At 72.6% G+C, this 54,653-nt stretch carries 59 protein-coding genes and 2 pseudogenes (2 of these 61 cut by a window edge); 29 read left to right on the forward strand and 32 right to left on the reverse strand.

Annotated elements, in window-relative coordinates; genetic code table 11:
- A protein-coding gene (locus ASG70_RS05615) for a hypothetical protein (RefSeq protein ID WP_235531363.1) crosses the window boundary here: on the forward strand, window positions 1-1,022 show its 3' portion. Its footprint begins 121 nt before the window's first position; only the last 1,022 of its 1,143 coding nucleotides appear in the window; the start codon falls outside the window, past its left edge; the stop codon is at window positions 1,020-1,022.
- Window positions 1,023-1,150: 128 nt separating this feature from the next.
- On the opposite strand, the gene ASG70_RS05620 is transcribed toward ASG70_RS05615, so the two are convergent.
- Window positions 1,151-2,020: an MBL fold metallo-hydrolase gene (locus ASG70_RS05620; protein WP_056882874.1), complete on the reverse strand. Its 870-nt coding sequence runs from the start codon at window positions 2,018-2,020 to the stop codon at window positions 1,151-1,153.
- Between the two features lie 17 nt (window positions 2,021-2,037).
- Window positions 2,038-2,427, reverse strand: a complete 390-nt coding sequence (locus ASG70_RS05625) for a hypothetical protein (RefSeq protein ID WP_056882875.1) — start codon at window positions 2,425-2,427, stop codon at window positions 2,038-2,040.
- 136 nt (window positions 2,428-2,563) lie between these two features.
- Here ASG70_RS05625 and ASG70_RS05630 point away from each other — a divergent pair, with 136 nt between their 5' ends.
- On the forward strand, window positions 2,564-2,890 hold the full coding sequence (locus ASG70_RS05630; RefSeq protein WP_056882876.1) for a rhodanese-like domain-containing protein: 327 nt from the start codon (window positions 2,564-2,566) through the stop codon (window positions 2,888-2,890).
- Window positions 2,891-2,896: 6 nt separating this feature from the next.
- Entirely contained in the window at window positions 2,897-3,412 is a 516-nt protein-coding gene (locus ASG70_RS05635) for a DUF3806 domain-containing protein (RefSeq protein WP_056882877.1), read from the forward strand.
- Between the two features lie 33 nt (window positions 3,413-3,445).
- Here ASG70_RS05635 and ASG70_RS05640 read toward each other — a convergent pair whose 3' ends face one another.
- Window positions 3,446-5,074, reverse strand: a complete 1,629-nt coding sequence (locus tag ASG70_RS05640) for a M20/M25/M40 family metallo-hydrolase (protein ID WP_082590164.1) — start codon at window positions 5,072-5,074, stop codon at window positions 3,446-3,448.
- A gap of 265 nt (window positions 5,075-5,339) precedes the next feature.
- On the opposite strand from ASG70_RS05640, the gene ASG70_RS05645 reads away from it, so the two are divergent.
- On the forward strand, window positions 5,340-6,551 hold the full coding sequence (locus ASG70_RS05645) for an ATP-binding protein (protein WP_056882878.1): 1,212 nt from the start codon (window positions 5,340-5,342) through the stop codon (window positions 6,549-6,551).
- Window positions 6,552-6,564: 13 nt separating this feature from the next.
- Entirely contained in the window at window positions 6,565-7,104 is a 540-nt protein-coding gene (locus ASG70_RS05650) for a GNAT family N-acetyltransferase (protein ID WP_056882879.1), read from the forward strand.
- Here the strand turns inward: ASG70_RS05650 and ASG70_RS05655 are convergent.
- Genes ASG70_RS05655 through ASG70_RS05665 form a run of 3 tightly spaced genes read right to left on the reverse strand, consistent with a single transcriptional unit; the run spans window position 7,085 to window position 8,407 of the window.
- Window positions 7,085-7,279 carry a hypothetical protein gene (locus tag ASG70_RS05655; protein ID WP_056882880.1) on the reverse strand — a complete coding sequence of 65 codons (195 nt, stop codon included), beginning with the start codon at window positions 7,277-7,279 and terminating at the stop codon, window positions 7,085-7,087. The genes ASG70_RS05650 and ASG70_RS05655 overlap by 20 nt on opposite strands.
- A gap of 19 nt (window positions 7,280-7,298) precedes the next feature.
- Complete coding sequence (locus ASG70_RS05660; RefSeq protein ID WP_235531364.1) at window positions 7,299-7,922, reverse strand: methylated-DNA--[protein]-cysteine S-methyltransferase; 624 nt, start codon at window positions 7,920-7,922, stop codon at window positions 7,299-7,301.
- On the reverse strand, window positions 7,919-8,407 hold the full coding sequence (locus ASG70_RS05665) for an RNA polymerase sigma factor (RefSeq protein WP_056882882.1): 489 nt from the start codon (window positions 8,405-8,407) through the stop codon (window positions 7,919-7,921). Before ASG70_RS05665 ends, ASG70_RS05660 begins: the two co-directional genes overlap by 4 nt.
- An 87-nt stretch (window positions 8,408-8,494) precedes the next feature.
- Here ASG70_RS05665 and ASG70_RS05670 point away from each other — a divergent pair, with 87 nt between their 5' ends.
- From ASG70_RS05670 to ASG70_RS05690, 5 genes are all read left to right on the forward strand, one after another.
- Window positions 8,495-9,331 (forward strand): glycerophosphodiester phosphodiesterase family protein, encoded by an 837-nt coding sequence (locus ASG70_RS05670; protein WP_235531365.1) that lies wholly within the window; start codon window positions 8,495-8,497, stop codon window positions 9,329-9,331.
- A 70-nt stretch (window positions 9,332-9,401) separates the two neighbouring features.
- Window positions 9,402-9,845, forward strand: a complete 444-nt coding sequence (locus ASG70_RS05675; protein WP_056882883.1) for an ATP-binding protein — start codon at window positions 9,402-9,404, stop codon at window positions 9,843-9,845.
- 34 nt (window positions 9,846-9,879) lie between these two features.
- A complete protein-coding gene (locus ASG70_RS05680; RefSeq protein ID WP_056882884.1) occupies window positions 9,880-10,782 on the forward strand; it encodes a DUF5926 family protein in 903 nt (300 codons plus the stop codon).
- Window positions 10,783-10,803: 21 nt separating this feature from the next.
- Window positions 10,804-11,550, forward strand: coding sequence for a glycosyltransferase (locus ASG70_RS05685; RefSeq protein ID WP_056882885.1), 747 nt, complete (start codon window positions 10,804-10,806; stop codon window positions 11,548-11,550).
- A 14-nt stretch (window positions 11,551-11,564) separates the two neighbouring features.
- Window positions 11,565-13,070: a DUF2029 domain-containing protein gene (locus tag ASG70_RS05690; protein WP_056882886.1), complete on the forward strand. Its 1,506-nt coding sequence runs from the start codon at window positions 11,565-11,567 to the stop codon at window positions 13,068-13,070.
- Here ASG70_RS05690 and ASG70_RS19605 read toward each other — a convergent pair.
- The gene (locus ASG70_RS19605; RefSeq protein WP_235531366.1) at window positions 13,009-15,327 is read right to left on the reverse strand and encodes a hypothetical protein; all 2,319 of its coding nucleotides are present in this window, start codon (window positions 15,325-15,327) and stop codon (window positions 13,009-13,011) included. The two genes, ASG70_RS05690 and ASG70_RS19605, sit on opposite strands and share 62 nt — an antisense overlap.
- A gap of 41 nt (window positions 15,328-15,368) precedes the next feature.
- Between ASG70_RS19605 and ASG70_RS05700 the strand changes: the two genes are divergently transcribed.
- Window positions 15,369-16,733, forward strand: a complete 1,365-nt coding sequence (locus ASG70_RS05700; RefSeq protein WP_235531367.1) for a glycosyltransferase 87 family protein — start codon at window positions 15,369-15,371, stop codon at window positions 16,731-16,733.
- Window positions 16,730-17,680, forward strand: coding sequence for a D-2-hydroxyacid dehydrogenase family protein (locus ASG70_RS05705; protein WP_056882887.1), 951 nt, complete (start codon window positions 16,730-16,732; stop codon window positions 17,678-17,680). Before ASG70_RS05700 ends, ASG70_RS05705 begins: the two co-directional genes overlap by 4 nt.
- A 23-nt stretch (window positions 17,681-17,703) precedes the next feature.
- Here ASG70_RS05705 and ASG70_RS05710 read toward each other — a convergent pair whose 3' ends face one another.
- A complete protein-coding gene (locus tag ASG70_RS05710; protein WP_056882888.1) occupies window positions 17,704-18,324 on the reverse strand; it encodes a TMEM165/GDT1 family protein in 621 nt (206 codons plus the stop codon).
- Between the two features lie 42 nt (window positions 18,325-18,366).
- On the opposite strand from ASG70_RS05710, the gene ASG70_RS05715 reads away from it, so the two are divergent.
- Together ASG70_RS05715 and pheA are read left to right on the forward strand one after the other, a co-directional pair.
- Window positions 18,367-18,780 carry a DUF4446 family protein gene (locus ASG70_RS05715; RefSeq protein ID WP_056882889.1) on the forward strand — a complete coding sequence of 138 codons (414 nt, stop codon included), beginning with the start codon at window positions 18,367-18,369 and terminating at the stop codon, window positions 18,778-18,780.
- Window positions 18,781-18,785: 5 nt separating this feature from the next.
- Complete coding sequence (gene pheA / locus ASG70_RS05720; RefSeq protein WP_056882890.1) at window positions 18,786-19,748, forward strand: prephenate dehydratase; 963 nt, start codon at window positions 18,786-18,788, stop codon at window positions 19,746-19,748.
- Window positions 19,749-19,955: 207 nt separating this feature from the next.
- On the opposite strand, the gene zwf is transcribed toward pheA, so the two are convergent.
- The 4 genes from zwf to ASG70_RS05740 form a co-directional block, all read right to left on the reverse strand.
- Window positions 19,956-21,461, reverse strand: a complete 1,506-nt coding sequence (zwf, locus tag ASG70_RS05725; RefSeq protein WP_056882891.1) for a glucose-6-phosphate dehydrogenase — start codon at window positions 21,459-21,461, stop codon at window positions 19,956-19,958.
- An 84-nt stretch (window positions 21,462-21,545) separates the two neighbouring features.
- Window positions 21,546-22,238 carry a phosphatase PAP2 family protein gene (locus tag ASG70_RS05730; protein ID WP_056882892.1) on the reverse strand — a complete coding sequence of 231 codons (693 nt, stop codon included), beginning with the start codon at window positions 22,236-22,238 and terminating at the stop codon, window positions 21,546-21,548.
- Entirely contained in the window at window positions 22,175-22,858 is a 684-nt protein-coding gene (locus tag ASG70_RS05735; RefSeq protein WP_235531368.1) for a phosphatase PAP2 family protein, read from the reverse strand. The genes ASG70_RS05730 and ASG70_RS05735 overlap by 64 nt, the downstream gene beginning before the upstream one ends.
- A gap of 32 nt (window positions 22,859-22,890) precedes the next feature.
- Window positions 22,891-24,003: a diacylglycerol kinase family protein gene (locus ASG70_RS05740; protein WP_056882893.1), complete on the reverse strand. Its 1,113-nt coding sequence runs from the start codon at window positions 24,001-24,003 to the stop codon at window positions 22,891-22,893.
- 48 nt (window positions 24,004-24,051) lie between these two features.
- On the opposite strand from ASG70_RS05740, the gene ASG70_RS05745 reads away from it, so the two are divergent.
- Window positions 24,052-24,609 (forward strand): DinB family protein, encoded by a 558-nt coding sequence (locus ASG70_RS05745; RefSeq protein WP_056882894.1) that lies wholly within the window; start codon window positions 24,052-24,054, stop codon window positions 24,607-24,609.
- A 66-nt stretch (window positions 24,610-24,675) separates the two neighbouring features.
- On the opposite strand, the gene ASG70_RS05750 is transcribed toward ASG70_RS05745, so the two are convergent.
- Window positions 24,676-25,314, reverse strand: a complete 639-nt coding sequence (locus ASG70_RS05750) for a LysE family translocator (protein ID WP_056882895.1) — start codon at window positions 25,312-25,314, stop codon at window positions 24,676-24,678.
- 75 nt (window positions 25,315-25,389) lie between these two features.
- Here ASG70_RS05750 and serS point away from each other — a divergent pair, with 75 nt between their 5' ends.
- From serS to ASG70_RS05765, 3 genes are read left to right on the forward strand one after another with little or no spacing between them, the layout of a single operon-like run.
- Window positions 25,390-26,652: a serine--tRNA ligase gene (gene serS / locus ASG70_RS05755; RefSeq protein ID WP_056882896.1), complete on the forward strand. Its 1,263-nt coding sequence runs from the start codon at window positions 25,390-25,392 to the stop codon at window positions 26,650-26,652.
- A 43-nt stretch (window positions 26,653-26,695) separates the two neighbouring features.
- The gene (locus ASG70_RS05760; RefSeq protein WP_056882897.1) at window positions 26,696-27,907 is read left to right on the forward strand and encodes an alpha-hydroxy acid oxidase; all 1,212 of its coding nucleotides are present in this window, start codon (window positions 26,696-26,698) and stop codon (window positions 27,905-27,907) included.
- Window positions 27,908-27,917: 10 nt separating this feature from the next.
- Window positions 27,918-28,712 (forward strand): HAD family hydrolase, encoded by a 795-nt coding sequence (locus tag ASG70_RS05765; protein WP_056882898.1) that lies wholly within the window; start codon window positions 27,918-27,920, stop codon window positions 28,710-28,712.
- A 10-nt stretch (window positions 28,713-28,722) separates the two neighbouring features.
- Here ASG70_RS05765 and ASG70_RS05770 read toward each other — a convergent pair whose 3' ends face one another.
- Window positions 28,723-29,331 (reverse strand): hypothetical protein, encoded by a 609-nt coding sequence (locus ASG70_RS05770; protein WP_056882899.1) that lies wholly within the window; start codon window positions 29,329-29,331, stop codon window positions 28,723-28,725.
- A 66-nt stretch (window positions 29,332-29,397) separates the two neighbouring features.
- On the opposite strand from ASG70_RS05770, the gene ASG70_RS05775 reads away from it, so the two are divergent.
- Together ASG70_RS05775 and ASG70_RS05780 are read left to right on the forward strand one after the other, a co-directional pair.
- Complete coding sequence (locus ASG70_RS05775; protein WP_056883233.1) at window positions 29,398-30,225, forward strand: RNA methyltransferase; 828 nt, start codon at window positions 29,398-29,400, stop codon at window positions 30,223-30,225.
- Between the two features lie 48 nt (window positions 30,226-30,273).
- Entirely contained in the window at window positions 30,274-30,909 is a 636-nt protein-coding gene (locus ASG70_RS05780; protein WP_056882900.1) for a VOC family protein, read from the forward strand.
- Window positions 30,910-30,945: 36 nt separating this feature from the next.
- On the opposite strand, the gene ASG70_RS05785 is transcribed toward ASG70_RS05780, so the two are convergent.
- The 3 genes from ASG70_RS05785 to purB are packed head-to-tail and all read right to left on the reverse strand — an operon-like array spanning window position 30,946 to window position 33,132.
- Complete coding sequence (locus ASG70_RS05785; RefSeq protein WP_200949205.1) at window positions 30,946-31,347, reverse strand: MmcQ/YjbR family DNA-binding protein; 402 nt, start codon at window positions 31,345-31,347, stop codon at window positions 30,946-30,948.
- Window positions 31,344-31,694, reverse strand: coding sequence for a DUF2568 domain-containing protein (locus ASG70_RS05790; RefSeq protein WP_162253889.1), 351 nt, complete (start codon window positions 31,692-31,694; stop codon window positions 31,344-31,346). Before ASG70_RS05790 ends, ASG70_RS05785 begins: the two co-directional genes overlap by 4 nt.
- 28 nt (window positions 31,695-31,722) lie before the next feature.
- Entirely contained in the window at window positions 31,723-33,132 is a 1,410-nt protein-coding gene (gene purB, locus ASG70_RS05795) for an adenylosuccinate lyase (RefSeq protein WP_056882902.1), read from the reverse strand.
- Between the two features lie 118 nt (window positions 33,133-33,250).
- On the opposite strand from purB, the gene ASG70_RS05800 reads away from it, so the two are divergent.
- On the forward strand, window positions 33,251-34,276 hold the full coding sequence (locus ASG70_RS05800; RefSeq protein WP_056882903.1) for an aldo/keto reductase: 1,026 nt from the start codon (window positions 33,251-33,253) through the stop codon (window positions 34,274-34,276).
- Window positions 34,277-34,321: 45 nt separating this feature from the next.
- On the opposite strand, the gene ASG70_RS05805 is transcribed toward ASG70_RS05800, so the two are convergent.
- From ASG70_RS05805 to ASG70_RS05845, 10 genes and pseudogenes are all read right to left on the reverse strand, one after another.
- Window positions 34,322-35,869: an LLM class flavin-dependent oxidoreductase gene (locus tag ASG70_RS05805; RefSeq protein ID WP_056882904.1), complete on the reverse strand. Its 1,548-nt coding sequence runs from the start codon at window positions 35,867-35,869 to the stop codon at window positions 34,322-34,324.
- Between the two features lie 10 nt (window positions 35,870-35,879).
- On the reverse strand, window positions 35,880-36,266 hold the full coding sequence (locus tag ASG70_RS05810) for a tetratricopeptide repeat protein (protein WP_056882905.1): 387 nt from the start codon (window positions 36,264-36,266) through the stop codon (window positions 35,880-35,882).
- Window positions 36,267-36,452: 186 nt separating this feature from the next.
- Entirely contained in the window at window positions 36,453-36,974 is a 522-nt protein-coding gene (locus ASG70_RS05815; RefSeq protein ID WP_056882906.1) for a low molecular weight protein-tyrosine-phosphatase, read from the reverse strand.
- A gap of 8 nt (window positions 36,975-36,982) precedes the next feature.
- Window positions 36,983-37,801, reverse strand: coding sequence for a M56 family metallopeptidase (locus ASG70_RS05820; RefSeq protein ID WP_082590170.1), 819 nt, complete (start codon window positions 37,799-37,801; stop codon window positions 36,983-36,985).
- Window positions 37,802-37,878: 77 nt separating this feature from the next.
- Window positions 37,879-38,319, reverse strand: a complete 441-nt coding sequence (locus tag ASG70_RS05825) for a BlaI/MecI/CopY family transcriptional regulator (RefSeq protein WP_056883236.1) — start codon at window positions 38,317-38,319, stop codon at window positions 37,879-37,881.
- Window positions 38,320-38,321: 2 nt separating this feature from the next.
- On the reverse strand, window positions 38,322-40,046 hold the full coding sequence (cydC, locus tag ASG70_RS05830; RefSeq protein WP_056882907.1) for a thiol reductant ABC exporter subunit CydC: 1,725 nt from the start codon (window positions 40,044-40,046) through the stop codon (window positions 38,322-38,324).
- Window positions 40,043-40,687: ATP-binding cassette domain-containing protein (locus tag ASG70_RS19855; RefSeq protein ID WP_235531370.1), on the reverse strand; the 645-nt coding region annotated here is incomplete at its 5' end. The genes ASG70_RS19855 and cydC, both read right to left, overlap by 4 nt.
- A gap of 1 nt (window position 40,688) precedes the next feature.
- Window positions 40,689-41,581, reverse strand: a pseudogene (locus ASG70_RS19860) (ABC transporter transmembrane domain-containing protein); the annotation flags it as partial.
- The gene (gene cydB, locus ASG70_RS05840; protein WP_082590172.1) at window positions 41,581-42,702 is read right to left on the reverse strand and encodes a cytochrome d ubiquinol oxidase subunit II; all 1,122 of its coding nucleotides are present in this window, start codon (window positions 42,700-42,702) and stop codon (window positions 41,581-41,583) included. The gene cydB and the pseudogene ASG70_RS19860, both read right to left, overlap by 1 nt.
- A 27-nt stretch (window positions 42,703-42,729) precedes the next feature.
- Window positions 42,730-44,160, reverse strand: coding sequence for a cytochrome ubiquinol oxidase subunit I (locus ASG70_RS05845; protein WP_056882909.1), 1,431 nt, complete (start codon window positions 44,158-44,160; stop codon window positions 42,730-42,732).
- Between the two features lie 174 nt (window positions 44,161-44,334).
- Between ASG70_RS05845 and ASG70_RS05850 the strand changes: the two genes are divergently transcribed.
- On the forward strand, window positions 44,335-45,042 hold the full coding sequence (locus tag ASG70_RS05850; protein ID WP_056882910.1) for a gamma-glutamyl-gamma-aminobutyrate hydrolase family protein: 708 nt from the start codon (window positions 44,335-44,337) through the stop codon (window positions 45,040-45,042).
- Here the strand turns inward: ASG70_RS05850 and galE are convergent.
- The 3 genes from galE to paaI form a co-directional block, all read right to left on the reverse strand.
- Complete coding sequence (gene galE, locus ASG70_RS05855; protein ID WP_056883237.1) at window positions 45,030-46,046, reverse strand: UDP-glucose 4-epimerase GalE; 1,017 nt, start codon at window positions 46,044-46,046, stop codon at window positions 45,030-45,032. The two genes, ASG70_RS05850 and galE, sit on opposite strands and share 13 nt — an antisense overlap.
- Window positions 46,047-46,072: 26 nt before the next feature.
- Window positions 46,073-46,537 carry a helix-turn-helix domain-containing protein gene (locus ASG70_RS05860; RefSeq protein ID WP_056882911.1) on the reverse strand — a complete coding sequence of 155 codons (465 nt, stop codon included), beginning with the start codon at window positions 46,535-46,537 and terminating at the stop codon, window positions 46,073-46,075.
- A 275-nt stretch (window positions 46,538-46,812) separates the two neighbouring features.
- Window positions 46,813-47,250 (reverse strand): hydroxyphenylacetyl-CoA thioesterase PaaI, encoded by a 438-nt coding sequence (gene paaI / locus ASG70_RS05865; RefSeq protein WP_200949206.1) that lies wholly within the window; start codon window positions 47,248-47,250, stop codon window positions 46,813-46,815.
- A gap of 68 nt (window positions 47,251-47,318) precedes the next feature.
- On the opposite strand from paaI, the gene paaN reads away from it, so the two are divergent.
- Both paaN and ASG70_RS05875 read left to right on the forward strand, forming a co-directional pair.
- Window positions 47,319-49,061: a phenylacetic acid degradation protein PaaN gene (gene paaN / locus ASG70_RS05870; RefSeq protein ID WP_056882912.1), complete on the forward strand. Its 1,743-nt coding sequence runs from the start codon at window positions 47,319-47,321 to the stop codon at window positions 49,059-49,061.
- A gap of 54 nt (window positions 49,062-49,115) precedes the next feature.
- A complete protein-coding gene (locus ASG70_RS05875) occupies window positions 49,116-49,499 on the forward strand; it encodes a phage holin family protein (RefSeq protein WP_056882913.1) in 384 nt (127 codons plus the stop codon).
- Window positions 49,500-49,722: 223 nt separating this feature from the next.
- Here ASG70_RS05875 and ASG70_RS05880 read toward each other — a convergent pair whose 3' ends face one another.
- Window positions 49,723-50,478: a helix-turn-helix transcriptional regulator gene (locus ASG70_RS05880; protein WP_056882914.1), complete on the reverse strand. Its 756-nt coding sequence runs from the start codon at window positions 50,476-50,478 to the stop codon at window positions 49,723-49,725.
- A gap of 142 nt (window positions 50,479-50,620) precedes the next feature.
- On the opposite strand from ASG70_RS05880, the gene hisC reads away from it, so the two are divergent.
- Window positions 50,621-51,724: a histidinol-phosphate transaminase gene (hisC, locus tag ASG70_RS05885; RefSeq protein ID WP_056882915.1), complete on the forward strand. Its 1,104-nt coding sequence runs from the start codon at window positions 50,621-50,623 to the stop codon at window positions 51,722-51,724.
- Window positions 51,725-51,739: 15 nt separating this feature from the next.
- Here the strand turns inward: hisC and ASG70_RS05890 are convergent, their stop codons facing one another.
- Window positions 51,740-52,126 (reverse strand): hypothetical protein, encoded by a 387-nt coding sequence (locus tag ASG70_RS05890; protein WP_056882916.1) that lies wholly within the window; start codon window positions 52,124-52,126, stop codon window positions 51,740-51,742.
- 27 nt (window positions 52,127-52,153) lie between these two features.
- Between ASG70_RS05890 and ASG70_RS05895 the strand changes: the two genes are divergently transcribed.
- The 4 genes and pseudogenes from ASG70_RS05895 to ASG70_RS05905 form a co-directional block, all read left to right on the forward strand.
- A partial coding sequence (locus ASG70_RS05895; RefSeq protein WP_235531388.1) for an aldo/keto reductase occupies window positions 52,154-52,806 on the forward strand: 653 nt, incomplete at its 3' end.
- Window position 52,807: 1 nt separating this feature from the next.
- Window positions 52,808-53,137 (forward strand): annotated as a pseudogene (locus tag ASG70_RS19865) (aldo/keto reductase); the annotation flags it as partial.
- Between the two features lie 194 nt (window positions 53,138-53,331).
- A complete protein-coding gene (gene pdhA, locus ASG70_RS05900; protein ID WP_056882918.1) occupies window positions 53,332-54,543 on the forward strand; it encodes a pyruvate dehydrogenase (acetyl-transferring) E1 component subunit alpha in 1,212 nt (403 codons plus the stop codon).
- On the forward strand, window positions 54,543-54,653 hold the start of the coding sequence (locus tag ASG70_RS05905; RefSeq protein WP_200949207.1) for an alpha-ketoacid dehydrogenase subunit beta. The gene runs 864 nt beyond the window's last position; 111 of the gene's 975 nt are visible here — the first part of the coding sequence; the start codon lies at window positions 54,543-54,545; its stop codon lies off the right edge, out of view. The genes pdhA and ASG70_RS05905 overlap by 1 nt, the downstream gene beginning before the upstream one ends.

Below are 54,653 nucleotides of genomic sequence, written 5' to 3' on the forward strand. Positions count from 1 at the left end.
GCTACGACCAACTGTACGAGGCCGCGTTGAGAGCAAAGACTGAACGGCGAGCCGCGTTCCCCCTCGGGGAGTCGCACCTGTGGGAGATCACGAAGATCACCGACCCGAAGCAGCGCCGCCGACTCGCCGACGTCTTGGAGTCGCTCTCGGACTTCAACTACCTGCTCGGCCGGGTCACGATCGCCGAGCTCGAATTCGACGCCGGAATGGCGAAAATCATGGGCGAGGAGCCTCGGCTAGGCCGCCTGCCGCTTCTGCGCCCAACATTCGGCCAGGTGTTCGGCATGGTCGGCGGCATCAATATCCGCGACGCCAATGGTCGAGATGGTTCGGACGCTCTTCGTTCGAGCATGAAGGACACTGACTACTTCGCTCTGCGCGCGCGACTGAACCTCGAAGCAGAGCGGCACATGCTCCGTGGCCCCTCGGACGACGAGCTGGTCGAGCTTCGAAAGGACCCCAACTACCGACCGGAGGTCGCAGTAGCGAGCCATCGCAGTCGCGTCGATTGGGAGGTCGACGGCCAGCGGGTCCTGAGCAACGACCCGAGGTGGCGGCGAGGTCGGCTGCGCGACGCCATCGCCGCCCGCGAGGTCCACCACGAGTGGAACGACATGCTGACCCGCATGAGGGTCGACCGTCTCCAGTCGGGGCTTCCGCCCTTTGACCCGGACGACGAGACCTTCCGTTCATTCGTAGGTTCCATGCCCCACACCCAGGTCGCCATCAGCATAAAGACGCGCATGCACAAGAACCCGCGTCACACCTGGACACCCAATGACATCAGCGACATCGACGCGATGTCAGTTGCCTACGCTTACTGCGAGGCCGTCTTCCCGGACAAGGCCGTCCGCCAAGCGCTGCTGACCTCTACGGAGCTGCAGGCGATGCGAACGTACGTTCCGCGTCGCGCCGCCGAGTTGGCCGAGTGGATTGACGCCTTGCCACCGGTGGTAGGAGCGGACCTCCTCGTTCCGCATCCACTGACACACTTGAGGACAGGCTTGGGCACCGCTCCGTGAACTAACGCTGAGATCACGCATCCGAGGTGCTCGTTGCTCGCGTTTGCTTCGGCAATGATGGTTACTCGGGCTGAAACAGGGCGCGGCGCAGCGCATTGGCTGCGTCAATGTGGGCGGGATGGGGCGGGTCAAATGCCGTCGTGGTGGATGACGAAGTCGGGGTAGACGTAGCGGCCGGGGTGGTCGCCGATCTCCGCCACCGCGCGCTGGACGTCACGCAGCTGCTCAACGCTCATCTCGAGCGGCGGCTCGTCAGGCTGGAACGTCGTGCGGATCGGGTAGTCGACGCCAGGCGTCGTGGTCATCTCGATGTGGCAGCCAAGCACGTGGCTCACCGGGTGCGCCTCCGCAAACGCCACGAGCCGGTCGATCGTCGCGCGGAACGCTGGCCAGTCCTCGACATAGAGCCGCCCCGGGTAGACCGTGTCGCCGGTCAGCAGGAACCCGGTGTGTGCGTCGTAGAACGTGACCGCCGCCGCGTCGTGGCCGGGGCTCGCGATGCAGTCCACCACCCGGCCGCCGAGATCCAGCGCGGCCGGTCGGTCCAGGTCGTCCGTGCTCAGACCCAGGAAGGAGTAGACCCCCTCCACCCCGGCGTCGACGACCGTGGTCCTGGGCCGGTCCGCGAACTGCCCGTCGCCGGCGACGTGGTCGTGGTGTGAGTGGCTGTGCAGCACCACCAGCTCGTAGTCGTCCCGCGGGTGGCGTCCGAGCCACTGGGCCACCAGGTCGTCGACCGTCCCGCGCAACGGGAAGAGCTCCGGCGAGGCGGTGGCGCCGGTGTCCACCAGGAGCGCCCGGCTGCCGCCGAACAGCAGGAACATGAACGGCGCTTCGTAGTTGACCGCCTTGTCCTGCCGCAGGATCACCGTGTGCTCGCCGTGCCAGTGCACCTGGATGTCGGGATCGGTGTTGTGCATCGCCGACTCCGAGCCGTGGATCCAGCTGACGCCCAACGGTTCCGGCTGGCCGCCTCCCCAGGCCGAGAAGGACAGCATCTCCGAGCCGGCGACGTCTACGAGTAGGTGGGGCGGTCGGGGTGCTCGGGGTCTGCGGTCCCGGGGGACTGAGGCATGTGGTTGGCCGCCTTCGCGGCCGCGTCGCCGTACAGGAGCTCGTCGCGGTCGGTGATGATCGACAGCGGAGCGCCGTTGGTCTCCGTGAGCTGCTGGGCCAGCCGGTCGTACGACGTGTCGGGCAGCCGCACGTCGCCGTCCTCGAGCCGGCGACGCAGCATCGAGGCCAGGTCGTCGAGGTTGGTGTCGCCGACGCCGCCGTGCAGCTCCACGACGGTCCGCACGTAGTGGTCGAGCTGCTCGGGACTGAGCGACTCCACGAACGGCGTGTTCAGGGTGATGGTGAGTCCACGCTCGGGGGTGTGGCCGACGGGCACCTGTTCAGTCATGGTTTCGACCCTAACCGCGGGGCGGGGGGCATGCCTCGTCGAGCGGTCCCTGCGTCCACGGGTGCTTGGGGGGCCCCAGCGGGGCGCGCCGACCACGCCTCGGCGCAGGTAACGACCCGGTGGCAGGATGGCCGGCATGAACATCCCCCAGGTGTCCGTGTCCGACGTCGCCGACCACGCCGTCCTCCTCGACGTCCGTGAGCAGGACGAGTGGGACGCCGGCCACGCGCCGGGTGCCGTGCACATCCCGCTCGGTGACCTACCGTCCCGCCTCCACGAGCTGCCCGACACCGACGCCGCCACGCTGGCCATCACGTGCCGTGGCGGTGGCAGGTCGTCCCGCGCGGTCGCCTGGCTGTCGCAGCAGGGCTTCGACGTCGCCAACCTCGACGGCGGCATGAAGGCCTGGCACGCCGCCGGCAAGCCGCTGGCCGCCGACTCGGCCACCCCGTCGGTGAAGTAGCCGGCGATGGCCTGGTTCGGTCGCCGCAAGGACGAGTCCGCGGAGCCGGAGTCCGTCGAGGAGCTCGAGCTCTCCACGGCGGGCGACCAACTGCTGGGTGAAGGCGAGTCGCTCCGGCCGGTGGTCAAGCCCCTCGGTGACGACGAGCGGGCCCGGATCGAGGCCGCCCTCGAGGCGCTGCAGTCCGAGGGCGTGGACGTGGACGACCTCGACTCGCTCGGCAAGGGACTCGACGCCGCCTACGCTGCCTGGGCCGAGGGTGACGAGGAGACGCGCCCCGACCACGCGGCGATCGTCGAGCGCTACGCCATCGGCGTCGGCACCTACCTCGACCGGCACACCGACCTCGACTGGCAGGTGGTGACCGATGTCTTCGGGACCGACCTGTCGCTCACCGAGGGTTTCAAGGGCTCGTTCGTCGTCGTGCCGCACAACCTCGTGGCCGGCCGCTGGATGCGCGGCGAGACCGGCTGGGTACCCCCGGTGATCGGTCACATCGAGCGCCGCCGCACCCGCCGCTGACGGCGACGGGCGCGGCGCCGTACTGAACGCGCGTCAGGACCGGAACCGCGAGAACACGCGGTACATGAACTCCGTCCCCTTCTCCAGCGCCTCGACGAAGATGCGCTCGTCGTTGCCGTGCATGCCGATCAGCTGCTCGTTGCTGATGACGTACGGGTAGACGCCGTAGCCCGGGATCCCCTTCTCGCGCCACGGCCCGAGGCTGGTCCCCGCCTCGAACAGTGCAGGCGTGAACCGCGCGCCCGGGTAGGTCTGCACCGACGACTGCTGGATCGCCTTGTAGAGCGGGGTGTCGAGGTCGGCGGGCTTGCCGGCCCAGGTCTTGTCGAGGGTGTCGAGGTAGTCGACCTCCGAGACCCCTTCCGGCGCAGCGACCTTCACCTCGATGTCGCGGCCCCTGAGCCGGCGCCGGAGGTCGGCGATGAAGTCGCGCGGCTTCTGCCCGCCGGGGATCCCGCGGCAGTTGACGCGCACGTGCGCCTCCGACGGGATGACGTTCTCCTTGTAGCCCGCGTCCTCGATGACGTACGCCGACGTCGTCCGCAGCAGCGCGCTGTGCAGGTACGGGTAGTCCGACAGCTTCACGACGAGCGCCGCCGCCCGTTCGCGCGACGCCTGGCTCGGTGCCTTGAGCATGAGCCGTATGGCGCGGGCGAACCTGCGGTCGTCCGTCGCCTCCGCGAGGGCGGCGAAGTACTCGCGCGTCACCGGGGTGAGGTGCACGGGTGCGAGGTAGTCACCGATCTCGGCGACGGCTCGCGACAGGCTGACGATCGCGGAGTCGGGGATCGGCTTGGAGGAGTGCGTCGCGGTGCCGTCGGCGTAGAGGTCGAGGTTGAAGTAGACCTTGTCCTGGCGGGTGACGCTGATCAGCATCGGCGTGGTCTTGTCGGACTGGGCGATGAACCAGCCGCCCTCGGTCAGCACCATGCCGGCGTCGAGCTTGTCCCAGTGGTTCTTCGCGAGCCAGCCCGAGCCGTACTCGCCGGCCTCCTCGTCGCAGTCGGTGAGCACGATGATGTCGCGGTCGAACGTCGCGCCCTCGCCGACGTGGCGCAGCAGCGCGCTGATCGACGCCGCGTTGGCTCCCTTCATGTCCAGGGCGCCGCGACCGTAGACCTCGCCCTGCTTCACCGTCCCGGCGAACGGGTCGACGCTCCAGTTCTCCTGCTCCACCGGGACGACGTCGGAGTGCCCCAGCAGCAGCAGTGGCTTGGCAGTCGACGACGTGCCCTTGATGCGAGCGATCAGGTGGACGTTGTCGGGCTGCGGGGTCGGGATGATCTCGGCCGGCACGCCGGCGGCGTCCCAGACGCCCTTGAGCCACTCGGCGTGGGCACGGGTCCTGCCGCCCTTGCCGAAGTTCTGCGTGTCGAAGGAGATCATCTTCTGCAGCATCCCCAGCGGGTCGCCGCCGGCGGCAGCGGCGGCTCGGGCAGATGCGGGCGCCCCCGCCGGCGCTGACCCGGGAGCGGCGCTCGCCGGCGTGCTGCCGCGCAGGAAGCTGGCGCTGCCGACGCCGGCGGCGGTGAGGGCGGCGACGCCACCCACCCGTGTGACGAAGGCGCGGCGGTCGAGCCCGGTGGGCACGGGGGTGGACGAGGGGTCGGCGGTGGGCGAGGGGTCAGGCGAAGGGGTGGACGCAGGGGTCGGTGGGGTCATTGGGGGTTCCTCGATTCACAGCGGTGTGATGCGTGGACCCTCCCCACCTTCGTCCGGTATGTCGTGAATGTCCTGCCGGACCTCCTCGCCGTCGCCCAGCGGTGGAAGCGCGGGGACGAGCGGCACGGACTCGACGTCGATGCCGTCCTCTACTGATGTATCGCGTGGACAGTAGACAGCGCCATACGAGTGCATCGAGGGCGACACGATGCCCGCGTATCCGCACTTCTCGGGATATCGCTAGACGGACCCATACCCTGCGATCGTGGACCCGATCCGTAACCCCTACGCGCCCGGCGCCGGCCAGCGACCCCCCGAGCTCGCGGGGCGCGACGAGCAGCTCCAGGCGTTCGACATCGTGCTGGAGCGCATCGCTCGCGGCCGCCCCGAGCGGTCCATCGTCCTGACGGGGCTGCGCGGCGTCGGGAAGACGGTGCTGCTCAACGCCCTGCGATCTGCGGCGGTCCGCGCCCACTGGGGAACCGGCAAGCTCGAGGCGCGCCCCGACCAGGGCCTGCGCCGCCCGCTCTCCGCGGCGCTGCACGTCGCGGTCCGCGAGCTCGGCCACCCGCAGGGCGACGACGTCGACCACGTGCTCGGCGTCATCAAGGCGTTCGCCCAGCGCGACGCCGCTCCCGGCGCCAAGCTGCGCGAGAAGTGGAACCCCGGCATCGACGCCCCCGCGATCACCGGTCGCGCCGACTCCGGCGACATCGAGATCGACCTCGTCGAGCTGCTCACCGACGTGGGCGGGCTGGCCGCCGACGTCGGCAAGGGCGTCGCCGTCTTCGTCGACGAGATGCAGGACCTGTCGCCGGAGGACGTCTCCGCGGTCTGCGCCGCCTGCCACGAGATCTCGCAGTCCGGCCTGCCCGTCATCGTCGTCGGCGCCGGCCTGCCGCACCTGCCAGCAGTGCTCTCGGCGTCGAAGTCATACTCCGAGCGGCTCTTCCGCTACCAGCGCATCGACCGCCTCGACCGCACCGCCGCCGACCTGGCCCTGGTCGCGCCGGCGCAGGACGAGGGCGCGGAGTTCACGCCCGAGGCGCTCGCGGCGATGTATGCAGCCACGGCCGGGTACCCGTACTTCGTCCAGGCGTACGGCAAGGTCGCCTGGGACGTCGCGCCGCGGACGCCCATCACCGAGGACGACGTCAAGGTCGCCGCCCCGGAGGCGGAGGCGGAGCTTGCCGTCGGGTTCTTCGGCTCCAGGTTCGAGCGGGCGACGCCGGCCGAGCGCGAGTACCTGCGCGCCATGGCGGACGCCGCGGTCGCCATGGTCGAGTCGGGCGAGGAGGTCGACGAGACCGAGTCGGTGCCGACCTCGGCCGTCGCCACGCTGCTGGACCGCAAGCCGCAGTCGCTGTCACCCGCCCGCGACGCCCTGCTCAAGAAGGGCCTCATCTACTCGGGCGAGCGCGGCCGGATCGCGTTCACCGTGCCGCACTTCGGCCGCTACCTGCGCGCCACCGGCTGAGCCCACCAACCGTATGGCGCGCGCGACGGGTCCGGGGGACGGGGTCGTCCTCGAGTCCGAGCGCCTCGTGCTGGGGTCTTGGCGGCCGGGTGAGGGGGTCGTCCAGCACCAGCTGTGGAGCGAGCGCGACGACCGCGTGCCCCCGCACCGCCGCATCGACCGCGCGGGCCACCCCACGGTCCAGGAGCTCGAGGAGTCGATCCGCACCGCGCCGCCGCCGTCGTCGACCGGCCTGCTGGCCGTCGAGCGCAGGGTCGAGGGCGACGTCATCGGCTGCTGCGGACTCGTCGACAGCGGACGCGGCGCCGACGGCGAGCCCGAGCTGGCGTTCGAGCTGCTCCGCCGCGCCTGGGGGCAGGGCTATGCCACCGAGGCGTCCGAGGCGGTGATCGACTGGGCCAGGTCGTCCGGGCACCAGCGGCTGTGGGCAACGGTCTGGGACTGGAACACCGCGTCGCGCCGGGTGCTGGCCAAGCTCGGCTTCGTCGAGTCCGGTCGGATCGAGGTGGACCCGGTCCACGGCACGACGCTGTTCACGACCCGGCGGCTCTGACCTGGGGCATCGCCGCGTGGGCCACGGTCATCGCCCCACGCAGCACGAGCGTGCCGGGCTCGGGGTCCACCGCCACGCGGCCGGGTCCCCAGAGCTCCGGCAGCGTCCAGCGCCGGGCTGCCGAGAGGGCGGCGTCGACGTATCCCGGGTAGGCCAGGGTCCCTCCTGCGAGCACGAGCCGCCCGCCCTCAGGCCTAGCCGACCTCCCGGGCCTCGAGGTCGAGCAGGAAGCGCTTGGCCTCCAGCCCGCCGGCGTACCCGGTCAGCGCGCCGTTCGAGGCGACGACCCGGTGGCACGGCAGCACGACGCAGAGCGGGTTCGCGCCCAGCGCCGCGCCCACCGCGCGGGCAGCCGAGGGGCGCTCCACGAGCCGCGCCAGCTCGCCGTACGTGGCCCGGTGGCCGTACGTGACCGCGGAGGCGAGGCGTGGCAGCACGACCCGCTGGAAGTCGGAGGCGAGGGCGAGGTCGGTGGGCAGCGTGAAGGCGTGCAGCCGCCCGGCGAGGAACTCCTCGAGCTGGCGCCGCGCCTCGTCGAGCTCGCGTGGCTGGCGCAGGATCCGCGGTGAGACATTGAGGCTGAGGCGCGTCAGGACGGTCGCCTCGACGTCGGGGGAGGGGACGAACGTCGAGGCAACCAGTGCACCAGCGGCGTTGCGGGCCAACAGCATCCGGCCCACCGCGGTGTCCTCGATGACGTAGCTGACGTCCGAGGGCTCGAGGGTGGGTGGCTGGATCCCGCGCGGCTCGAACCGGCCCAGCGGGGCGAGCGTCGCAGCGGTCTCGAGCTCCTCGGGAGCAGGCGTCATACGGCTCATGGCAGGTCCTTCCGCAGGGTGGCGAGCGCGTCGCTCACCAGGCGCCGGCTCATGGCCGGCGAGCAGCCGAGGGCGGCGGCGATGGTCGGGTGGTCGAGGTCGACGACGTACTTGAGGACGACGGCCTCGCGCTGTCGCGGGGGCAGGGCGTGGACCGCCGACCACAGGGGCGCGTCGGGCAGGTCGGCATCGGCACCCGTGACCGCCGGCTCACGGGTGGCCAGTGACGCCGGGTCGTCGTGCGGCACGGCACGCCGGGCACGCCCGCGGTGGGCGTCCATGGCGCAGCGGTGGGTGATGGTGAGCAGCCAGCCGCGCAGGTTGGCGGTCGAGCGCAGCGACGGGTATGCCGCGAGCGCCTGGGTCCACGCCTGTTGCGCGACGTCGTCGCCGTCGACCGGTCCGGCGAGCGCGTGGGCGAGGCGGGCCACGTCGCGCCAGTGGGCGTCGACGAGGAGCTGGAAGGCGGGGAGCTGCACACCCATCGAACGCGGCACCCCCTCTGCGTGTGAGTCGGCGCGCCGCGCGGTGCCCCGGGCGGCCGGCGGTGTCCGATATGGAACCATGGTGCCGTGCCTGACGAAGCCGTCTCCGTGCGGCCCGGTGCCGTGCCACGACGCGGCCCGCTGGTGATCGCCCACCGCGGCTCCAGCCTCGCGGAGCCCGAGCACACCCTCAAGGCCTACCGCCGGGCCATCGAGGAGGGGGCCGACGCCCTCGAGTGCGACGTCCGGCTCACCGCCGACTCCCACCTCGTGTGCGTCCACGACCGCCGCGTCAACCGCACCTCCAACGGCCGGGGCAGCGTCTCCACGCTGGAGCTGGCCGAGCTCGAGGGCATGGACTGGGGTTCGTGGAAGCAGGCGCACGGGGAGGACCCGGAGCTCCCGGACCGCGACCGCAACCGGCTCCTCACCCTGCGCAGCCTTCTCACCACGGTGACCGCCTCGGAGCGGCCCATCGGGCTCGCCATCGAGACCAAGCACCCCACGCGGTACGCCGGCCTCGTCGAGCGGCAGCTCGCCCGGGTGCTGGCCGACTTCGACCTCGACGGGCCGCAGCGACCCGGCCACCACTGGGTGCGGGTGATGTCGTTCTCCCAGCTCGCCGTCCAGCGGATGCGCCAGCTCTGCCCCGACGTGCCGGCGGTCTACCTCATCGAGGAGTCGGTGCCGCTGCGGTTCCGCGACGGGTCGCTGCCCCGCGGCATCCACACCGTCGGGCTCGACATCCAGATCGTGCGCCGGTGGCCGGAAACCGTGGCGCGACAGCACCGTCGGGGACACGAGGTCTACGCCTGGACGGTCGACGAACCCGCCGACGTGCAGCTCTGCCTCGAGCTCGGCGTCGACGCCATCATCAGCAACCACCCGAGCGCAGTCCTCGACGCCCTGCGCACGACTCGGTAGTCTCCGTCCCAATTCTCCCGCGACGATGGGATCTGGCAACGGCATGAGAGCACCACAACCCGACCGCGCCATGCGGTCCGTGCCGTCGTCTCCCCGCAGGAGCAGTGACTCCGCCCGCACCATACGCGTGCCGTGGCGCGCCACCAGCGTCTCCAAGGTGCGTCGCACGCTGGTCGAGGACCTCGAGTCCCGTGACGTGCCGACGGTGGTCGTCGACGAGGCCGAGATCGTGGTGTCCGAGCTGGTGTCCAACGCGATCCGTCACGCCCGCGCGCTGTCCGACGGCAACCTGCGGGTCCACTGGAAGGTCAAGGCCGGCGTGGTGGAGGTCGAGGTCACCGACGGCGGCAGCGAGAGCAGCCCCCGGCCCGCCCCCCGCACCATCTGGGCGCCCTCGGGCCGGGGCCTGCGGATCGTCCGCTCGCTCGCCCACGAGTGGGGCGTCACCGAGGACCGCAACGGCACGACCGTGTGGGCGTCGCTCGGCGGCCCCTCGCGCCGCCGCAGCCACTGACTGCCGCCCGCGGCGGCCCACTAGGGTTTGCGCCATGGGTAAGGCATCGCGGCGCCGCAGGACCGGCGCAGACCAGGGCTCCACCGACACCAGGCGCACGAAGGTCGAGCCGGCTCCCTTCGTCGCGCGCCCGTTCCAGGGCCTGCCCAACGAGACGGACTGGGTCGCGATGCGCGAGATCCTCCCCGCCGCCACGGCCACCATCGCCTTCGCCGACGGCAAGGCTCCCGAGTCCTCGCCGACCGAGGTCACCGTGGCGACCGTGCTGCCGATGGCCTGGCCGGGCCTGCACCGCGCCGACGGCACCGTCTTCCTCGGCACCCAGTCCGGCTCGGTGTCGGGGGACGCCTCCCGCGACCTCGCGACCTCGCTGCTCGCGGCCGCCTCTGCGGAGCAGGGCACCCCGATCGCCTCGACGCCTGCCTCGACCGTCGAGACGCCGCGGCTGCAGGACCTGCTCGACACGACGAGGCCCTTCGAGGTCACCGTGCACGAGGGCTTCGACTTCTGGGTCGGCGACAGCGAGCTCGACGACGACGCCAAGGCGTCGCTGGAGCGGGCCAACGAGTCGGTCATCCCCACGACCAAGATGGACGCCGCGCCTTCCGCGTACTGGTGCCGCATCGGCGAGCGCACGCACATCCGCCTCGTGCTGCCCGAGGACGAGGACGTCGCCACCGACGCCCTGTCGCGCCTGCACGCCGGCGGCGAGAGCGGCCTCGGCGGCGAGACGCGCCTCCTGGGCGCCTTCCGCGCCTGCGGCCTGCTCGTCCCGGTCTGGGACCTCGACCCGGAGCTGACCGCGGCCGACTACGAGTCCGAGCTCGCCTCCTTCATGACGCGGTACGCCGCGGCGGTCGAGTCGACCGAGCCGCTCACCGCCGACGAGCGGCGCGCGAAGTCGGGCCTGCTCAGCCGCCAGGTCACCCTCCGCTGACATGACCTCCACGGAGCTCGTATGACGTCCGCGGACGGGCGCCGCGTGGGCGTCGCGGCGGTGCTCCCGGCCAAGGACGAGGCGGAGCGGATCGCCGCGACGGTGACCGCCGTGCGCGCCATACCCGGCGTGGACCTGGTCGTGGTCGTGGACGACGGCAGCTCCGACGACACCGCCGAGCTGGCGCGGGAGGCCGGCGCCGAGGTCGCCCGGCACGCCCGCAACCGCGGCAAGGCCGCCGCCATGATGACCGGTGCGGCGCACGTCGCCCGGCACGAGGCGGTCGAGCGCGGGGCCGACGCCACGCTTCCGGCGCGCCCGCTGCTGTTCGTCGACGGCGACCTCGAGGCCTCCGCCGCCAACGTCGCGGGTCTCGTGCCGCCCGTCCTCGAGGGCCGCGCCGACATGACCATCGCCACCCTGCCACCGCAGAAGACGGCCGGCGGGGGGCGTGGGTTCGTGGTCCGGCTGGCCCGGAAGGGGATCGCCGACCTCACCGGCTTCGAGGCCGTGCAGCCGCTGTCGGGGATGCGCTGCATCACGCGCGAGGCGTTCGACGCGGCGACCCCGCTGGCCCGCGGTTGGGGCGTCGAGGTCGGGCTCACCGTCGACGTGCTGCTCGCCGGGATGCGCGTCGAGGAGGTGCCCTGCGACCTGCACCACCGGGTCAGCGGGAGCGACTGGCGCGGGCAGCTGCACCGGGCCCGCCAGTACCGCGACGTGGCCCTCGCCCTGGCGCGTCGGCGCGCGCGGCGCGGCCTGCGCTGACCAGACTGCACCCCATGGGGGCCTCGGTGCGGACACGGCTGGGGACGGCCGGCACCGCCGCGTCGTTCGTCCTGCTGCTCCTCGTCGGCGTCGCCGGCCCCAACGCCGCCCGCCCGGGTCTCGGCCCGCGGGGCTGGGCCCCGGGCGACCTCGGCTGGCACCTGACCTCCGCGGTGGTCACGGGCCTGTTGTGGGCGGCATACGTCGTGGGTGCGTTCGGGGTGCTCGGCCGCTTGCGCGAGGCCGGTCGCGGACCGGGTACGGCCGTCGCTGTGGGCCGGGCGGCGGCGTTCCTGCGGGAGTGGCGGGTGCCGCTCCTGCTGGGGGTGGCGGCGCTGCTCACCGCACCGTTCGGGTCGGCCGACCACACCAACTACGCGGCGTACGGTCGCATCGCCGCGGGTGGGGGTGACCCGTACCTCACGCCGCCGGACCGGTGGGCGGCCGGTGACCCGGTGACGAGCCGGGTGGAGCCTCCGTGGACGCACACGGTGAGCATCTACGGACCGTTCGCCACGGCCCTGCAGGCGCTGACGTCGCTCGTCGGTGGCGACAACCTGCGCCAGACCGTCTGGGCCTGGCAGGTGCTCGTCGTGGTGGCCTGGCTCGCGGTGCGGCTACTCCTGCGACGGGCCGGGGCCGACCGGCAGCGGGTCGACACCCTGTGGACCCTCAACCCGCTGGTGTTCGGCATCGGCGTCCTCGGCGCGCACGTCGACCTGGTCGCCGGGGCCCTGGTGCTCGCCGCGCTCGTCGTCGCCTCACGCAGCCCTGTGGTCGCGGGGCTGGTCGGTGGGCTGGCGGTCTCGACCAAGGTCACCTGCGGCGTGGCCGGCGTCGCGCTGCTGCTCGCGTGGTGGGTGCACGAGCGGGGTTCCTTCGTGCGACGAACGGTCCAGGTCGTCGTCGCCGCCCTGCTCGTCGCGGTGCCGCTGCACGTCTGGGCGGGGCCGCACGTCTTCGACCAGCTCGACCGGGCCCGACGCTCGATCTCGCTGGCCACGCCGTGGCGGCTGCTGTTCGAGTGGCTCGCGGGCGGACCCCTGGCCGCGTCGACCGCCCGCACGGTCATCACCGCACTGTCCGTGGTCCTGGCCATCGGCCTGGTCGTCGTCCTCACCCGCCTGACCCGCGACTCCGCGGCCCTCGCCGTGACGGCGCCCGGGCAGGCACACCTCGTGACCACGGTGGCGGCGGCGCGGTGGCTGGTGGTCCTCAGCGCCGCGTACACGCTGGCGGCGCCGTACTCGCTGCCCTGGTACGACCTGCTCACCTGGGTGGCGCTGCCCCTGCTGGCTCCCGGCGTCCTCGACGTCGCGCTGCTGGTGCGGCTCGCGACGATGGGCGTCGCCTACGTGCCGGGCCGGGTGGTCGGCATGACACCCTCGGTCGAGCGGCTCACCCTCGGCGTACGCCGCCGGGTCGCCCCGTGGCTCGTCCTCGGGGTCTGGGGGTGGCTCAGCCTCGCCGCTTCGCGCGGGTGGTCGCGCCGGCGCGAGCCTCGTCCTCCAGCACCCTGACGCTGACGGCGATGATCAGCGGCACCGCGATGATGGCGCCGTTGGCAGGGATCGCCACGCCGGAGTCGTTGATGGCGAAGCCGATGGTGAGCATCACGAGCAGCGCGATGAGCCCGGGTCGCAGCGTCGGGCACGCCTCGTACGACCGCTCCAGCGCCCGGGAGCCCCACGAGGTGGGCCGGGCGAGGATGTAGATGACGAAGACCAGCGCGATGGGGACGAGCAGCGCGAGGCGGTAGTTGCCGAACAGGATCGTGATGTTCTGCTCGAGCTTGCGGACGACGATGTCCCACGCGCCGCCGGTGAACAGCGACTCGAAGAACCGCCCGAGGTGGGACTGGTCGTCGGTGGGACGCAGCGAGTCGAGGAACCCCACGAGCAGGAACAGCCCCACGGTCACCCCGGCGATGATCGCGCCGCGACGCCAGGTCACGCGGATGCCGAGGATCGCGAGCACGAGGTAGGCCAGCGCCGGCAACAGCGCGGGCGGACCACCGCCGTCGGCGCCCCAGGCCGGGGACCCGTCGACGACGACCGCAGCGAGGCCGATGACCAGCACCGCCAGGGCCGCCCGGCGCGGCTGGCCGCGCTTGACGTAGCAGCCCGACGCCGCGATGCACAGCAGGATCGCGGAGGTGGCGAAGAGCGCGAAGGTGACGTTGCCCATGCCGTAGAACCGGCCGCCCACCACGGGCTGCAGCCCCATGAGTGAGGAGATCTGCAGGCGCCCGCCCAGGATGATGTCGATGCCGAGGACGAGCAGGGTCGCCAGCGAGACGGCGGCCAGCGGCCCGGTGAGCCGGCCGCCCCACGGGCCCAGGAACGCGATGGCCGACAGGACCGCCACGAACAGCCCGACCGAGCCGACGATCGCCAGCATCGGCACGGGGAACCGCCACCACGGGACGAGGTTGGCCAGGAACGTCGCGGCCGGCACCGTCGCGGCGACGACAGCCACGCGGCGCACGATGCGCAGCAGGCGCAGCCGCAGGTCGGTGGAGCCGAAGTCGCGGCGCCACACGATCGCCGCGAACAGGTAGATCGCGATCTGGGTGTAGACGACGCCGTTGAAGAACGGCGGCACGAGCGCGTGGACCTCGTGGCTGGCCTCGTCGAAGTCGATGAGTCCCCGCAGCCGGTCGCGCGCCGCCGACTCGGAGTTGTCGTCGGCCTCGCCGCGGTAGAGCGGCGAGCCGCCGAGGCCCGAGGGGACCGGGACGGCCGCGGCGTGCAGCAGCGTCACGGTGAGGTCGGCCGCCTGGACGAGGCCCGGCTGCTTGGTCGACTTGGAGTCGAGGGTGCCCGAGCCGAAGTGCGGGCCCTTCGCCGCGACCAACCGCAGCCGCTCGCTCGACCCGGCGTCGGAGAGGCTGGCGACGACGACGTCGGAACCGCTCGGGGCCGCCTTCAGCACCTCGCTGATGCGCTTGTCGATGACGGCCGCCTGGTCGGCGCGGCTGCCCGCGCTGGAACCCGAGCCGGCGCCGGCCACCTGGGGCTCGCCCGGCGGGAGGTCCGCGGGGTCGCGCAAAGAGCCCACGTCGACGAGCGTGACGCGGCAGCGGGAGAGCTCGCCGGTGAGCTGGGAGGCGTCGTACGCGGCATACCGCGGCACCGCTCCCGAGCTGTAGGCCGCGCCGACCCCGGCTCCGGGGCCCACGGCCTGGACGCACTGCCCGTTGGACGCGAGGGTCTCGCCGAGCGTGCCGAGGTGGGAGCCGAACCGCTTGGCGTCGGCGGCCTTGACGTAGTGGTCCCACCCGGGGACGACGCCGCTGTCCACGGTGGGCACGGGCGGGCACGGGTCGGTCGTCGTGCGGTTGCCGCCCTTGCCGGTGCCGGCCGCGGCGGCCCGGTCGCCTGCCGACAGGCTGAGCCACCCGTCGATGGGGCAGGTGTTGGTGAACACCGAGCGCACCGACAGCGCCGCGGTGGAGCCGTCGCGCAGCAGCGACCACAGGGCCGGCGTGGCCTTGGCGTCGACGTCGCTCCAGGTGAGGCCGCCGGTGCCGACGAGGATCACCGGGTTGGGGCCGTCGGTGGCCGGGGCGGCCAGGGGAGCGCCCTCGACGACCGACGTGGCGGTGGATGGGGTCCGTGCCGAGGCCGAGGCCGACGTGGAGGCGGTCGACGCGGAGGCGCTCGTGCCCGGGGCGGTCGAGGACGTGGCGGCTGCGGTGCGGACGGTGGCGGGGAGGACGACAGCCGACAGGATGGCGAGCAGGCCGGCGAGACGGAGCAGGGCGCGGCGGGTCACCGGTACAGGCTACGGGTCGGCCGACGCGCAAGAATGGGCGCGTGACGACGACGACCCCGGCCACGGCGCCCCCAGGACGCCCGCCGCGACGCGTCGGCGCCGCCACCTCCCGCATCTCTGCCGCCGTCGCGCGGGCCACCCGGTGGACGGCCGCGCAGGTCAGTGGGTGGTCGAGCCGCTCGCGGTGGGCGCTCGCGGTCTTCATCGTCCTGGCCGGGGCCTCGATCCCGGTGCTGCGCTACCTCGTCTTCTGGCCGCTGGACCAGTGGCAGGTCGACGTCGAGGTCTACCGCGAGGCCGGTGTCTCGATCCTCACCGGACGTCCCATCTACTCGGCGATGACCGAGGCCCCCCAGCTGCTGCCCTTCACCTACCCGCCGTTCGCCGCGGTGATCGCGGTGCCGCTGGCGCTGCTGCCGTTCGGGGCGGTCGGGTGGCTCTGGACCGCCGCCCAGGTCGCGGCCACCACGGCCATCGTCTGGTACGCCGGGTGGCGGCTCATCCACCGCACCGGCCCGCTGGCCCCGGTCACCCTGGCCCTGCTGACCGTGCCGATGCTCTGGCTGCACCCGGTCTCCGACGGCCTGCGGTTCGGCCAGGTCAACGCCTTCATGGTCCTGGCCTGCCTCATGGACCTGCGCCGTCCGCGCCCCGGCGTGCTGCGCCGCATACCTCCGGGCGTCCTGGTCGGGCTCGCCATGTCGATCAAGCTCACCCCCGGCGTCTTCGTCGTCCACTACCTCCTGAACAAGCGGTGGAAGGAGGCCGCGACCGCGGTCGGCACCGCCGTCGCCGTCACCGTCGGGGCGTGGCTGCTGCTGCCCGAGGCGTCGTTCGCGTTCTGGGGCGGGGCGCTGCAGGACCCCACCCGGCTCGGGCCCAACGCCGGCACCTCCAACCAGAGCATCCGCGGGTTCCTCCTGCGCGTAGGGCCTGACGGGTTCGCCGGCAACGTGCTCTGGCTGGTCCTGGTCGCCGTCGTCGGGGTCGTCGGCTACGCCCTCGCGCGCCGGGCCCACCGGGCGGGTGACTCGATCAGCGAGGTCGCCGCCGTCGGCCTCATGGCGGTCCTGCTCTCGCCGGTGGCGTGGATCCACCACCTGCACTGGATGGTCGTCGTCGTCCTCGCGGTCCTCGGCGCCGACCCGTGGCGCGACCGTCGCCGGCTCGTCGCAGCGGCCGTCGTCACCGGCTTCTTCCTGTGCCGCATGCCCTGGTGGGGCATCTCGTGGCTCAGCCACCCGCACTGGCCCCAGTGGCCGGGACGGATCCTGCAGAACGCCGACACGTTCGGTTCGCTGCTCGCGCTCGGCCTGCTCTGGTGGGCGCTGCACCTGCCCGAGGCGGTACGGCGCGCGGAGGCGCCGGGTGCCGAGCCCACCGAGGTCGGGGCGGCTGAGCGGTGAGGGTCGCCGTCCTCGACGACCACCAGTCGGCGTTCGGTCAGCTCGACGCGGCCCGACGCCTCCACGGCCACGAGGTGGTCACGTTCGCCGACCCGGTCACCGGTGACGCCCTGGTGGAGCGGCTCGACGGCTTCGACGCGGTCGTCCTGCTCCAGCAGCGCACCGCCCTGCCCGCTGAGGTCGTCGCACGGCTGCGGACGGTCCGGCTCGTCAGCCAGACGGGTCGCAACACCGGACACCTCGACCTCGCCGCGCTCGCGGCCCGCCGCATCACGGTCTGCGCCGGTGGCGCAGGATCCCCGGCCGCGACGGCAGAGCTCACCTGGGGGCTCGTCCTCTCCGCGCTGCGCCACCTGCCCGCCGAGGTGGCCCGGCTGCGCGACGGGCAGTGGCAGGGCTCGGTCGGGACGTCGGTGGCCGGCCGGGTGCTGGGCGTCTACGGGTACGGCCGCATCGGCAGCAGGGTGGCTGCGATCGGCCGGGCCTTCGACATGCGGGTGGTCTGCTGGGGCCGGTCGGGTTCGCAGGACCGGGCGCGCGAGGCCGGGTACCAGGTCGCGAGCAGCCGGGAGGCGTTCTTCGCCGGGGCCGACGTGCTGTGCGTGCACCTGCCGCTCAACGGCGGGACCCGGGGCATCGTCACGGCCGCGGACCTGTCCCTGATGAAGCCGGCGGCGCTCTTCGTCAACACCTCGCGCGCGGGACTGGTGGAGCCCGGTGCCCTGGCCGCCGCCGTGGCCGCGGGCCGACCCGGTCGCGCCGCCGTCGACGTCTTCGACACCGAGCCGGTGCTCGACGCCGCCGACGCGCTGCTGGCCCTGCCCGGTGTCACCGCGACGCCGCACCTCGGCTACGTCACCTGGGACGTGCTCGAGAGCCTCTACGGCACCGCGGTCGACCAGGTGCTCGCGTTCGCCGCCGGCGACCCCGTCAACGTCGTCGGGTGACCGGTACGCACGGACGACCCGCTTCAGCGGTGGAAGACGCCGATGATCTCGAGCGCCGTCACCAGCGCGAGCAGCAGGCAGACCGTGCCGCCGACGCGACGGATGGTCGCGAGCTTCACGCGTGAGAGCAGGACCCGGCCGAGGATGGTCGCGAGCCCGGAGATCACGACCAGCGCGAGGAACGCGCCGAGGAACACCGACAGCGGCTCGTGGTAGCGCAGCACCAGGGTCGCGGTGAGGATCTGCGACAGGTCGCCCCACTCGGCGAGGAACAGCACCCCGAACGACACCCCGATGGCCTTGAGCCCTACGGCCGTGGCAGCGCCCTTGTGGGAGAACTCCTCCTCCGCCTCGGCCTCCTCCTCGTCGGCCTTGGACGCCCCGCGCAGCAGCAGCACGCCGCCGACGAGGAACATCACCGCCGCGAAGATCTCGACCGGGCGCTTCGGCAGCTGGGCGAGGAGTCCACCCACCGAGACCGCCACGAGCGTCTGCACGAGGAACGCCAGCGACACCCCGATCCACACGAACAGCGGCCGGAACCGCGTGGCGAGCACGAGGGTGGCGATGAAGGTCTTGTCCGGGAGCTCCACGAGGAAGATCGCGCCGAAGACGATGGCGACGGTGAGCAGGCTGAGTTCCATAGGGCGTCGACTGTATCGGCGCGCCCCCAATACGCTTCCGGGGTGTCCGACACCGCCGTGGCCCTGACCGCCCTCGTCGTCGCGTCGCTCGCGCTGGCGGTCGCCGCGTGGGCCGTCGCGCAGGCGGCGCAGGTGCGCGGCCGCCTGCGGCACGTCGAGTCGCAGCGACCGGTGGGTGCAGGTGACCTCGCGGCCCTGCGGTCCGACATCGCCCAGGCGCTGCGGCACGTGGCCGTGGTGCGCTACGACGCGTTCGGCGACATGGGTGGGCGGCTGTCGTTCAGCGCGGCGGTGGTCGACGACCGCGGTGACGGCCTGGTGTTCTCCTCCATCCACGCACGCGGCGAGTCCCGCACCTACGCCAAGGGTGTCGTCGGCGGCGGCTCCGACGCGACCCTGACCCCCGAGGAGCAGCAGGCCCTCGCCGCCGCCCGCACCGGACACCAGAAGGCGTGACACCCGTGAGCACCCCGACCTCCCCCGCCCCCGCCCGGTACGCCTACCTCGGACCGGCCGGCACCTTCACCCAGATGGCCCTCGACGCCTGGGAGCCGTCGGCCGGCGCCGAGCACCGGCCCTGCGGCTCGGTCGACGCCGCCCTGGCCCTGCTGCGTGCCGGTGAGGTCGACGGCGCGATGGTGCCGATCGAGAACTCCGTCGAGGGCGGCGTGAGCGCCACGCTCGACGCCCTGGCCAGCGGCGACCCCCTCGTCGTGGTCGCCGAGGTGCTCGTCCCCATCACGTTCGTGCTCGCGGCCCGACCGGGTACGCCGCTGGAGCAGGTTCGCGCGGTCGGCACGCACAGCCACGCGTGGGCCCAGGTCCGCGGCTGGATGGACGCCCACCTGGCTTCCGCGACCTACGTGCCGACCCTGTCGACCGCTGCTGCGGCGGCGGGGCTGGCGGGGGAGGGCCCGGGTACGGCGGGTGAGCAGGCGGCATACCAGGCGGCGGTCTGCGCCCCGGTCGCCGCCACCAACCACGGGCTGGAGGTGCTCGCCGAGGACATCGGCGACAACGCCGCGGCGGTCACGCGGTTCGTGCTCGTGGCGCGGCCAGGGCGGCTGCCCGACCGCACGGGGGCAGACAAGACGACGCTGGTGCTGTTCCAGCGCGACGACCACGCCGGTGGGCTGCTCGAGCTGCTGGAGCAGCTCGCGGTGCGCGGCATCAACATGTCCCGGCTGGAGTCACGCCCCACCAAGGCCTCGATGGGCAGCTACTGCTTCTCCGTCGACATCGAGGGGCACGTGCTCGACGAGCGGGTCGGTGAGGCTCTGCTCGGGCTCAAGCGGGTCTGCGCCGAGGTGCGGTTCCTCGGCAGCTACCCGGCGGCCCACGGCACCGCGGTCCGGGTCACCCCCCACACCACCGACGACGCCTTCGCCGAGGCCCGCGCCTGGCTCCGCTCCCTCCGCACCTGACCGGCGCCGGACGACCCGCGCCTGACGCTCCTGGCGNTTCCGGGACACCTGCACAAATAGGTCCCGGATTGCCGAACGACACCCGCTTTGCCGGGGCGAGGGGTGCGGCGGCGCGGCGATGCGGCGGTGCGGCGGGCGCGGCGGCGCGGCGGTGCGGCGGCGCGGCGGTGCGGCGGTGCGGCGGCGAGGGGTATGGCGTGGGGCCGGCTACTTCTCGCGCCAGGCGCGTTCGAACGGCAGGCGCCAGGCGTGCGGTGCGACGAGCTGGTGGATGGCGTTCGGGCCCCAGGTGCCCGGCGGGTAGGACTTGACCTCGGGCGGGTTGGCCAGCAGCGGCGCCGACCGCTCCCACAGCGACTCGATGCCCTCGGCCGTCGTGAACAGCGTGTGGTCGCCGCGCATGGCGTCGAGGATCAGCCGCTCGTACGCCTCGAGGACGTCGCCGGCGCGCTCGGTCTCCTGCGTGGAGAACTGCATCGACAGCTTCTCCAGGCGCATGCCGGGGCCGGGGCGCTTGCCGTAGAACGAGAGCGACACCTTGGACTCGTCGGCGAGGTCGAAGGTCAGGTGGTCCGGGCCCGCGTTGCCGACCCCCGAGTGCGCCGGGAACATCGACCGCGGCGCCTCCTTGAACGCGATCGAGATGATGCGTGCGCCCTCGGCCATCCGCTTGCCGGTGCGCAGGTAGAACGGCACGCCGGCCCACCGCCAGTTGTCGAGGCCGACCTTGAGCGCGATGAACGTCTCTGTGTCGGAGTCGCCCGGCACCCCCTCGAGGCTGGTGTAGCCGGTGAACTGCCCGCGCACGACGTCCTGCGGCTCGACGGGCAGCAGTGACCGGAAGACCTTGTTCTTCTCCTCCGAGATCGCCCGCGGCTCCAGCGCGGTCGGCGGCTCCATCGCCACGAACGCCATGACCTGGAACAGGTGCGTGACCACCATGTCCTTGTAGGCGCCGGTCGCCTCGTAGAAGCTGGCGCGCTCGTCGAGGCCGAGGGTCTCGGGGATGTCGATCTGCACGTGGTCGATGAAGTTGCGGTTCCAGATCGGCTCGAACAGCCCGTTGGCGAACCGGAACGCGAGGATGTTCTGGGCCGCCTCCTTGCCGAGGAAGTGGTCGATCCGGAAGATCTGGCTCTCGTCGAACGTCTCGTGCACCTGGCCGTTGAGAGCGATCGCGGTCTCGAGGTCCTCGCCGAACGGCTTCTCCATGACGACCCGTGACCGCTCGACGAGCTGCGCGTCCCGCAGGACCTGGATGACGGCGACAGCCGCGCGAGGTGGCACCGAGAGGTAGTGCAGCCGCAGGACGTCCGGCCCGAGCTCCTTCTCCGCGCGGTGCACCGCCTCCGCCAGGGGACCGGGGCCGGCCGACTGGGGGACGTAGACGAGGTGGTCGTCGAACCGGTCCCACTGCTCCGGGGTCAGCCGGTGGGTGCCGTAGTCCTCGACGGCCTTGCGCGCGAACTCGCGGAACTCCGCGTCGGTCAGCTCCTCCAGAGAGGTCCCGACGACGCGTATCGCGGGGGCGAGCTCGGAGGCGGCGAGGTGGGCCAGTGCGGGCAGCAGCTTGCGCCGGGCGAGGTCGCCGGTCGCCCCGAAGATGACGACGACATGGGGCTCGGCGCGTTCGAGCGCTGCCCGTGAGGCCCGCGCGTCCGCGGCTGCCGGGTAGGAGATCGTCTGGGCGCGGTGCGCAGTCGGCTCGGGCACGAGCCGACTATCCCACCGGGACCGGGGCCGTGCACCCGAGTCGTCGGAGCCAGGCGGGCGCGGCCGCCGCCCGGGTCGTCGGACTCAGGCGACGGCAGCGGCCACGCGCTGGGCGGCCTTCTCGCGGCGGGTCGCCTTCCACCAGTGGTAGGCGAGCAGGGCGCAGACGAGGCCGTTGAGCATGCCGGCGACGACGTCGGAGATGTGGTGGGCGCCGCGGTAGAGACGGGCGAGCCCGACGAGCACGGGCAGGACACCACAGACGGTCATCACGAGACGGCGCAGGCCGTCGCGCTCGATACGGGTGGCGGCCATGAGCAGGAGCGAGAAGTAGAGCGCGGTCGAGGCGCCGGTGTGGCCGCTCGGGTAGCTCGAGGTGGGCGGCGACGCGTCCATGGGGATCGCCGGCGGGCGCTGGCGCCCCACGGCCATGGTCGCGAACAGGAAGATGGTGGCCTGCAACGAGATCGAGACCAGCGGCACGACCGACCAGCGCAGGTCACGGGTGCGCCACCACAGGATCGCCACCACGAGCAGGCAGACCCCGATGACGTACTCGGTGTTGCCGACGTGCGAGAACACCGTGCTGACGGGGTCGAGGGTGTCGGTCCGCGCGCGGTTGAAGTCAGCGGAGATGCGGTCCTCGTGGTGGTCGATCACGGCCAGCGGCCCGGTGATGAGCAGTCCGAGCCCGACCACGACCGCCCAGACCCCTATGCCGGGGAGGACGGTCCGGGTGACGAGGTCGCGGCCTTCTTGCCAATGAATCCGAGCCATGAGGAGAACGTAATGCCCACACCCAGCACATACCCTGCAAGGACGTCGGAAGGGAAGTGCGCGCCGACCATGAGCCGGTCCAGCCCGACGACCAGGACGACCACCACGGCGACCGCGACCCCGACCCGGCGGCCGGTCGTCGTCAGCAGCGGCCAGAGCAGGAACACCATGACCGTGGCGACCACCGCGATGTTGAACGCGTGGCCGGAGGGGAACGAGTAGCCCGGCGCGTGCGAGATCGGGTCCTGCACGACCGGCCGAGCTCGGCCGACCAGCGACTTGGCCTGCAGTCCGACGTTCCAGGCAACCATCATCGTGACGAACGCCCACAGCGCCCGGTTGCGCAGCCCCTTGCGCAGCCACGTCCACAGCGCGACCAGGGTGGCCAGGATGTAGACGACCCAGGGCTGGCTCACGGCCTGGATGAACAGGAACAGCCCCGACAGCCCGTGGTCGCGGGTCGCGGTCGTGGTCGCGCGGATCACGTCCTCGTCGAACCGGACCAGGGGGTCGAACTTCTGGCGCACGGCATACCCCAGGAGCAGCACGGGCAGGGTGAACAGGACCATGGCGACGACGCCGCGGGCCAGCCTCAAGGCGCGGCTGGGGCCGGGCCCCACGCGCCCGTCCCGGCTGGCCGTCGTCGCGCCCATCAGGCCGGCGACCCGACGCGGACGACCAGGGCGCCGGGCACGACCTCCGCGGCGATGGCCCGGGCCTTGCCGAGGGTGTCGCCGTCGATCTGGACCTCCTGCGGCCGGTCGGCGCGCACGCGGACCGTCTCGGAGGTGTGGTGGTCCACCCGCTCGTGGCCGGCCCGCTTCTTGGACGCGATGCGCGCGGCGACCGCGGCCCAGCCGACGACACCCTTCGGGGAGAGCACGACGGTGTCGAGCAGGCCGTCGTCGACCTCCGCCTCGGGCATGAGGACGAGGCCGCCGAGCAGCTTGCCGCAGTTGCCGATGACGACCGTGCGGGCGCGGCGGCTGAGCTCCTCCTGGTCGTCGAACTTCACGCGCACCTTGAACTGGGCGCCGCGCAGGTTCTTCGCGCCCGACACGACGTAGGCGGCGGGACCGACCTTGGCCTTGAGGCCCTCGGGGGCGTCGGCCATGATCGCGGCGTCGAAGCCGAGCCCGGCCATGACGAGGAAGATGTGCTGCGCGGGTCGCTCGTGCTCGCCGGACTGGTCGATGGTCAGGCGGCCGACGTCGACCCGCTTGTTCTGGCCCATGAGGGCGACCCGGAGCGCGTCACCGAGGTCGTCGACGGGCAGGTCGAGGTTGCGCGCCAGCAGGTTGCCGGTGCCGCCGGGCAGGAGCCCCATGGGGGTGTCGCTGCCGACGAGCGCCTCGGCGACCGCCCGGACCGTGCCGTCGCCGCCGAGCGGGCAGACGAGGTCGACGTCCTGCTCGAGCGCCTGACGGGTCTGGCCCTGGCCGACGTCCTTCTGCGTGGTCTCGAGGAACAGGGGGGTGGCCCAGCCGAGCGCCGCCGACTCCTCGGTGATCTGCCGCTTGACCGCGGCCAGGTCGTCGAACTTCGTCGGGTTGATGATGATCGCGGCGCGTCGCGTGGGGGTCTCTGGCACGGTGCCCTCCGGGCGGAAGTCGTTGCGGTGCGGGCGGCGCCCCCACCGGCGTCCCCGATGGGCACCACCCGACCTGCTTCCGCGCATCCCCGCCCACCCGGCGACACCGAGAAGCAGGAGGACGACGAGGACGGCCACCACGAGGGCGACCCAACCGGAGTGTTCGTGGAGCACGGGGCGACGCTACAGGGCTGGTGGGCGGGCTGCCGTACTGTCGTCGACATGAGGGACGCAGCAGCCGACGCGGTGGTGCCGGACACCAAGGACTGGACCTGGACGCTCGAGCGGCCCTGCCCCGAGTGCGGGTTCGAGGCCGGCGCCGTCATCGCCCCCCAGGTCGCTGAGCAGGTGCTGTCGCTGACCGCCCCGTGGCGTGGCGTCCTCGACCGCCCGGACGCCGCGCGCCGCCCGCGGCCGGACGTGTGGTCGCCCTTGGAGTACGCCTGCCACGTGCGCGACGTGTGCCGGGTCTTCGAGGGCCGGGTGCGCCAGATGCTCGCCGAGGACGGGGCGCGGTTCGCCAACTGGGACCAGGACGAGGCTGCGGTGTCGGGCCGGTACGGCGAGCAGGACCCGTCCGTCGTCGCCGACGAGCTCGTGGAGGCCGCGGTCGCGACCTGCCGCACGTTCGAGGCGGTGGACGGCGACGCCTGGCAGCGGCGCGGCCTGCGCAGCAACGGCTCCGAGTTCACCGTGCTGACCCTCGGCCAGTACATGCTGCACGACCTCGCGCACCACCTCGTCGACGTCGGCGTCGTCCCCACCGCCGCAGGTCGCTGACCCGCGCTGACCACAGTCGGTCGCTGACCGCAGACGGTCGCTGACCACCGCGGGGCAGGGAGCGCGTCAGGCCTTCTGCGGGTGGCCGGTGAGCGCGGCCGCCCCACCCATGACGAGGAAGATCGAGCCGGACACGTACCTCTGCCGCTCGACGGCCCGCGGGTGGCGCCCGAGCCACTGCCCGATGGTGCCGGCGCTCAGGGCGTAGAGGCTGTCGAACGCCGCCCCGATGACGACGAACACAGCGCCGAGCACGAGCACCTGCGACCAGATCGGCCCGGACTCGCGGTGCAGGAACTGCGGGAAGAACGCCACGAAGAAGACGGCCGTCTTGGGGTTGGAGATGCCGACGAGGAACGCGTCGCCGAACGCCCGGCGCGGGTTGGTGACCGGCACCCGGTCGAGGGCGAAGTGCCCCTTGCTGCGGAACTCGCGGACCGCCAGCCACAGCAGGTAGGCCGCGCCGGCGTACTTCACGACCGAGAAGGCCAGCACCGACGAGCTGATGACCGCGGACAGCCCGAACGCCGTCGCCACCACCATCAGCGCGGTCGCGGTCTCGATGCCGGCCATCGACGCGATCGCGAGCCGGCGGCTGCCGTGCCCGATGCCCCGCGAGATGAGGAAGAGCATCGCCGGCCCCGGCAGCAGGATGAGCGCGGTGGCGGCAAGGGCGAAGGCACCCAGGGTGGCAGCGGACGGCATACGGCAAGGATCGGGCCCGGCCGCCGCGGGAGGCAACGGGAAATCGACTGGTGGACGCTCGCTAGGCTGGCCCGCGTGATCGACATCAAGCTCCTGCGCGAGGACCCGGACCGCGTCCGCGCCTCGCAGCGCGCCCGTGGTGAGGACGAGGGGATCGTCGACGCGATCCTCGCTGCCGAGCAGACCCACCGCTCCTCCCTGACGGAGTTCGAGCAGCTGCGCGCCCAGCAGAAGTCGATGGGCAAGCAGGTCGCGCAGGCCCAGGGCGACGAGAAGCAGGCGCTGCTGGCGCAGACCAAGGACCTCGCGGCGCGGGTCAAGCAGCTGCAGGCCGACGCGGACGCCGCGCAGGCCTCGCTCGCCACCCTGATCCGCCAGGTCGGCAACGTCGTCGAGGACGGCGTGCCGGTCGGCGGCGAGGACGACTACACCGTGCTGGAGACGGTCGGGGAGATCCCGGAATTCGACTTCGAGGCGAAGGACCACCTCGCCCTCGGGGAGTCGCTCGCGGCCATCGACATGGAGCGCGGCGCCAAGGTCGGCGGCTCGCGGTTCTACTTCCTCACCGGCGTCGGTGCGCGGCTCGAGCTGGCGCTGCTCAACATGGGCATCGCCCAGGCCGTCGAGCACGGGTTCACCCCGATGATCACGCCCACGCTCGTCAAGACCGACGTGATGGCCGGTGCCGGGTTCATCGACAAGCACGGCGAGGAGGTCTACCGGCTCGCCGACGACGACCTCTGGCTCACCGGCACCTCCGAGGTCGCCCTCGCCGGCTACCACGCCGACGAGATCCTCGACCTGTCCGGCGGCCCGAAGCGGTATGCCGGCTGGTCGGCCTGCTACCGCCGCGAGGCCGGGTCGCACGGCAAGGACACCCGCGGCATCATCCGCGTGCACCAGTTCCACAAGGTCGAGATGTTCACCTACTGCCGCGTCGAGGACGCCGCCGCGGAGCACCAGCGGCTGCTCGGCTGGGAGAAGGAGATGCTCGCCAAGATCGAGGTCCCCTACCGCGTGATCGACACCGCGGCCGGCGACCTCGGTGGCCCCGCGGCCCGCAAGTTCGACTGCGAGGCGTGGGTCCCGACGCAGGGCCGCTACCGCGAGCTCACCTCGACCTCCAACTGCACGACGTACCAGGCGCGGCGGCTCAACACGCGTGAGCGCGACCCGAACGGCCAGGGCACCCGCGCCGTCGCCACGCTCAACGGCACGCTCGCCACGACCCGCTGGATGGTCGCGATCCTCGAGAACCACCAGCAGGCCGACGGCTCGGTCGTCGTCCCCAAGGCGCTGCAGCCCTTCCTCGGCCTCGAGGTCCTGAAGCCGGTCTAGTCCACCGGGGGTGCTCCCGGACCGTCGCGGTTAGGTTGGACCGATGACCGAGCGACAGCTGCCCAAGTGGTCCGAGCTCAAGCCGCTGCTGCGGCCCAAGCCGATCGAGCTCGACGCCAGGAAGCGGCGCCTGGACGCCGCGCTCACCATCGCCGACCTGCGCGCGGTGGCCAAGCGGCGTACCCCCACGTCGGTCTTCGACTACACCGACGGCGCCGCCGAGGGCGAGATCAGCCTCCGTCGCGCCCGCCAGACCTTCGCCGGGCTCGAGTTCCACCCGGCGATCCTGCAGGACGTCTCCGCGATCGACCTCACGACCGACTTCCTCGGCAAGCCCTCCGCACTGCCGTTCTCGTTCGCCCCCACGGGTTTCACGCGGATGATGCAGCACGAGGGGGAGCGGGCGGTCGTGCGCGTCGCCGACCGCATCGGCATCCCCTACTCGCTCTCGACGATGGGCACGACCTCGATCGAGGACGTCGCCGCAGCCGCACCGGACGCCCGCAAGTGGTTCCAGCTCTACGTCTGGAAGGACCGCAGTGCGGGCGAGGAGCTCATGACGCGGGCCAAGGAGGCCGGGTACGAGGCGCTGGTCCTCACCGTCGACGTCCCGGTCGCGGGGGCCCGGCTGCGGGACACCCGCAACGGGTTCGCCATCCCGCCGGCCCTGACGGTGCGGACCGTCGCCGACGCGGCCCTGCACCCGAGCTGGTGGCTCAACCTGCTCACCACCGAGCCGCTGACCTTCGCCTCGCTCGCGTCGTGGGACGGCACCGTCGCCGAGCTGCTCAACACGCTCTTCGACCCGACCATGACCGTGGCCGACCTTGAGTGGGTGCGGTCCTACTGGGACGGTCCGCTCATCATCAAGGGCATCCAGACGGTGCACGACGCCAGGCTCGTCATGGACGCCGGGGTCGACGCGATCGTGCTGTCCAACCACGGTGGCCGGCAGCTCGACCGCGCGCCGGTGCCCTTGCGGCTGCTGCCCGACGTCCGCGAGGCGCTCGGTGACGACGCGGAGATCATGCTCGACACGGGCGTGATGTCCGGCGCCGACGTCGTCGCCGCGGTCGCACTCGGCGCGAGCAGCGTCATGGTCGGCCGCGCCTACCTCTACGGGCTCATGGCCGGAGGCGAGGCCGGGGTGCAGCGCGCCGCCGACATCCTCGCCACCGAGGCTCGACGCACGATGGCGCTGCTCGGCGCGCGCCGGATCGCGGACCTCGGTCCGCAGCACGTGCGCCTTCCGTAGGCTCGGGCCCATGGCCCGCCCCCACCTCGTCGCGCTCGACGTCGACGGCACGACCATCAACCACGCCGGTGAGCTGTCCCTGGAGGTCCGGGCCGCGGTGAGGGCCGTGGTCGAGGCCGGCCACCACGTCATCATCGCGACCGGGCGGTCGATCCCCGCGACCACGTTCATCCTCGACGAGCTGGGCATCACCACCGGGTATGCCGTGTGCTCCAACGGGGCGGTCACCCTCGAGCTGGATCCCGCGGAGGACAAGGGGTTCCGCGTCGTCGAGGCCGTCACCTTCGACCCGGCGCCGGCCCTGACGCTGCTGCGCGACGAGTGGCCCGACGCCGTCATCGCGGTCGAGGACCTGGGCGTCGGGTTCAAGCTGAGCGCGCCGTTCCCCGACGGGGAGCTGCAGGGTGAGCTGCGGGTCGTGCCGTGGGAGGAGCTGGTCGCCGAACCCGTGACCCGTGTGACGTTCCGTTCACCCACGGGTACCGCGGAGGACTTCCTCGAGCTGACCGAGCGCATCGGCCTGCACGGCGTGAACTACGCCGTCGGGTTCAGCGCCTGGCTCGACCTCAACCCCGAGGGCGTTTCCAAGGGCTCGGCGCTGGAGATCCTGCGCCGGCGGCTCGAGGTCGACCCGCGCCACACCGTCGCCGTCGGCGACCAGCGCAACGACCTCGAGATGCTCCAGTGGGCCGCCCGGGGCGTGGCGATGGGCAACGCCCCCGACGAGGTCAAGGCCGTCGCCGACGAGGTCACCCTCGACGTCGACGAGGACGGCCTCGTCCCCGTGCTCCTCTCCCTGCTCTGAGCCCGAGACCTCAGCGGGACTGGAGGGCGTCCAGCGCCACGGCCATCGCGAGACCGACGCGCCAGTCGAGCTGCCAGCCGTTGCTCGCCTGCGGCACGTGGATGTCGTAGCGGTCGCGCAGGGACCGCTTGCGCTCCGAGCTCAGCACCAGCGTGCCGTCGGGGGCGGTGAAGTCGAAGTGGAACAGGAACGGCAGCGGGATCTCGCCGACGTAGGGCACGAAGTCCCAGATGCGGCGCACGATCGCGACGTTCTTGTTGCGCTCGGTGCCGAACGCCTCGAGGCCGTCGGCCGAGCCGAGGTGCCACGAGGAGCGCAGCAGCGACTTGCCGAAGTCCTTGCGGAACCAGCCGATGGGTGCGCCCGCCGCGTCGAACACGTCATACGTCGCACCGAGGTCGATGCGCTGGCGGGCCTTGAAGGAGAAGACCGGCTGCTTGCGTGCCTCGTCGGCGTAGAAGGTCACCTGCTCCTTGAAGGCCATCCGCTTCTGTTGGGCGACGGCGACGACCGGGCCCTCGGCACCGGAGGCGTCGACGGTGCGGATCTCGTAGCGGTTCACCATCATGGTGATCTTCTGGCGCAGCGCGTAGCGCTCGGTCACGGCGGTCTGGCTCATGGCGGACAGTCTGCACGACCCGTCCGCACGACCCGGGAGGTCCGACCTGACATGCTGGGGCGCGCCATGGCTGACCTGAACATCACCTCGCCGTCCAACCCGAGGCTCAAGGCGCTCGCGTCCCTGCGACGGCGCCGCACCCGGGAGGAGACGGGGCGCACGCTCATCGAGGGGTACGAGGAGCTGGCCCTCGCCCTCGACGCCGGGGTGCTGCCCGAGGCCCTGTACTACTGCCCCGAGCTCATGCTCGAGCCCGAGAGCCAGCTGCGCGTCGTCGAGCAGGTGCGCCGGGCGGGCGTCGACACCGTGCAGGTCTCGCGCGGTCCGTTCGAGAAGACGGCCTACCGCGAGGGGCCTGACGGGTTCATCGCCGTGGTCCCGGCCGTCGCGCGCCGCTGCGCCGACCTCGCCGTCGGGCCGGACGCGCTCACCGTCCTGTGCCAGGGGGTGGAGAAGCCGGGCAACCTCGGGGCGATGCTACGCACCGCCGACGCGGCGGGCGCCGAGGCGGTCATCGCCGCCGACCCCGTCACCGACTGGGGCAACCCCAACCTGGTGCGCGCCTCCAAGGGCACGGTGTTCTCGGTGCCGGTGGCCAGCGACTCGACCGCGGCGACGCTCGAGTGGCTCGACTCCCGTGGGATCGCGCTGGTCGCGACGACCCCGGACACCGACCTCGACTACACGGACGTCGACTACACCGGCCCCGTCGCCATCGCGGTGGGCGCCGAGAAGTACGGGCTCACCGACGAGGTCCTCGAGCACGCCGCGCACCGGGTGCGAATCCCCATGGTGGGCAAGGCCAACTCGCTCAACGTCGCCACATCCGCGGCCATCGTCATCTACGAGGCGGTGCGCCAGCGCGGCGCCGCCCGCGCCCGGGCGTCACACTGACCACACCCGTGTCAGGAGCACTCCCCGGGGTGTGTCACGATGTCGGGTATGCGAGTTGACCATGTTTCGTATGCGGCTGAGCGCGACGGTTTGCAGGCCACTGCAGCTCGCCTGTCGAAGGTCATCGGGGTGGACGCAGTCGACGGGGGCATCCACCCCCGCTTCGGCACTCGCAACGTGATCCTCCCGCTGGCCCATGACCGCTATGTCGAGGTCGTCGAGGTGCTCGACCACCCGGCCTCCGACAAGGCGCCGTTCGGCCAGGCCGTCCGCGCCCGGTCCGAGGCCGGTGGGGGATGGCTCGGCTGGGTCGTCGCGGTCGACGACCTCGCCCCCTTCGAGCAGCGCATCGGCCGCGAGGCCGTGGTCGGCAACCGCCACCGCCCCGACGGGGTGGAGCTGCGCTGGCGCCAGCTCGGCGTCAAGGGCCTGATCTCCGACCCGCAGCTGCCCTTCTTCATCAAGTGGGACGACCCGAGCCTGCACCCCTCCACCGCCGCGCACACCCAGGTCACCATCGACGGCCTGCAGATCGCCGGCGACCCGGCCCGCGTCCGCGACTGGCTCGACATGAAGCCCGACGAGACGTCCTCGGTCATCGACTTCACGTTCGTCGCGCCGCACGGCACCCCCGGGCTGCTGGCCGTCACCTTCGACACCCCCAACGGCAAGGTCACCGTCTGACCTCCCTCGTCGTCCGGGCCGACCCGGCCGCACCGTTCACGCCTCGTCGAAGTACGCCTCGACGAGGCGTTTCGGTGCCTTGGCGGCCCAGGCGTCGGTGACGACCTCCTCCAGCTCTCGCCGCGTCAACCGGCCGAGGTCGCGCTCGCGCAGCAGCACAGCGTTGTAGCCGTCGAAGTGCGGTGTCGTGAACCACGGGCTGTCCGAGGCGACAAGGGAGTCCTTGTCGTTCTGGTCGCCGACGGCGAAGAGGATGACGTCGTCCATGCGCTCACCCGTGTCGGGGTCCACCGCGTCCGGCCGCGGCTCCCGGAAGTGCACGAAGGACCTCTTGCGCACCACGTATGCGAGGCGCCCCCACGACGTGCCCTCCTCCACCTCCGGCAGCGCCAGAGCGATCTCCGCCAGGTCCTCGAGCCTCGCCCTGCGTGCGGTCACGGGGCCACCGGCTCCGCGACCAGGGCCCGGACGGAGGGCAGCTGGGCCAGGGCGTTCACGACGACCGAGAACACCAGCAGCGAGACCGCAGCCGTGTGGTGACCGGAGACCCAGAGGCCGGCTGACGCGAAGCCGAACACGAGCACCTTGACGACGGGCCGCACCACGGGGCCGCTCCACCGGGCCTTCGGCGACGCGAACGCCCACCACACCGCGACGACGGCGACCGGCGCGAGCACCGCGAGCACCACAGCGCCGGCGTGGGCGCCCCATACCCCGGCCGCCACGGCGGCGAGCACCTCGTCGAGGAACACCAGCGCGAGCACCAACCACCCCAGACCGGCCACGGGACCAGTCTGCCGGGGCGTCAGGGGATCAGTCGAGGAAGTCGACGAGCTCCGGGGCGGCGCCGATGTAGGTGGCCGGGGTCATCGCCGACAACCGGGCCGCGACGTCCTCGGGCAGGCCGAGGCCGCCGACGAACTCGCGTAGGTCGTCACCGGTGATCCGGCGGCCGCGGGTGAGCTCCTTGAGCCGCTCGTACGGGTTCTCCATGCCGGCGACACCCTGCGCACCCAGGGCGCGCATCGCCGACTGCACCGCCTCGCCGAGCACCTCCCAGTTGGCGTCGAGGTCGGCAGCCATGGCGGCCGGGACGGCGTCGAGGCCGGCGAGCCCGCGCTCGGCGTTGTCGATGGCCAGCAGCGAGTGGCCGAATGCCGACCCGATGTTGCGCTGCATCGAGGAGTCGGTGAGGTCTCGCTGCAGCCGGCTGTTGACCAGGGTCGAGCCGAGGACGTCGAGAAGGGCGTTGCTGACCTCGAGGTTGGCCTCGGCGTTCTCGAAGCGGATCGGGTTGACCTTGTGCGGCATCGTCGACGAGCCGACCGTGCCCTGGCCGCGGACCTGGGCGAAGTAGCCCATGGAGATGTAGGTCCACACGTCGGTGCAGAGGTTGTGCAGGATGCGGTTGAAGCGCGCGACGTCTGCGTAGAGCTCGGCCTGCCAGTCGTGGCTCTCGATCTGGGTGGTGAGCGGGTTCCACTCCAGGCCGAGGGACTCGACGAACCCGCGGCTCAGCGCCGGCCAGTCCGCCTCCGGCACCGCGGCGAGGTGCGCGCCGTACGTGCCGGTCGCGCCGTTGAGCTTGCCGAGGTAGTCGGCGCCCTCGATGCGCCGCAGCTGCCGTTCGAGGCGGTGGGCGAGGACCGCGAGCTCCTTGCCCATGGTGGTCGGCGTCGCCGGCTGGCCGTGGGTGTGCGCGAGCAGGGGTACGGCGCGCAGGTCGGAGGCCATCGTCGAGACCACCTCGACGAGGCGGGTGGCGCGTGGCAGCCAGACCTGTTGGACGGCGCCCTGCACCATGAGCGCGTAGGACAGGTTGTTGATGTCCTCGCTGGTGCAGCAGAAGTGGATGAGCTCGGCGAGACCCGCGTCCTCGGGGGAAGGCGCGATGGCCGTGAGGCGGCGCTTGAGGAAGTACTCGACGGCCTTGACGTCGTGCAGGGTCTCGCGCTCGATGGTCGCGAGCTCCTCGATCTCGGCAGGGCCGAAGTCGTCGACGACCTGGCGCAGCGCGGCCCGCTCGGCGTCGGTGAGGGCGCGGACCCCCGGGACCACCTCGTGGGTCGTGAGCCAGATGAGCCACTCGACCTCGACCCGGATGCGGGCCCGGTTGAGCGCCGGCTCGGAGAGGTGGTCGACCAGCGGCGCGACGACGCCGCGGTAGCGACCGTCGAGCGAGCCCAGGGCGATGGACGGGGTCGCGTCAGCAAGCGAAGCCATGGCCCTCATCCTCCCAGAGTGGAGGGGCCCCTCCTGACACCCGTCCAGCAGAGCAGCCCAAGGCCACCCACACCCGCCAGCCGCGCGGGTGTCGGCCAGGCCGCCTACGGTGGAAACCATGCGCTACACCACCCTCGGATCCAGCGGCACCGTCGTCTCCACCCAGTGCCTCGGCACGATGACCTTCGGGGCGGAGGCCGACGAAGCCACCTCGGGCACCATCATCGAGGCCTTCGTGGAGGCCGGTGGCACGTTCCTCGACACCGCCGACGTCTACTCCACCGGAGTTTCCGAAGAGATCATCGGGCGCTGGCTCAAGGCCCACCCGGACGACGCGAAGAACCTCGTCATCGCCACCAAGGGCCGCTTCGCGATGGGCAAGGGGCACAACGACCTCGGCCTCTCCCGGCGCCACCTGCGCCAGGCCCTCGACGCGTCCCTCACCCGGCTTGGTGTCGACCACATCGACCTCTACCAGATGCACGCCTGGGACGCCATGACCCCGATCGAGGAGACCCTGCGCTTCCTCGACGACGCGGTCGCCGCGGGCAAGATCGGCTACTACGGCTTCTCCAACTACCTCGGCTGGCAGGTCACCAAGGCCGTGCACACCGCCCGAGAGCACGGCTGGACGCCGCCGGTCACGCTGCAGCCGCAGTACAACCTGCTCGTCCGCGACATCGAGCACGAGGTCGTCCCGGCCTGCCTCGACGGCGGCCTCGGGCTGCTGCCCTGGTCGCCGCTGGCCGGCGGCTGGCTCACCGGCAAGTACCAGCGCGACACCACGCCCACGGGTGAGTCGCGCCTGGGCGAGGACCCGGAGCGCGGCATGGAGGCCTACGGCCCGCGCAACAAGCAGGAGCGCACCTGGGACGTCATCGACGCGGTCGGCGCGGTGGCGAAGGAGCAGGGCGTCTCGTCCGCCCAGGTGACCCTCGCCTGGCTCGCCGCCCAGCCGGCGGTCACGTCGGTGATCCTCGGCGCCCGCAACGTCGAGCAGCTCACCGACAACCTCGCCGCCGCCGACCTCGACCTCACCGAGGAGCAGCTCGACCGGCTCTCCGAGGTGAGCGCGCCGCAGCTCGACGACTACCCCTACGGCACCGCCGGCGTCGCCCAGCGCCACCGTTCCATCACCGTCTGACCCCGGCCCGCGCCGTGCCCCGACGGGGTACGGCGCGGATCCGGCTCAGCTGAAGCCGTGCCGCGAGAGGGCGGGGACGAGCTCGCGCTCCCCGTAGGAGAGGTGGGACAGCAGCGTCGCACTGAGAAGGTCGACCGCCTCGCGCACCACGGCGGTGCCCTGCTCGCCGGAGACCATCTGCACCAGGGCGCGGTCCACCTGCTCGAGCACGTCGTGGATGACGTGGTGCTCCTGCTCGAGGCGGTCGATGACCGGGGCCAGCTGCGGGTCGCTGTGCCGCAGGTGCGGGAACATCGACCGGTCCTCGAGCGTGTGGTGGCCGGTGACGACCCGGCAGTAGGACGCGCAGTACGCCCCGAGGGTCCAGTTGTTCTGCCGCATGGTGAGCTCGTTGATGATGTTGCGGGCCCGGCCGGCGTCGACCTCGCCCTGGGCCACCTGCTCCACGACGTCGCGCAGGCGCTCGAGCTCGCCGCGCAGGTGGTCGTGGACGTCGACCAGGTGCTGCCCGGTCGCCTGCTGGCTCGCGGTGAAGCGCTCGTCCGGGTCAAAGGGTGCGCTCGGGCGCGTGGACTCGTCCCAGACCTCCGCCGGCACCAGCGTGCCGGAGGGCGCCGACCGCACCTCGAGGGGCCTCTGGTCCTCACTGCCCGCTGCACCGGGCCCGGCGTCCGCGGTGAGCTCGGCGTCGGCGGCGGGCCGGGCAGACGCTCGCTGGCGCTCGGCGTCGACCAGCTCACGGGTCAGCGGGGCGACCTCGGCCGCGAACCGCTCGACGTCCTCGACGCGGTCGACGGCCAGCACGTAGGTGCTCATCCCCTGGTCGAGGGTGATCTCGGCGAGCTGCTCGGCCCAGTCGCGCGGCTGGCCGGCGAGCAGCCCGGCGCCCGACCCGAACCGGCCGTGGACGTTGTAGAGGCGCCGGATGGCCGCCGGCGAGCGCCCGGCCCTTTCTGCGGCTTCGTCGATGGTGGCGTTCATGGCCGAGAGGGTCTCCGGCGCGGCATACCCCAGGCTGGGCAGCCAGCCGTCGGCGAGGCGGCCGGTGACGCGCAGCATGCGCGGCTTGTAGGCGCCGAGCCAGATCTCGACGTCGTGCGCCGGCGCGGGACCGGCGTGAAGACCTTGCACGCGGTAGTGCTCGCCGTCGACGCGTACCGAGCCGTGCCCCGACCACACGCCGCGGACCACCTCGATCGCCTCCTCCAGCGCCGTCACGGCCTCGCCGGGGCTCCGCCGGGGACCGCCGGCGGCGACGATCGCGTCCCAGAAGGCACCCGTACCGAGCCCCAGCTCGACCCGGCCGCCGGTCAACCGGTCGAGGGTGGCGATGCTGCGGGCGAGCACGACCGGCGGCCGCAGGGGGAGGTTGGCGACGTTGAGGGCGACCCGCACCGACGTGGTGCGGGCGCCGATGACGGACAGCAGGGTCAGGGCGTCGAGGTGCTTCGCCTGGTAGGGGTGGTCCTGGATGGTCACCAGGTCGAGCCCGCCGACGTCCGCGGCCTCGCTCATGGCGAGCACGTCCTCGGCCCGGTCGGCGTCGGGGCTCGGGAAGATCCCGAACTGCAGCTCGTGCCCGTAGTCGGTCATCGGCGTCCTCTCATGCGTCCACCCGGCTCGCCTCACCGTAGGCGGTGGGGCGCTCGTGGTCACCGAGGATGCTGGCCAGGGACAGGTGGCGACGGGCCTCGTCGTGGCGGCGCTGGCGCTGCAGGGTCCGGCCGAGCAGCAGGTGCAGGTAGCCGTCGTCGGGCGACTCGTCGACCAGCTCGCGCAGGACCACCTCGGCCCGGCCCAGCTGCGCCGACCCGAAGTAGGCGCGCGCCAGCGACGTGCGCAGCGAGGTCGTGCCGTGTCCCACGTCCTCGCGCGCCGCGTCCTCGACGAGCTCGGCGTAGGCCTTGGCGGCCGCCGCGTGGTCACCGCGATCGGCCAGCCCTTCGGCGAGGGCCAGGCGGAGGGTGAAGGGCGTCGAGGTCATGGTCATGACAGAGCAACATCGTTTCGATTTCAACTATTCCGTAGGGCGTCACCCAAGGACGCGCCCGTGGTGCGGGTGCGGGTGACGCTCGTGCTCCGACGCCATGCACTGCCCCACGTCCCGGGGCACTGCATAGCGTCCAGCAGCCAGGTCTCGGCGGCTGCGGTCGCCGCGTGGACGGACTGCGCGGGGTCAGTCGCGGCGGGAGGCCAGCTCGCGGCGTACGTGCTCCACCACGCCGGCGGCCGCGGCGGTGACCTCGGCATACGTCTGGTCGAACGCGGTGTCGTCGCCGTACCAGGGGTCGTCCATGTCGAGGTCGCCCTGCTCGGCAGCCATCGGGTCGAAGGAGCGGAACATCCGGATCTTGGCGCGCTGCTCCTCGCTCCGGGCCAGCTTGGTGAGCTCGCGCAGGTGACCCGCGTCGGCGGCGAGCACCAGGTCGACCTCGTCGAGCCAGGCGCGCTCGAACCGCCGGGCCACGTGGTCGGCGCCGCCGTGGTCCTCGTGGCCGTTGCGGGCCAGGACGGCGAGGGTGCGCGGGTCGGCCGGGTTGCCGACCTCCCACGAGTGGGTGCCGGCCGAGTCGACGACGACCACCTCGGCCAGCCCCGCCTCGGCGAACCGCTCGCGCAGCAGCAGCTCGCCCATGGGGGACCGGCAGATGTTGCCGGTGCAGACCACGGTCACGCGATAGGGGCGGTGCGCACTCATGACGCCATTCAACCCACCGCGACGACCAGCAGCAGCACGGGGGTGGCGAGCACGGCGACGGCGAAGGCGAGCATCCCGACCCGCAGCACCAGTGGCGCGTCGGGTTCGGTCAGCAGCAGCATCCGGTCGCGGGTCGCCGAGGTGCCTGCGTGGGCGCCGGGTCCGTCCGTCGCCCCCAGGGCAGTCTCGGGGTGGGCCCCGCCGGCCAGGCTGACGAGCGCGCGGGCGAGGGGTACGGGGCCGGCCACCCGGCGCGCCGCCCGGTCGGCGAGCACCTCGACGAGCAACCGCACCTCCCGCAGGGCCTCGACCGCCCGCAGCCGGGGCGGCACCGCCTCGTGGAGCACGGTGAAGAACTCGAGGACGAGGTCGTGGCGCGCCTGCAGGTGGGCACGTTCGTGGGCGAGCACCGCCGAGAGCTCGTCAGCGGGCAGGGCCAGCAGGGTGCCCTCGGTCAGGACGACGCGCTGGCGCCGGCCGGGCAGGCAGTACGCCGTGGGCGTGGGGTGGGCGAGCACGCGGACCTCGCTGCCTGCTGCCCTCGTCGCCACACTGTCGTCGTGGGTGCCGAGGGCGTCGACGAGCTCGCGGTGCCGGCGTCGCTCGCTGCGCAGCCGGGTGCCGACCCGGTGACCGGACCAGAGCAGGCGGGCCAGCATCGCCGCGCTCAGGGCCAGGGCGACCGCGGTCGCCCAGCCCGGCAGGCCCGCGCTCGCGACGGCGGCAGGGGCGACGGCCAGGGCGGCGACGACCCCGGCGAGCGCCACGCACTGCCACACCACGAGGGCCTCGAACGGTGCGCGCCGGAACCGGGTGAGGCCCGCCATGACCCGCGGTCCGGGACCCGCCAGCAGGACGGCGCCCAGGGCGAGCGCGACGGGCGCCGCCGGCGACAGCTCGCCGGTCAGGGCTCCGTGCCCCGGGCGGGCGACGGCGCGGCGGCACCGGTCGCGTGCCGCTGCTCGACCTCGGCCAGGGCGGCCTTGAGGTCGGCGATCTCCTCGACCGTCGCGTCGCCGAGGAAGTGCAGCATCGCCGTGCGCCGGTCGGCGGTCGCCATGCCGCTGAGGTGCTCGCGCATCGTCGTGGCGGTGAGCTCCTCGCGGGAGTCGGCCGCGGCGTACAGGTAGGCGCGTCCGCTGCGCTCCTGGGTGAGCAGCCCGCCGTCGGCGAGGCGGCCCATGACGGTCATGACCGTCGTGTAGGCGAGGTCGCGCGACCGGCTCAGCTCGTCGTGGACGGTCCGGACCGACACCGGCGAGCGGCCCTCGGCCTGGGCCTGCCACACCGTGTCCATCACGGCGCGCTCGAGCTCGCCGAGCTTGTTGATCGCTTTGTGCGGCATCGTCATCCCACCTCGTGCGGCAGCCCGACCTCCGGGCGTGCCAGCTCCATGATGCCGTCCGCGTCCGTGAGCCCCTCGGGGCGGTGGCTCACGACGAGGATGCTGCGGCCCTGTCGGGCGGCGACCAGGTCGCGCAGGACGGCGACCGCGGTCGGGTGGTCGAGGTGGGCGACGGGCTCGTCGAGGAGGAGCACGGGCCGCCCTGACAGCAGGGCCCGCGCGATGGAGAGGCGGGCGCGCTCGCCGCCGCTGACCCCGCGGCCGCCGGTGCCGAGCGTGGTGTCGAGACCCTCGGGCAGCGAGCCGAACCAACCCCCTAGACCTGCGGCCCGCAGTGCGGCCACCACGTCGGGGTCCTCGGCGTCGGGGCGGGCCAGCCGCAGGTTCTCGCGCAGACTGGTCGCGAAGACGTGCGGGTCGTCGTCGACGACGGCCACGAGGTCGCGGACCGCGTCCAGGCGCAGGTCGCGGACATCGGTGCCGTCGACCAGGTAGCTGCCACGGGTCGGGTCGAGGTGGCGCGCGAGCACGGCGACCAGGGTGGACTTGCCGCCGCCGCTCGGCCCGGTGAGCGCCAGCACGTCGCCGGCCGCGAGGTGCAGGTCCGTGGGGGGCAGCGCCTCGCGCGTGCCGTCCCAGCTGGCGCTCACTCCCACCAGGCGGAGGTCGGGCACGTGGGTCGGTGACCCGTCGGCGGAGGCGGCCGGGTGCGGCGAGGCCAGGTCGACGTGGTCGATGGAGGTCGTGGCGGCGGCGCGGGCGGCGCGGGCCGGGCTCGGGTCCCCTGCCACGGCCGGGGTGGAGCGAAGGAGGGACTCCAGCCGGTCGGAGGCGGCCCGGGCGCGGGCCCAGGCGCGGGCGACGTCCGGCAGCGGCGCGAACACCTCGGCGAGCGCGAACGGCGCGAGCACGAGCAGCGCCAGCACGGGTGCCGAGCGGTCGGCTCGCACTGCGACGGCGGCGCAGCCCAGGGTCGCGAGCATGGTGGCGACCGGCAGGGTGGCGGCTGCCCCGGCTCGGCCGGCCACCTGGCGCCGGGTCGCGCGGGCGACCTCGGCGTGGGCCCGGTCGACCCAGCGGGCGGCCGTGGAGGTCGCCCCCACGGCTTGCAGCTCGGCGGCCTGGCCCGCGACCAGCTCGCAGGTGCGGGTGACGTCGGCCCGGGCCGCGCCGAGCTCGAGCTGGCTGCGTGACTCGGTGCGCCACGCCACGACGGTCGCGGCTCCGGCGACGACGACCAGGGCCGCGACGACCGCCCCGGCGAGCGGTTCGACCCATGCGCACAGGGCCGCGGTGCCCACGCCGGTGAGCAGCACGGCGACGACCGGGACGGTCACCCGCACCTGCGCCTCGACCCGGTCGGTGACGTCGTCGACGACGCCGCTGAGCACCGCAGAGCGGCCGCGCCTCGGCAGGCCTGCCGGCGTGAGCGGGACGAGGGCTGCGTACACGGCGGTGCGGGCCTGCGCGAGGTCGTCCAGGGCGGCGTCGTGGGAGCGCAGCCGCTCCCAGTATCGAAGCACGGGCCGGGCCATGCCGAACGTCCGGACCGCGACGATCGCGGTGAGCAGGGTGAGGATGACCGGGCGCTCGGCGGCGCGGACGATGAGCCACCCGGAGGTGGCCGTGAGCGCGACCCCCGAGGCGAGGGCTGCGGCCCCGATGGCGCCGGCGACCACGACGCGCGGTGAGGCGGCGCGAAGCCCCGGGCGGGCGACGGGACTCATGCCGCCACCGCCGCAGCCTGGAGGTGGACGTGCTGGTCGGCGAGCGCGACGAGCTCGGAGCGGTGGGTGACCGCCACGACGCAGCGCCGCTCGGCCAGCTCGGTGACGACGTCGTGGACCAGGGCCACCGAGGCTGGGTCGAGGTGGGCCGTGGGCTCGTCGAGCAGGACCACGGTGGCGTCGCTGAGCAGGGCTCGGGCGAGCGCGAGTCTGGCGCGCTGGCCGGCGGAGAGCCCACGCCCGTCGTCGCCGAGCGCGGTGTCGAGGCCCGAGGGCAGGGCGGCCACCGGACCGTCGAGGCCGACCCGGCGCAGGACGGCCCACAGCTCCTCGGGACCCGTCGCGCCGTCGACGCCGAGGGTGAGGTTGGCGCGGACGCTGCCCGGCGTGAGGAACGGTCGCTGGGTCACCAGGTGGGTTCGCGGTGCGGTGACGGTGCCGGACGCCGGCTCCCGCAGGCCCGCCACCAGCTCGAGGAGGGTCGACTTGCCCACGCCGGAGGGGCCGGTCACGACGGTGAGCCCGACGCCGGCCGTGAGGTCGAGCCCGTCGAGGACCGGGCGGTCCGAGCCCGGGTGGGCGTAGGTGAGGTCGCGGACCAGCACCTGCGCCAGCGTGGGCTCGGACGCGGACGAGGCGGGNCCGTCGGCCGCGCTGTGGAACTCGGCGCCCACCCGTCGGATCGGCCAGTACGCCTCGGGCGCGAGCAGGATGGCGACCAGTGCGGTGCCGAGGGCGAGTCCGCCGTGGGACAACCGCAGCCCGACGGTCACCGCCACGATCGCGACGCAGATCGTGGCGAGCAGCTCGAGCGCCGCGGAGCTGAGGAAGGCCAGTCGCAGGGTGGCCATCGTCGCCCGGCGGTGGCGCTGGCTCACCGCGCCGACGACCTCGGTCTGGCGCTGGGCCCGGCCGTACGCCACCAGCGTCGGCAGACCGCGGACGACGTCGAGGAAGTGCCCTGACAGGGCCGACAGGGCCTGCCACCTGCGGGCGGTGGCGTCACGGGTGGTGGCCCCGATGAGCGCGGCGAACAGCGGGAGCAGCGGCAGGGTGAGGACGACGACCAGCGCGCTGGGCCAGTCGACGACGGCCAGCACCACGATCGCCAGCGGGGGCACCACCGCGGCGGTGAGCAGCGCTGGCAGGTAGCGGGCGACGTACGGCTCGATGCTGGTCGCTCCCTGGTCGGCGAGCACGAGCGCGGTCGCCGGGTCGGGGCGTCGTTCGGCGGGTGCGGCGAGCCAGCCGCGCAGCAGCCGGGCCCTCGCCGCAGCGCTCACCGCGACGCCGGCCGTGGCGGCAACCCGCTCCGTGGCCAGGGCGAGCAGACCCCGCACGACGAACAGCGTCGCGAGGCCGGTGGCCGGGGCCCCGACGGGTGCGCCCTCCACCACGGCGACGACGACCGCCGACAGGGCGAAGGCGGTCGCCACGGTGGCCACGCCCTGCGCCACGCCCACCGCGGCGAGGATGCCCAGTGGCCGCCTCGCCTCGGGCAGGGTGCGCAGGACGTGGGGGTCGAACGGCCGCATCAGCGCCCGGCCGGCTCGGACGTGCGGGTGCCGTCCGGCTGGGTGGCGCGTGCGTCCGGCCGGGTGGTAGCCACGCCCTCGCCGCCGGCAGGAGTGCCGGGGCCCGTGGCGGCAGGGATGTGGTCGGTGCCGATCCGCTTGCGGAACACCCAGTAGGTCCACGACTGGTAGAGCAGCACGATCGGGGTGAACACCACGGCCACCCAGGTCATGATCTTCAGCGTGTACGGCGTGCTGGAGGCGTTCGCCGTGGTCAGCGACCAGGCCGCGTCGAGCGTGCTGGGCATGACGTCCGGGAAGAGCAGCAGGAAGTAGGTCGCCACCGCCATCACGATGGTGACGAAGGTGCCGACGAACGCCCAGCCCTCCCGTCCGCGCAGGTTGGCCGCCAGGGCGCCGACCAGCGAGCCGGCGGCGACCACCGTCGTCAGCCACGACCAGGCGGTGCCGCCGCCGGCGCCGAGGATGACGAGGAGGGCGACGGCCAGCACCGCCGTCACGACGCCGGTCCGGGTGGCGACCGCCCGGGCGTCCTCACGGATCGGGCCGGTGGTCTTGAGCGCGGTGAACAGGGCGCCGTGGGTGAGGAACAGGCCGACGGTCACGAGGCCGCCGAGCAGCGACACCGGGTTGAGCAGGGTGAAGAGGTTGCCGGTGAACTCCTTGTGCGCGTCGATCGGCAGGCCGCGCACGACGTTGGTCAGCGCGACGCCCCACAGCAGCGCGGGCACCGCCGACCCGGCGATGATCGCCACGTCCCACCGGGCGCGCCACCGGGCGTCGTCGCGCTTGCCGCGGTAGTCGAAGCCGAGGTTGCGCACGATGAGCGCGACGAGGATGAGCAGCAGGGGGAGGTAGAAGGCGCTGAACATCGTCGCGTACCAGTGCGGGAACGCGGCGAAGGTCGCGCCGCCGGCGGTGAGGACCCATACCTCGTTGCCGTCCCAGACGGGGCCGATGGTGTTGACCAGGACGCGCCGCCGCTTCTCGGTGGTCTCGGCGTCCTCGCCGCGGCCGAGCACCGGCAGCAGCATGCCCACACCGAAGTCGAAGCCCTCGAGGACGAAGTAGCCGGTCCACAGGACGGCGATGATGACGAACCAGACGGTGCTGAGCTCCATGACGGGTTCCGATCTCTCTCGTGGTTCTCAGTACGCGAACGCCAGCGGGGCGTCCTCGTCGGTGGTCTCCGGCGTCGCGGGCTCCTCGAAGGGCGGCGCCCCGGCCCGCAGGTAGGTGAGGAAGAGCTTGACCTCGATGACGGCCAGGACGCCGTAGAGCAGCGTGTAGACGACCATCGACGTCACGACCTCACCGGCGGACACCGAGGGCGAGACCCCGGTTTTCGTCGCCATCACCCCGAACACCAGCCAGGGCTGGCGGCCGGCCTCGGTGAAGATCCAGCCGAAGCTGTTGCCGAGGATCGGCAGCAGGGGCGCCGCGATGACCGCCCAGTGCCACCACCGGGCACGCGGGACGCGCTCGCCGCGGGTGGTCCAGAGCGTGAGGAGGGCGAGGAGGGCGGCCAGCATCCCGACGCCGATCATGAGCCGGAAGCTCCAGTAGGACAGCGGGATGTTCGGCGTGTACGTCGCGTCGGCCGTGAGCGGGTTGCCGGCGAACCGCTGCGCGTACTCCGCCTTGAGCTCGTTGATGCCCTGGACGCTGCCGTCGAAGTGGCCCGTGGCGAGGAAGCTGAGCAGCCCCGGCACCGTCACCGCGAACTTCTCCTGCGTGCCGTCGAGCGACCCGATGGTCAGCAGGGAGAAGGGGGCGCTGCCGTCGGAGGACGTGTAGAGCGCCTCGGCCGCGGCCATCTTCATGGGCTGCACCTCGGTCATGATCTTGCCCTGGACGTCGCCGGTGCCGGCCACCGCCAGGCCCGCGACGAGGGTGACGGCGGCGCCGAGCCGGGTGGCGCGCCGGTACAAGCCGGAGTCACGGCCGACGTCGGCCCGCCGCAGGTGCCACAGCCCCACGGCCATGACGACGGCACCCCCGACCATGTAGGCCGCGGCGACGACGTGCGGGAACGTCACCAGCTGCACCTTGTTGGTCAGGACGGCGACGAAGTCGGTGAGCTCAGCGCGGCCGGTCTCGGGGTTGTAGCGGTAGCCGACCGGGTTCTGCATGAACGAGTTGGCGGCGAGGATGAAGTAGGCCGAGAGCAGTGTGCCCACGTGCACGATCCACATGCAGGCGGCGTGGAGCTTCTCCGGGATCCGGCCCCAGCCGAAGATCCACAGGCCGAGGAAGGTCGACTCGAGGAAGAACGCGAGCAGCGCCTCGATCGCCAGCGGTGCGCCGAAGATGTCGCCCACGAAGCGGCTGTAGTCCGACCAGTTCATGCCGAACTGGAACTCCTGCACGATGCCGGTGACCAGCCCGAGGGCGAAGTTGATCGTGAAGAGCTTGCCGAAGAACTTGGCGAGCCGCAGGTCGTCCTGGCGGCGGCGCCGCACCCAGGAGGAGTGGTACCAGGCCACGAGGGCCGAGAGCCCGATCGTGACCGGGACGAACAGGAAGTGGTAGACGGTGGTGATGGCGAACTGCCAGCGGGCCAGGTCGAGGTTGTCCATCGGTGCTCCGGTCTCCCTGCGCGACGAGTGCTTTGGCAACGGGCATTACTACACGGCGTAGTACATACTACGACTCGTCGTAGGTCAGACGGCAGGGGCGAAGGTCCTGCCCCGCCGTGACGCTCGTCTCAGCGGCTCCGGCGGCGCGGCTGCCTCGCCGGTTAGGGTCGTGCCGTGCGCCGACCGCTCGTCCTCGTGCCAGCCCGGTGGGCCCGCGTCATCGAGGGGCGCGAGCGCCCCGGTCTGTTCGCGCCGCGGTCGCTGCTGGACTCCATCTCACGTGCGGGCGGGGAGCCGCTGCTCGCGTGGCCCGACGGCCTCGAGCGGGCCCGCGACCTCGTCGCCCTCGCCGACGCCGTCGTCCTGCAGGGCGGCGACGACCTCGACCTGCGCCCGTTCGGCGTCCCCGACGTGCATCCCCGGGAGTCGCACCCACCCGCCGAGCAGGACGCCGCCGACGTCGCCGTGAGCCGGGCGGCCGTCGAGGCCGGCGTGCCCGTCCTGGCGATCTGCCGCGGCATGCAGGTGCTCAACATCGTGCTCGGCGGCACCATCCACCAGCACTACGAGGAGACCACGGTCGCCCACGCCAACAACCCGCACGACGTCGACGTCGTGCCCGGCACGCTGCTCGAGCGCCTCATGGGACCAGGGCGGCGCGGCAGCTGGTCCAACCACCACCAGGCCTGCGACCGGCTCGCGGAGGGCTGGCTGCTGTCGGCGACGAGCGAGGACGGGTGCGTCGAGGCGATGGAGTCGGCCGACGGCCGGGTGGTCGCCGTGCAGTGGCACCCGGAGGTGGACGCCCACGAGGTGCCGCACCAGCAGGCGCTGTTCGACTGGGTCGTCGAGCAGGGCGGCGCGAGGCGTCAGTCGGGGTAGCCCACCGGGTTGTCGCGCTGCCAGTGCCACTGGTCGGCACACATGTCCTCGATGGTGCGCTCAGCCTTCCAGCCCAGCTCAGCCTCGGCCTTGGAGGGGTCGGCGTACGACGCGGCGATGTCGCCGGCGCGGCGGCCGACCACCTCGTAGGGCAGCTCGTGCCCGCAGGCGTGCTCGAACGCGTGCAGCACCTCCAGGACGCTGGTCCCGTGGCCCGTGCCGAGGTTCCAGGTCGAGACGACCTCGTCGGTGCTGCCCAGCTTGGTCAGGGCGGCGAGGTGGCCGGCCGCCAGGTCCTCGACGTGGATGTAGTCGCGCAGGGGCGTGCCGTCGGGTGTCGGGTAGTCGTCACCGAAGACGTTGAGCTTCTCGCGGGTGCCCACCGCCACCTGGGCGATGAACGGCATGAGGTTGTTGGGGATGCCCTGCGGGTCCTCGCCGATGGTGCCCGACGCGTGTGCGCCCACGGGGTTGAAGTAGCGCAGGAGCGCGATGCGCCAGCGGTCGTCGGTGCGGGCGACGTCGCGCAGCACCTGCTCCTGCATGACCTTGGTCCACCCGTAGGGGTTGGTCGCCGAGGTGGGCAGGTGCTCGGTGAACGGCGGCTCGGCACTCTCGCCGTACACCGTCGCGGAGGAGGAGAACACGAGCTTGAAGCAGCCGTGACGCTGCATCGCGCGAACGAGCGCGAAGGTCGAGTCGAGGTTGTTCTGGTAGTACTCCAGCGGCACCTCGACGCTCTCGCCCACGGCCTTGAGCCCGGCGAAGTGGATGACGGCGTCGAACTGCCGCTCGGCGAACAGGTTCTCGGTCTTGTCGCGGTCGGTGAGGTCGAAGGCATGGACCTCGAGGTGGCCGCCGATCAGGGCCTCGAGCCGCGGGACCACCGTCGGCTTGGAGTTGGCGAAGCTGTCGACCACCACGACCTCGTGGCCGGCTGCGGCCAGCTGGACGACCGTGTGGGACCCGATGTAACCGGCACCGCCGGTGACCAGAACGCGCATGGCCACAGCGTATGGCGTGAGCCACCTCAGCGTCCCGAGGCGTCACGGTGCCATGTCCACTCGGGGCCGGGCACGTCGTACCCGTGCCTTGCCGTGAACCACGTCGGGCTCGACCGCGCGCGACGGGGCGTGGCGTGGGCCGGGAGCCGGCGGTTGGTCCGGTCCCGGCCGAGCACGTCCGACGAGGTCCAGTCCTCGGCGAGCACCGGGCTGCCGTCGAGGTCGTGGCACAGCCTCAGGTGGAACCGGGTGTCGGCCAGCGCGGCGACCACGTCGTCGAGCTTGAGCCGGCCCGGGTTCGACTCGAGTCGAGAGACGGCGCTCTTGCTCAGGCCGGTGGCCTCGGCGCGGTCGCGCTGGCTCGCCCCCGACTCCGACCGCGCGGCGCGCAGGGCCATCACGATGCTGTCGCAGAGCGTGAGGGCATCGCGGGCGTCATCGAGCTCACGCTCCCACCGGGCCACCTTGTCGTCGAACCGTTCGTACGCCACGTCCCCACTCTCGCGTCGCCCCGCGACGGCGGCGACGTCGTTCTCGCGGGCTGGGGACGCCGGACGCGCAAGGCCGCTGGTGGGGACAACTGGAGGGGCGCGGGGAGGGGCGCGGGGAGGGGCGCAGGCGGTTTGGGGAGGCCCGGCACCCGGTCTTGCCTTGCTATGCAGTGCCCCCTCAGGTGGGGCACTGCATAGCGAGACGATCACCGTGTGCGGCGGTCCCGGCGGACCCCCTCAGCGCGGGTCTCGGAAGGCGCCGGTTCAGCGCTCGGTTACCGGGGCGGCAGGCTCCGCGAGCGGCCGCGGAACTCGGCGACGACCGCGCCGTCCGACTCCCTCGTCACCGTCACGTCGGTGATGCCGCTGCGACCGTAGGTGGTCCGCTGACGGGCGTCGGCGACGAGGACGTCGCCCAGCCGTGCCGAGGTCACGAAGGCGACGTCGGCACCGGCGGCGACGGTCAGCTGCCCGCGGCTGTTGCAGGCCAGGGCGAACGCCGAGTCGGCCAGGGTGAAGATGAACCCGCCGTGGGCGATGGCGTGACCGTTGACCATCGAGTCGGTGACGGTCATCCGGACCACCGCGTGGTCGACCTCGACGGTGGTGGCCTCCATGCCGAGGTCGCGGGAGGCCCGGTCGTCGGCCCACATGGCCAGCACGTGTGCCAGGTCGTCTGACAGGTCGTCGCTGCGGTCGCTCACGTCGCTCATCCGCCCATGCTCGCAGCCACCCGCTCCGCGCGTGTCGCGGGACGCTGCGCGACACCTACGATGACCGCATGACCACGGCAACGTCGCCCACCGAGCACGCCCCGTCCCAGCAGCACCCCCTCGTCGCGAAGCACGCGGACGTGCTCGAGCAGGCCGCCGCCGCGCTCGCCGCCCGCTCCTACTTCTCGCGCTACCCCGAGTCCCCGTCGCCCCGCGTGTACGGCGAGGGGTCTGCCCAGGCGGGGCAGGAGGCCTTCGAGGCGTTGCGCGACAAGGCCTTCGGTGCGCTCGGTGACGTGGCGACGGACGGCACGTGGACGGGCGAGGAGGTCTCCCCGTACGGGCCGGCCCTGGGCATCACCTACCCCCACCTCGACGTCGACGCGGCCGTGGCAGCCGGGCTCGCGGCCCTGCCGGCCTGGCGCGACGCCGGTGCCCGCACTCGCGCAGCCGTCTGCGTGGAGGTCATCGAAGGCATCAACCGGCGCTCCTTCGAGATCGCCCACTCGGTGATGCACACGTCCGGCCAGCCCTTCGTCATGGCTTTCCAGGCCGCCGGGCCGCACGCCCAGGACCGCGCCCTCGAGGCCGTCGTCGCCGGGCTCGTCGAGCAGGAGCGCGTGCCTGCCTCGGTCGTCTGGGAGAAGCCCGGCCGCGACAAGGAGGGCAACCCCGCCCCGCTGCGCATGCAGAAGGACTACCGCATCGTGCCCCGTGGGCTCGCGCTCGTCATCGGCTGCAACACCTTCCCGACGTGGAACAGCTACCCCGGGCTGTTCGCGTCCCTCGTCACCGGCAACCCCGTCATCGTCAAGCCGCACCCGCACGCGGTGCTGCCGCTCGCGATCTCGGTCGCCGTCGCCCGTGAGGTCCTGGCCGCCGCCGGGTTCAGCCCGGACCTGGTGCAGCTCGCTCCCGAGGCCGAGGGCGAAGGTCTCGCCAAGGTCCTGGCCGAGCGCGAGGAAGTGCGCATCGTCGACTACACGGGCGGACCGTCGTTCGGTGCCTGGCTCGAGGAGACCGGCGCCGGCAGGGGTCAGCTGGTCTACACCGAGAAGGCGGGGGTCAACTCCGTCGTCGTCGACTCGACCGACAACCTGCGCGGCGTGCTGGGCAACCTCGCGTTCTCCCTGACGCTCTACTCCGGGCAGATGTGCACCACGCCCCAGAACCTCTACGTGCCCCGGGACGGCATCGACACCGACGAGGGCCACCTGTCGTTCGAGGACTTCGGCGCCCGCCTGGCCGCCGCCGTGGGCAAGCTCACCGGTGACGACGCCCGGGCGGTGGAGCTGCTCGGCGCCACCGTCAACGACGGGGTCCGCGCCAATGCCGGGGGCGTGGCCGACCTCGCCGCCGAAGCGGGTGGCACGGTCGTCCTGGACTCGCGAGCCGTCACCCACCCGACCTGGCCCGACGCCGTGGTCCGCGCCCCGGGCCTTGTCGCCGTCGACGCCAGCCGTGAGGACGTCTACACCCAGGAGTGCTTCGGGCCGGTCACCTTCCTCATCGCCACGTCCGGCACCGACCAGTCGCTGGCCCAGTTCCGTGACACCGTGCGCGAGCACGGGGCGATGACGGCGGCGGTCTACTCGACCTCCGAGGACGTGCTCGACCGGGCCCGCGAGGCCGCGGCCGACGCCGGCGTCGCGCTCTCGGAGAACCTCACCGGCCAGGTCTTCGTCAACCAGACGGCTGCGTTCTCCGACCTCCACGGCACCGGCGCCAACCCGGCCGCCAACGCCGCGTACACCGATGCCGCGTTCGTGGCCAACCGCTTCCGCGTCGTCACGAGCCGCCGCCACGTCTGAGGCAGCGGTCGCGGGGTCCCTGCGCCGCCGACACCGCTCTGGCACGATCGGGACATGAACTTCCTCATCAAGGTCGCCGTCAACGCGGTGGCGCTGTGGGTGGCGGCGTGGCTCGTCCCGGGCATCGGCTTCGGCGACGGCAAGTTCGGGTCGAAGTTCGCCACCGTGGTGCTGGTGGCCGTGGTCTTCGGGCTCGTCAACGCGATCGTCAAGCCCATCGCCAAGCTGCTGAGCTTTCCCTTCATCATCCTGACGCTCGGGCTGTTCACGTTCATCGTCAACGCATTCATGCTCCAGCTGACCGAGTGGATCTCCGGCCCGCTCGGCCTGAGCTTCACGATCGACCACTTCTTCTGGGACGCGGTCCTCGGCGCCCTGGTCGTGACCATCGTGTCGATCGTCCTCAACTGGGTCCTGCCCGACGGGGACGACGACTGACCCGAGCCGGGCACGGCAGCGCCACGAGACCGCATCTCCCCGCCGGATGCGGTCTCGTGGCGTCTGCGGACCCGCCACCTGCTGCCCTGCACGGGGGCGGTGACGGGTCGCTGGCGGCATCCCTCCCCCGAAGGCGCCGCCGCGCAAACTGTGGCACCCGGCCGCGCCCGGGGCCAACCGGCACACGCGCGGGTGCGTGCACACGCAACCCGGCTTGACGTGGTCAGTAGGCGTGCGGCCCCGTGGCAGGAGTCGTCAGGCCGGCGCCGAGCGCGTGCACGGCGTCGAGGCGGCCCCGCGCCCCGAGGCGCTCGACGATGGCGGCGACCTCGGACACCACGGTGCGCACCGACACCCCGAGCTCGCGGGCGATGGCGGCGTCCTTGGTGCCGGCAGCCAGCCGGCTCGCGACCAGCACCTGGCGGCGGGTGAAGGGAGGCTCGTCGCCGGGCGGCACCGCGGGCCGCGATGACGCCCACACCCGCGTCCAGATGTCCGTGACCGCGCCGAGCACGTCGGAGCGGGTGGCGCGCCAGGCGGTCGGCTCGCCGTGGTTGCCGGGGGGACCGAACACGACGGCCGCGCTGCCGTCGACGAGGATGAACGTGGTGAAGACGTGGCCGACCCGCACGGCCGGGTCGATGGACGACATCAGCGGGTTGACCGTCAGGCAGTGCGGGCTCACCACCGTGCGCAGGTCCAGGCCGCGCTGCGCGGAGCGCTCGTTGAGCTCGTGGCTGGCGTCGTGGGGCCGAAAGCGCGTCGACGGCAGGATCGACCACACCGACCTGCGCGCCTGCGGCTCGAGCGCGGTGAGGCCGTCGTCGATGTTCCTCACGCCTGCGCCGAGCAGGCTGAAACCGGACGCCGTCCTCCCGGCGAGGTGGTCGAGCGCGAGGTCGTTGACGGTGGCGCTGAGGCGACCGACCCGGCGGAACAGGTCGTGCCGCTCGGCTTCCCCACCGTCCGCGGTCGTCATGCTCCCCTTCCCTCCGCGCTGCCGTGCGCTCGCATGATCACACAGAGGCGGCGGCGGACGCACCCCATGATCCGCAGGGTCGGTGGGCACGACCGTCGCGGCCGGGCCGCGACCAGCGACGACGCCGCATACAGTGACCCCCATGAGCGACCCGATCCGTGAGACCGACGTCCGGCTGCGTGCGGCCCTCGACCAGGTGCCGGCCTACGTGCCCGGCAAGCCGGCGTCCGCGCGCGAGGGCGTCACGGCCTACAAGGTGTCCTCCAACGAGAACCCGTTCCCGCCGCTGCCCTCGGTCCTCGAGGTCATCCACGAGGCCGCGACGCAGGTCAACCGTTACCCCGACATGGCCGTCACGGCGCTCACCGAGGCCCTCGCCGAGCACCTCGGGGTGCCGACCGAGCACATCGCCACCGGCACCGGCTCGGTCGGCGTCCTCGGCCAGCTCGTGCAGGCGACGTGCGATCCGGGCGACGAGGTCGTCTACGCCTGGCGCTCGTTCGAGGCGTATCCCATCGTCACCGCGCTCGCCGGAGCCAGGTCGGTGCAGGTCGGCCTCGACGACCACGCGCGCCACCGCCTCGACGCCATGGCCGCCGCGATCACCGACCGCACCAAGGTGGTCATCGTCTGCACCCCCAACAACCCGACCGGCCCGATGGTCACCCACACCGAGCTCGAGCGGTTCCTCGACCAGGTGCCGTCCCGGGTGCTCGTGGTCATCGACGAGGCCTACGTCGAGTTCGTCACCGGCGAGGACGCGCCGCGCAGCCTGGAGCTCTACCGCGAGCGGCCCAACGTCATGGTGCTGCGCACCTTCTCCAAGGCCTACGGCCTTGCCGGGCTCCGCGTCGGGTATGCCGTCGCGCACCCGCCGGTCGCGAGTGCGCTGCGCAAGACGGCCACCCCGTTCGGCGTCAACTCGATCGCCCAGGCGGCGGCCGTCGCCTCGCTCGGCGCGTTCGACGAGCTCAAGGAGCGGGTCGACCAGCTTGTCGCCGAGCGCACCCGGGTCGTGGAGGCCCTGCGCGGACAGGGCTGGTTCATCGCCGACACGGAGGCGAACTTCGTGTGGTTCGGCCTCGGGGAGCGTTCCGGCGCCTTCGCTGCCGCCGCCCAGGAGGCGGGCCTCACGCTGCGCCAGTACGGCGACGACGGTGTCCGCGCGACGATCGGCGAGACCGAGGCCAACGACGTGCTCATCCGTGTCGCCGGCGACTTCCTCACGGAGCACCCCGCGTCCTGAGGCCGCTCTGCCGCCTCAGCCGACGACCTCCTCGACCCGGAACGCCGATCCCTGCTGGCAGGTGGTCGTCGCCACGTCGAGGCGTGCCCCGCGCAGGGTGACGCGCTGACCTGCCTCCAGGCCCTCGGTGTGGCCGACGAGCACCCAGGCGCCGCCGGGCTGACCGTCCTCCGGCGAGAACAGCAGGCAGCCACGCTCCGTACCCGCCGCCACGGTCCCGGTCACGGTGACGAGGCGGCCACGCCCTCCGACCGGTCCGACCGGTCCTGAGCTCGACGGGCTGGGGGCGGCCGTCGACGCGCTCGAGGTCGTCGTCGTGCTTGGCGAGGCGGTCCCGCAGGCGGCCAGGCCGAGCATCGCGACCAGTGACGGGACCGCCGAGCGCGCGCGGAGGGGCCTCATGTACCCATCCTGCGCCAGACTGTCGGCATGGTCGACACCTGGCTCCCCGCATACCTGCCCAACCCGGACCGCTACGGCCCCATGCCCTACCGCAAGGTGGGCCAGAGCGGCCTGCACCTCCCGGCGGTCTCGCTGGGCCTGTGGCACAACTTCGGCGACGACAAGCCGTTCGAGGTGCAGCGGGCGATCCTGCGCCGGGCGTTCGACATCGGCATCACGCACTTCGACCTCGCCAACAACTACGGCCCGCCGTACGGCAGCGCCGAGGTCAACTTCGGCCGCCACTTCGCCGCCGACTTCAGGCCCTACCGCGACGAGCTCGTCATCAGCACCAAGGCCGGCTACGACATGTGGCCCGGCCCCTACGGCATCGGCGGCTCGCGCAAGTACCTGCTCGCCAGCCTCGACCAGAGCCTGCAGCGCATGGGCCTGGACTACGTCGACATCTTCTACAGCCACTGCCCGGACGAGGACACCCCGCTCGAGGAGACCATGGGGGCGCTCGCCACCGCCGTCAAGCAGGGCAAGGCACTGTATGCCGGCATCTCGAGCTACTCCGCGGAGCGCACCGAGCGGGCGGCCGAGGTCCTCGCCGAACTGGGTGTCCCGCTCCTGATCCACCAGCCGAGCTACTCGATGCTGAACCGGTGGGTCGAGGGTGGCCTGCTCGACACCCTCGGNCTCGGCGGCGTGCCGGAGGGCTCGCGGGCCGCGCAGGGCAAGTCGCTGTCGCCCGACCTGCTCACCGACGAGTCGCTGGCGCACATCCGCAAGCTCGACGACCTGGCCACCGAGCGCGGGCAGTCGCTGGCGCAGATGGCGCTGGCCTGGGTGCTGCGCGACGAGCGCGTCTCCTCCGTGCTCATCGGCGCCTCCTCGGTCGCCCAGCTCGAGGACTCCGCCGCCGCGGTGGCCAACCTGCGCTTCACCGACGCCGAGCTCGAGGAGATCGACCGCGACGCCGTCGAGGCCGGCATCGACCTCTGGCGCGGCAAGTCCGAGATCGCCTGAAGGAGGCCGAGGTCCGGATTCTGAGATTTCGCGGCCTCCCGTTATCTTTGGCTCCAGCAAGGCCCTATGTGAGCGCCGCCACAACCGGCGCAACCAGCCTGCCGCGCAACGCCAGCAGCGGTGACCCCGCATGGGTCGTCGCGGCCCGAGCCGAAGGGCCCGCCATCGCGGGTCCGGAGGAAGAAGGAGTGCCTGTGAGCGACAACGCTGTCGCCAGTACCGGTGAGCAGGCCGGCACCCGTCCCGCCGAGGACGACGTGCTGGCAGAGCTGACCGCCCCCGTGCCCGAGGTCGGAGACGGCGGACCCGAGATGGTCCAGCTGCTCACGCCCGAGGGCCAGCGGGTCGAGAACGCCGAGTACGACGAGTACGTCAAGGACCTGACCGACGAGGACCTGCGCGGCTTCTACCGCGACCTCGTCCTCATCCGCCGCGTCGACGCCGAGGCCACCGCGCTCCAGCGCCAGGGTGAGCTCGGCATCTGGGCCAGCCTGCTGGGCCAGGAGGCGGCGCAGGTCGGTTCGGGGCGCGCGATGCGCCCGCAGGACTACGCCTTCCCGACCTACCGCGAGCACGGCGTCGCCTGGTGCCGCGGGGTCGACCCGCTCAACCTCCTCGGGCTCTTCCGTGGCGTCAACCACGGTGGCTGGGACCCCAACGAGAAGAACTTCCACCTCTACACGATCGTCATCGGCGCCCAGACGCTGCACGCGACCGGCTACGCGATGGGTATCCAGCGCGACGGCGACGTGGGCACCGGCGACGCCGACCGCGACGCCGCGGTGATCGCCTACTTCGGCGACGGTGCCTCCGCGCAGGGGGACGTCAACGAGGCGTTCGTCTACGCCGCGGTGAACAACGCCCCGGTCGTGTTCTTCTGCCAGAACAACCAGTGGGCCATCTCCGAGCCCAACGAGCGCCAGACCCGTATCCCGCTCTACCAGCGGGCGCGCGGCTTCGGCTTCCCGGGCGTGCGGGTCGACGGCAACGACGTCCTCGCCGTCTACGCCGTCGCCAAGCAGGCGCTCGACGCGGCCCGCTCCGGCCAGGGCCCGACCTTCGTCGAGGCCTACACCTACCGCATGGGTGCGCACACGACGTCGGACGACCCGACCAAGTACCGCGTCTCCGCCGAGGTCGAGGTGTGGAAGCACCGCGACCCGATCGAGCGCCTCAAGTCCTACCTCGTGCACACGGCGAAGGCCGACCAGGAGTTCTTCGACGCGGTGGACACCGAGGCCGACGAGCTGGCCGCGCACGTCCGCGAGGGCTGCCTGTCGATGCCCGACCCGACCCCCGACTCGATGTTCGACCACATCTACGTCGAGGAGCACCCGGTCGTCGAGGCCGAGCGCCGGGAGTTCGCCGAGTACCATGCCGGTTTCGCCACGGAGCGTGGTCACTGATGGGCACCATGACGATCGCCAAGGGCATCAACAACGGTCTGCGCGCCGCCATGGAGCGCGACCCCAAGGTCGTCCTCATGGGTGAGGACATCGGCAAGCTCGGTGGCGTC

Source organism: Phycicoccus sp. Soil748 (assembly GCF_001428025.1).
Taxonomy (GTDB): Bacteria; Actinomycetota; Actinomycetes; order Actinomycetales; family Dermatophilaceae; genus Pedococcus.

Coding starts and splice junctions, on each gene's coding strand:
- ASG70_RS05880 (WP_056882914.1), bottom strand. CDS start 50,478: ATGACGACCGCGGACGGTGGGGAAGCCGAGCGGCACGACCTGTTCCGC.
- ASG70_RS05810 (WP_056882905.1), bottom strand. CDS start 36,266: ATGACCATGACCTCGACGCCCTTCACCCTCCGCCTGGCCCTCGCCGAA.
- ASG70_RS05820 (WP_082590170.1), bottom strand. CDS start 37,801: ATGGCGGGCCTCACCCGGTTCCGGCGCGCACCGTTCGAGGCCCTCGTG.
- ASG70_RS05750 (WP_056882895.1), bottom strand. CDS start 25,314: ATGCCGTCCGCTGCCACCCTGGGTGCCTTCGCCCTTGCCGCCACCGCG.
- ASG70_RS05765 (WP_056882898.1), top strand. CDS start 27,918: ATGGCCCGCCCCCACCTCGTCGCGCTCGACGTCGACGGCACGACCATC.
- ASG70_RS05800 (WP_056882903.1), top strand. CDS start 33,251: ATGCGCTACACCACCCTCGGATCCAGCGGCACCGTCGTCTCCACCCAG.
- ASG70_RS05760 (WP_056882897.1), top strand. CDS start 26,696: ATGACCGAGCGACAGCTGCCCAAGTGGTCCGAGCTCAAGCCGCTGCTG.
- ASG70_RS05635 (WP_056882877.1), top strand. CDS start 2,897: ATGGCCTGGTTCGGTCGCCGCAAGGACGAGTCCGCGGAGCCGGAGTCC.
- paaN (WP_056882912.1), top strand. CDS start 47,319: ATGACCACGGCAACGTCGCCCACCGAGCACGCCCCGTCCCAGCAGCAC.
- ASG70_RS05625 (WP_056882875.1), bottom strand. CDS start 2,427: ATGACTGAACAGGTGCCCGTCGGCCACACCCCCGAGCGTGGACTCACC.
- ASG70_RS05640 (WP_082590164.1), bottom strand. CDS start 5,074: ATGACCCCACCGACCCCTGCGTCCACCCCTTCGCCTGACCCCTCGCCC.
- purB (WP_056882902.1), bottom strand. CDS start 33,132: ATGGCTTCGCTTGCTGACGCGACCCCGTCCATCGCCCTGGGCTCGCTC.
- ASG70_RS05845 (WP_056882909.1), bottom strand. CDS start 44,160: ATGGACAACCTCGACCTGGCCCGCTGGCAGTTCGCCATCACCACCGTC.
- ASG70_RS05650 (WP_056882879.1), top strand. CDS start 6,565: ATGGCGCGCGCGACGGGTCCGGGGGACGGGGTCGTCCTCGAGTCCGAG.
- ASG70_RS05630 (WP_056882876.1), top strand. CDS start 2,564: ATGAACATCCCCCAGGTGTCCGTGTCCGACGTCGCCGACCACGCCGTC.
- ASG70_RS05675 (WP_056882883.1), top strand. CDS start 9,402: ATGCGGTCCGTGCCGTCGTCTCCCCGCAGGAGCAGTGACTCCGCCCGC.
- ASG70_RS05745 (WP_056882894.1), top strand. CDS start 24,052: ATGAGGGACGCAGCAGCCGACGCGGTGGTGCCGGACACCAAGGACTGG.
- galE (WP_056883237.1), bottom strand. CDS start 46,046: ATGCGCGTTCTGGTCACCGGCGGTGCCGGTTACATCGGGTCCCACACG.
- ASG70_RS05770 (WP_056882899.1), bottom strand. CDS start 29,331: ATGAGCCAGACCGCCGTGACCGAGCGCTACGCGCTGCGCCAGAAGATC.
- ASG70_RS05780 (WP_056882900.1), top strand. CDS start 30,274: ATGCGAGTTGACCATGTTTCGTATGCGGCTGAGCGCGACGGTTTGCAG.
- ASG70_RS05890 (WP_056882916.1), bottom strand. CDS start 52,126: ATGAGGCCCCTCCGCGCGCGCTCGGCGGTCCCGTCACTGGTCGCGATG.
- ASG70_RS05775 (WP_056883233.1), top strand. CDS start 29,398: ATGGCTGACCTGAACATCACCTCGCCGTCCAACCCGAGGCTCAAGGCG.
- cydB (WP_082590172.1), bottom strand. CDS start 42,702: ATGGAGCTCAGCACCGTCTGGTTCGTCATCATCGCCGTCCTGTGGACC.
- ASG70_RS05710 (WP_056882888.1), bottom strand. CDS start 18,324: ATGGAACTCAGCCTGCTCACCGTCGCCATCGTCTTCGGCGCGATCTTC.
- ASG70_RS05685 (WP_056882885.1), top strand. CDS start 10,804: ATGACGTCCGCGGACGGGCGCCGCGTGGGCGTCGCGGCGGTGCTCCCG.
- ASG70_RS05815 (WP_056882906.1), bottom strand. CDS start 36,974: ATGAGTGCGCACCGCCCCTATCGCGTGACCGTGGTCTGCACCGGCAAC.
- hisC (WP_056882915.1), top strand. CDS start 50,621: ATGAGCGACCCGATCCGTGAGACCGACGTCCGGCTGCGTGCGGCCCTC.
- ASG70_RS05825 (WP_056883236.1), bottom strand. CDS start 38,319: ATGCCGCACAAAGCGATCAACAAGCTCGGCGAGCTCGAGCGCGCCGTG.
- ASG70_RS05660 (WP_235531364.1), bottom strand. CDS start 7,922: ATGAGCCGTATGACGCCTGCTCCCGAGGAGCTCGAGACCGCTGCGACG.
- cydC (WP_056882907.1), bottom strand. CDS start 40,046: ATGAGTCCCGTCGCCCGCCCGGGGCTTCGCGCCGCCTCACCGCGCGTC.
- ASG70_RS05620 (WP_056882874.1), bottom strand. CDS start 2,020: ATGCTGTCCTTCTCGGCCTGGGGAGGCGGCCAGCCGGAACCGTTGGGC.
- ASG70_RS05875 (WP_056882913.1), top strand. CDS start 49,116: ATGAACTTCCTCATCAAGGTCGCCGTCAACGCGGTGGCGCTGTGGGTG.
- paaI (WP_200949206.1), bottom strand. CDS start 47,250: ATGAGCGACGTGAGCGACCGCAGCGACGACCTGTCAGACGACCTGGCA.
- ASG70_RS05690 (WP_056882886.1), top strand. CDS start 11,565: ATGGGGGCCTCGGTGCGGACACGGCTGGGGACGGCCGGCACCGCCGCG.
- ASG70_RS05805 (WP_056882904.1), bottom strand. CDS start 35,869: ATGACCGACTACGGGCACGAGCTGCAGTTCGGGATCTTCCCGAGCCCC.
- ASG70_RS05665 (WP_056882882.1), bottom strand. CDS start 8,407: ATGGGTGTGCAGCTCCCCGCCTTCCAGCTCCTCGTCGACGCCCACTGG.
- ASG70_RS05730 (WP_056882892.1), bottom strand. CDS start 22,238: ATGGCTCGGATTCATTGGCAAGAAGGCCGCGACCTCGTCACCCGGACC.
- ASG70_RS05680 (WP_056882884.1), top strand. CDS start 9,880: ATGGGTAAGGCATCGCGGCGCCGCAGGACCGGCGCAGACCAGGGCTCC.